This is a genomic window from Thalassobaculum sp. (genome assembly GCF_040219615.1).
In the GTDB taxonomy this organism is placed as follows: domain Bacteria; phylum Pseudomonadota; class Alphaproteobacteria; order Thalassobaculales; family Thalassobaculaceae; genus Thalassobaculum_A.
On the sequence record NZ_JAVJSE010000020.1, the window covers coordinates 1 to 56576 of the forward strand.

The 56576-nt window shown below is 70.3% G+C and carries 51 protein-coding genes, 1 tRNA gene and 1 pseudogene (1 of these 53 running past the window's edge); 28 read left to right on the plus strand and 25 right to left on the minus strand.

Translation table 11 applies throughout. The features are described 5' to 3' along the window. A pseudogene (locus RIC31_RS12240) lies at positions 1-141 on the plus strand (IS5/IS1182 family transposase); the annotation flags it as partial. Here RIC31_RS12240 and RIC31_RS12245 read toward each other — a convergent pair. Next, positions 138-1346 (minus strand): hypothetical protein, encoded by a 1209-nt coding sequence (locus RIC31_RS12245; protein WP_350107403.1) that lies wholly within the window; start codon positions 1344-1346, stop codon positions 138-140. The pseudogene RIC31_RS12240 and the gene RIC31_RS12245 overlap by 4 nt on opposite strands. An 86-nt stretch (positions 1347-1432) precedes the next feature. On the opposite strand from RIC31_RS12245, the gene RIC31_RS12250 reads away from it, so the two are divergent. From RIC31_RS12250 to RIC31_RS12265, 4 genes are all read left to right on the plus strand, one after another. Further along, complete coding sequence (locus RIC31_RS12250; RefSeq protein WP_350107406.1) at positions 1433-2290, plus strand: substrate-binding periplasmic protein; 858 nt, start codon at positions 1433-1435, stop codon at positions 2288-2290. A gap of 48 nt (positions 2291-2338) precedes the next feature. Next, entirely contained in the window at positions 2339-3910 is a 1572-nt protein-coding gene (locus RIC31_RS12255) for a sensor histidine kinase (protein ID WP_350107411.1), read from the plus strand. 132 nt (positions 3911-4042) lie between these two features. Further along, positions 4043-6007 carry a transglycosylase domain-containing protein gene (locus RIC31_RS12260; RefSeq protein ID WP_350107414.1) on the plus strand — a complete coding sequence of 655 codons (1965 nt, stop codon included), beginning with the start codon at positions 4043-4045 and terminating at the stop codon, positions 6005-6007. Continuing rightward, positions 6004-6876 carry a formate/nitrite transporter family protein gene (locus tag RIC31_RS12265; protein WP_350107417.1) on the plus strand — a complete coding sequence of 291 codons (873 nt, stop codon included), beginning with the start codon at positions 6004-6006 and terminating at the stop codon, positions 6874-6876. The genes RIC31_RS12260 and RIC31_RS12265 overlap by 4 nt, the downstream gene beginning before the upstream one ends. Positions 6877-6915: 39 nt before the next feature. Here the strand turns inward: RIC31_RS12265 and RIC31_RS12270 are convergent, their stop codons facing one another. The 3 genes from RIC31_RS12270 to RIC31_RS12280 all read right to left on the minus strand — a co-directional run bounded on the left by RIC31_RS12270 (position 6916) and on the right by RIC31_RS12280 (position 10331). Further along, on the minus strand, positions 6916-8115 hold the full coding sequence (locus RIC31_RS12270) for a multidrug effflux MFS transporter (protein ID WP_350107420.1): 1200 nt from the start codon (positions 8113-8115) through the stop codon (positions 6916-6918). Positions 8116-8342: 227 nt separating this feature from the next. Further along, positions 8343-9068: a M48 family metallopeptidase gene (locus RIC31_RS12275; RefSeq protein ID WP_350107423.1), complete on the minus strand. Its 726-nt coding sequence runs from the start codon at positions 9066-9068 to the stop codon at positions 8343-8345. Positions 9069-9131: 63 nt separating this feature from the next. Beyond that, complete coding sequence (locus tag RIC31_RS12280; RefSeq protein WP_350107426.1) at positions 9132-10331, minus strand: multidrug effflux MFS transporter; 1200 nt, start codon at positions 10329-10331, stop codon at positions 9132-9134. A gap of 188 nt (positions 10332-10519) precedes the next feature. Here RIC31_RS12280 and RIC31_RS12285 point away from each other — a divergent pair, with 188 nt between their 5' ends. The 3 genes from RIC31_RS12285 to RIC31_RS12295 are packed head-to-tail and all read left to right on the plus strand — an operon-like array spanning position 10520 to position 12579. After that, on the plus strand, positions 10520-11431 hold the full coding sequence (locus RIC31_RS12285) for a cupin domain-containing protein (protein WP_350107429.1): 912 nt from the start codon (positions 10520-10522) through the stop codon (positions 11429-11431). Between the two features lie 10 nt (positions 11432-11441). Then, a complete protein-coding gene (locus RIC31_RS12290) occupies positions 11442-12014 on the plus strand; it encodes a GNAT family N-acetyltransferase (RefSeq protein ID WP_350107432.1) in 573 nt (190 codons plus the stop codon). A gap of 25 nt (positions 12015-12039) precedes the next feature. Next, positions 12040-12579: a GNAT family N-acetyltransferase gene (locus tag RIC31_RS12295; protein ID WP_350107435.1), complete on the plus strand. Its 540-nt coding sequence runs from the start codon at positions 12040-12042 to the stop codon at positions 12577-12579. A 32-nt stretch (positions 12580-12611) separates the two neighbouring features. Here RIC31_RS12295 and ada read toward each other — a convergent pair whose 3' ends face one another. Further along, positions 12612-13733: a bifunctional DNA-binding transcriptional regulator/O6-methylguanine-DNA methyltransferase Ada gene (gene ada / locus RIC31_RS12300; RefSeq protein ID WP_350107438.1), complete on the minus strand. Its 1122-nt coding sequence runs from the start codon at positions 13731-13733 to the stop codon at positions 12612-12614. Between the two features lie 137 nt (positions 13734-13870). Here ada and RIC31_RS12305 point away from each other — a divergent pair, with 137 nt between their 5' ends. From RIC31_RS12305 to RIC31_RS12315, 3 genes are all read left to right on the plus strand, one after another. Beyond that, positions 13871-14386, plus strand: a complete 516-nt coding sequence (locus RIC31_RS12305) for a GNAT family N-acetyltransferase (protein ID WP_350107441.1) — start codon at positions 13871-13873, stop codon at positions 14384-14386. Between the two features lie 75 nt (positions 14387-14461). Continuing rightward, on the plus strand, positions 14462-15751 hold the full coding sequence (locus RIC31_RS12310; protein WP_350107444.1) for an MEDS domain-containing protein: 1290 nt from the start codon (positions 14462-14464) through the stop codon (positions 15749-15751). Beyond that, entirely contained in the window at positions 15735-16133 is a 399-nt protein-coding gene (locus RIC31_RS12315; RefSeq protein ID WP_350107448.1) for a response regulator, read from the plus strand. Before RIC31_RS12310 ends, RIC31_RS12315 begins: the two co-directional genes overlap by 17 nt. Positions 16134-16233: 100 nt before the next feature. Here the strand turns inward: RIC31_RS12315 and RIC31_RS12320 are convergent, their stop codons facing one another. From RIC31_RS12320 to RIC31_RS12330, 3 genes are all read right to left on the minus strand, one after another. After that, on the minus strand, positions 16234-17205 hold the full coding sequence (locus RIC31_RS12320) for a YobF C-terminal domain-containing protein (RefSeq protein WP_350107451.1): 972 nt from the start codon (positions 17203-17205) through the stop codon (positions 16234-16236). 199 nt (positions 17206-17404) lie between these two features. Next, entirely contained in the window at positions 17405-17704 is a 300-nt protein-coding gene (locus RIC31_RS12325; RefSeq protein ID WP_350107454.1) for a MoaD/ThiS family protein, read from the minus strand. Positions 17705-17706: 2 nt separating this feature from the next. Then, positions 17707-18798: a WD40/YVTN/BNR-like repeat-containing protein gene (locus tag RIC31_RS12330; protein WP_350107457.1), complete on the minus strand. Its 1092-nt coding sequence runs from the start codon at positions 18796-18798 to the stop codon at positions 17707-17709. A gap of 397 nt (positions 18799-19195) precedes the next feature. Here RIC31_RS12330 and ugpB point away from each other — a divergent pair, with 397 nt between their 5' ends. The 4 genes from ugpB to RIC31_RS12350 all read left to right on the plus strand — a co-directional run bounded on the left by ugpB (position 19196) and on the right by RIC31_RS12350 (position 23534). Further along, on the plus strand, positions 19196-20524 hold the full coding sequence (gene ugpB, locus RIC31_RS12335; RefSeq protein WP_350107460.1) for a sn-glycerol-3-phosphate ABC transporter substrate-binding protein UgpB: 1329 nt from the start codon (positions 19196-19198) through the stop codon (positions 20522-20524). An 88-nt stretch (positions 20525-20612) separates the two neighbouring features. After that, on the plus strand, positions 20613-21497 hold the full coding sequence (ugpA, locus tag RIC31_RS12340) for a sn-glycerol-3-phosphate ABC transporter permease UgpA (protein WP_350107462.1): 885 nt from the start codon (positions 20613-20615) through the stop codon (positions 21495-21497). Between the two features lies 1 nt (position 21498). Then, entirely contained in the window at positions 21499-22434 is a 936-nt protein-coding gene (locus tag RIC31_RS12345) for an ABC transporter permease subunit (protein ID WP_350107465.1), read from the plus strand. Between the two features lie 11 nt (positions 22435-22445). Next, complete coding sequence (locus RIC31_RS12350; RefSeq protein ID WP_350107468.1) at positions 22446-23534, plus strand: sn-glycerol-3-phosphate import ATP-binding protein UgpC; 1089 nt, start codon at positions 22446-22448, stop codon at positions 23532-23534. 19 nt (positions 23535-23553) lie between these two features. Here the strand turns inward: RIC31_RS12350 and RIC31_RS12355 are convergent, their stop codons facing one another. Both RIC31_RS12355 and RIC31_RS12360 read right to left on the minus strand, forming a co-directional pair. After that, positions 23554-24993, minus strand: coding sequence for a TrkH family potassium uptake protein (locus tag RIC31_RS12355; RefSeq protein WP_350107471.1), 1440 nt, complete (start codon positions 24991-24993; stop codon positions 23554-23556). Between the two features lie 131 nt (positions 24994-25124). Beyond that, the gene (locus tag RIC31_RS12360) at positions 25125-26564 is read right to left on the minus strand and encodes a TrkH family potassium uptake protein (RefSeq protein WP_350107474.1); all 1440 of its coding nucleotides are present in this window, start codon (positions 26562-26564) and stop codon (positions 25125-25127) included. A gap of 118 nt (positions 26565-26682) precedes the next feature. Between RIC31_RS12360 and RIC31_RS12365 the strand changes: the two genes are divergently transcribed. Next, positions 26683-28467 (plus strand): SLC13 family permease, encoded by a 1785-nt coding sequence (locus RIC31_RS12365; protein WP_350107477.1) that lies wholly within the window; start codon positions 26683-26685, stop codon positions 28465-28467. Positions 28468-28628: 161 nt separating this feature from the next. Here RIC31_RS12365 and RIC31_RS12370 read toward each other — a convergent pair whose 3' ends face one another. Further along, positions 28629-29564, minus strand: coding sequence for a DUF6963 family protein (locus RIC31_RS12370; RefSeq protein ID WP_350107480.1), 936 nt, complete (start codon positions 29562-29564; stop codon positions 28629-28631). Between the two features lie 12 nt (positions 29565-29576). Beyond that, on the minus strand, positions 29577-30497 hold the full coding sequence (locus RIC31_RS12375) for a dihydrodipicolinate synthase family protein (protein ID WP_350107483.1): 921 nt from the start codon (positions 30495-30497) through the stop codon (positions 29577-29579). 171 nt (positions 30498-30668) lie between these two features. Between RIC31_RS12375 and RIC31_RS12380 the strand changes: the two genes are divergently transcribed. The 7 genes from RIC31_RS12380 (at position 30669) to RIC31_RS12410 (ending at position 39796) form a co-directional block, all read left to right on the plus strand. Next, positions 30669-31622, plus strand: a complete 954-nt coding sequence (locus RIC31_RS12380; RefSeq protein WP_350107488.1) for an AEC family transporter — start codon at positions 30669-30671, stop codon at positions 31620-31622. A gap of 35 nt (positions 31623-31657) precedes the next feature. Next, positions 31658-32539 carry an NAD(P)-dependent oxidoreductase gene (locus RIC31_RS12385; RefSeq protein ID WP_350107491.1) on the plus strand — a complete coding sequence of 294 codons (882 nt, stop codon included), beginning with the start codon at positions 31658-31660 and terminating at the stop codon, positions 32537-32539. 107 nt (positions 32540-32646) lie between these two features. Beyond that, a complete protein-coding gene (locus RIC31_RS12390) occupies positions 32647-33969 on the plus strand; it encodes a trypsin-like serine protease (RefSeq protein WP_350107495.1) in 1323 nt (440 codons plus the stop codon). Then, on the plus strand, positions 33966-34277 hold the full coding sequence (locus tag RIC31_RS12395; RefSeq protein ID WP_350107498.1) for a hypothetical protein: 312 nt from the start codon (positions 33966-33968) through the stop codon (positions 34275-34277). The genes RIC31_RS12390 and RIC31_RS12395 overlap by 4 nt, the downstream gene beginning before the upstream one ends. A 133-nt stretch (positions 34278-34410) precedes the next feature. After that, complete coding sequence (locus RIC31_RS12400) at positions 34411-36021, plus strand: trypsin-like serine protease (protein ID WP_350107501.1); 1611 nt, start codon at positions 34411-34413, stop codon at positions 36019-36021. A 153-nt stretch (positions 36022-36174) separates the two neighbouring features. Continuing rightward, positions 36175-37560, plus strand: coding sequence for an amidase (locus tag RIC31_RS12405; RefSeq protein ID WP_350107504.1), 1386 nt, complete (start codon positions 36175-36177; stop codon positions 37558-37560). Positions 37561-37780: 220 nt separating this feature from the next. Continuing rightward, a complete protein-coding gene (locus RIC31_RS12410; protein WP_350107561.1) occupies positions 37781-39796 on the plus strand; it encodes a YgiQ family radical SAM protein in 2016 nt (671 codons plus the stop codon). 10 nt (positions 39797-39806) lie between these two features. On the opposite strand, the gene RIC31_RS12415 is transcribed toward RIC31_RS12410, so the two are convergent. The 5 genes from RIC31_RS12415 to RIC31_RS12435 all read right to left on the minus strand — a co-directional run bounded on the left by RIC31_RS12415 (position 39807) and on the right by RIC31_RS12435 (position 44552). Next, positions 39807-40646: an ABC transporter permease gene (locus RIC31_RS12415; protein WP_350107507.1), complete on the minus strand. Its 840-nt coding sequence runs from the start codon at positions 40644-40646 to the stop codon at positions 39807-39809. Continuing rightward, the gene (locus RIC31_RS12420; RefSeq protein WP_350107511.1) at positions 40643-41398 is read right to left on the minus strand and encodes an ABC transporter ATP-binding protein; all 756 of its coding nucleotides are present in this window, start codon (positions 41396-41398) and stop codon (positions 40643-40645) included. The genes RIC31_RS12415 and RIC31_RS12420 overlap by 4 nt, the downstream gene beginning before the upstream one ends. A gap of 255 nt (positions 41399-41653) precedes the next feature. Next, positions 41654-43288: a dihydroxyacetone kinase subunit DhaK gene (locus tag RIC31_RS12425; RefSeq protein ID WP_350107514.1), complete on the minus strand. Its 1635-nt coding sequence runs from the start codon at positions 43286-43288 to the stop codon at positions 41654-41656. A gap of 16 nt (positions 43289-43304) precedes the next feature. Next, a complete protein-coding gene (gene fbaA / locus RIC31_RS12430) occupies positions 43305-44381 on the minus strand; it encodes a class II fructose-bisphosphate aldolase (protein ID WP_350107517.1) in 1077 nt (358 codons plus the stop codon). Between the two features lie 97 nt (positions 44382-44478). After that, positions 44479-44552 (minus strand) — tRNA-Gly (locus RIC31_RS12435). 163 nt (positions 44553-44715) lie between these two features. Between RIC31_RS12435 and RIC31_RS12440 the strand changes: the two genes are divergently transcribed. From RIC31_RS12440 to RIC31_RS12460, 5 genes are all read left to right on the plus strand, one after another. Then, positions 44716-45936, plus strand: coding sequence for a calcium-binding protein (locus tag RIC31_RS12440; RefSeq protein ID WP_350107520.1), 1221 nt, complete (start codon positions 44716-44718; stop codon positions 45934-45936). Between the two features lie 80 nt (positions 45937-46016). Then, the gene (gene apaG, locus RIC31_RS12445) at positions 46017-46409 is read left to right on the plus strand and encodes a Co2+/Mg2+ efflux facilitator ApaG/CorD (protein ID WP_350107523.1); all 393 of its coding nucleotides are present in this window, start codon (positions 46017-46019) and stop codon (positions 46407-46409) included. A 226-nt stretch (positions 46410-46635) separates the two neighbouring features. Then, positions 46636-47214: a GTP cyclohydrolase I FolE gene (gene folE / locus RIC31_RS12450; RefSeq protein WP_350107564.1), complete on the plus strand. Its 579-nt coding sequence runs from the start codon at positions 46636-46638 to the stop codon at positions 47212-47214. Positions 47215-47224: 10 nt separating this feature from the next. Next, a complete protein-coding gene (gene argE, locus RIC31_RS12455; RefSeq protein WP_350107526.1) occupies positions 47225-48403 on the plus strand; it encodes an acetylornithine deacetylase in 1179 nt (392 codons plus the stop codon). Positions 48404-48639: 236 nt separating this feature from the next. Beyond that, entirely contained in the window at positions 48640-49608 is a 969-nt protein-coding gene (locus RIC31_RS12460; RefSeq protein ID WP_350107528.1) for a hypothetical protein, read from the plus strand. 410 nt (positions 49609-50018) lie between these two features. Here the strand turns inward: RIC31_RS12460 and RIC31_RS12465 are convergent, their stop codons facing one another. The 8 genes from RIC31_RS12465 to RIC31_RS12500 all read right to left on the minus strand — a co-directional run. After that, positions 50019-50639 (minus strand): Nramp family divalent metal transporter, encoded by a 621-nt coding sequence (locus RIC31_RS12465; RefSeq protein WP_502990121.1) that lies wholly within the window; start codon positions 50637-50639, stop codon positions 50019-50021. Between the two features lie 82 nt (positions 50640-50721). Next, positions 50722-51213 carry an Nramp family divalent metal transporter gene (locus RIC31_RS12470; RefSeq protein ID WP_350107535.1) on the minus strand — a complete coding sequence of 164 codons (492 nt, stop codon included), beginning with the start codon at positions 51211-51213 and terminating at the stop codon, positions 50722-50724. Between the two features lie 235 nt (positions 51214-51448). Beyond that, the gene (locus tag RIC31_RS12475; RefSeq protein ID WP_350107538.1) at positions 51449-52150 is read right to left on the minus strand and encodes a class I SAM-dependent methyltransferase; all 702 of its coding nucleotides are present in this window, start codon (positions 52148-52150) and stop codon (positions 51449-51451) included. Then, complete coding sequence (locus RIC31_RS12480) at positions 52147-53367, minus strand: BtaA family protein (RefSeq protein ID WP_350107541.1); 1221 nt, start codon at positions 53365-53367, stop codon at positions 52147-52149. Before RIC31_RS12480 ends, RIC31_RS12475 begins: the two co-directional genes overlap by 4 nt. Before the next feature lie 103 nt (positions 53368-53470). Next, positions 53471-54079 (minus strand): hypothetical protein, encoded by a 609-nt coding sequence (locus RIC31_RS12485; protein WP_350107544.1) that lies wholly within the window; start codon positions 54077-54079, stop codon positions 53471-53473. A gap of 69 nt (positions 54080-54148) precedes the next feature. Beyond that, a complete protein-coding gene (hslO, locus tag RIC31_RS12490) occupies positions 54149-55117 on the minus strand; it encodes an Hsp33 family molecular chaperone HslO (protein WP_350107547.1) in 969 nt (322 codons plus the stop codon). A gap of 81 nt (positions 55118-55198) precedes the next feature. Next, positions 55199-56119, minus strand: a complete 921-nt coding sequence (gene argF, locus RIC31_RS12495) for an ornithine carbamoyltransferase (RefSeq protein ID WP_350107550.1) — start codon at positions 56117-56119, stop codon at positions 55199-55201. Between the two features lie 25 nt (positions 56120-56144). Further along, on the minus strand, positions 56145-56576 hold the final stretch of the coding sequence (locus RIC31_RS12500; RefSeq protein ID WP_502990122.1) for an aspartate aminotransferase family protein. 738 nt of this gene lie beyond the right edge of the window; the window shows 432 of its 1170 coding nt (coding positions 739-1170); its start codon lies off the right edge, out of view — the gene reads right to left on this strand; it ends in the stop codon at positions 56145-56147.

Sequence of the window (56576 nt, forward strand, 5' to 3'; positions counted from 1 at the left end):
CTCGTCGAACGCTTCTTCAACCGACTCAAACACTTCCGGGCCATCGCAACCCGATATCACAAGCTCGCCAGAAACTTCCTCGCCGCCATCGCACTCGCATCCGCCAGACTCTGGATCAGGCAATATGAGTCCACGACCTAGACGATAACCCGGCCGAGAATATCGAGGAGCGGCTTCAGTTCCTCGGCGGTCAACCGGCCGTCCTCGGCGTGGCGGGTGCGCTGGCGCCACACCGCCACGCCGTGGTTCAGGGCCGAGATCGACGCCGCGATGTCCCAGAACAGAGTGGCCGAGTCCCGCAGGAACTCGATGAACGGACGGGCGTCGCCACCGCGCACGAACAGGTCCTCGTAGCCTTGATTGTAGATCCGCAGGATTTCAGAGCTGTTCCGCAGGTGGCGCGCGAAGGCTGTGGCGACCTCGCGCGCCGCGGCCGCCAGTTCCTCGCGCTCGGCCGCCTTGACGTAGGTCGTCGGAGCCGCCTTGCCGTGCATCCAGTCGGCGAAGCCGAGCAGCTGCTTCTGGCCGCGCTTGTACTGGTATTCGTAGTAGGTGACGCCCTTCCAGGAGTAGTAGATCTCGCCGGCCTGGGCCGGGTCGACCCGGAACGCGTCGGTAATCGGCTTGAGGTAGTCGAGGTCGCTGGCCTCCCACAGCTTCATGATGAAGCGCTCGCTCAACTCGGCGGCGTTCGGCGCGGCCGGGTCGACGACCCGCTCGGTGATCGGCCGGAACTTGCCCAGGATGTATCGCTTGATGTCCTGGAACTCCTCCTCCGAGATCGAGAAATAGGCGCCCGGTACCGTCATTTCCTCGAGCGCGACCCGGTCCTTCAGCAGGAAGGGGTCGAGCGACGGCAGGTCCACGATCAGGTCGAGCAGCCGCAGGTCCCGGCGGACGCCGTCGCTGTCGGCCCGCGAATCGAAGCCGGTGGCGTCGAACAGCGCCTGGATGCGGCCGCGGCCGTCCAGGTCGAAGCTCGTGCCGCCGCCGGCAATGTCGTCGGTGTCGTACGGGACGTAGACGACGGTTGCGATGTCGCCCTTCTCGACCCGGTTGTGGCTGTCGAGGCTGATGGTCCGCAACTTTCCATTGTCGATGATCTCGGCCGAGGTCACCAGCGGCGAGGACGGCGGCGGGGCGAACTCCTTCGGGCGCTTGATGAAGACCACCCGGTTCAGGCCGCGGTGGCCGAACAGCAGGCGGTCCGGTGGCGCGTTGCCGGCGGCGCCGGCGGTCTCCTCGAGCTGGCGGGTGATCGCCGCAACGTTGAGGATCCGACTGGCGCCGGAACTGAGGGTCTCGCGCAGGGACCGGTCGACGTCGGCCATCGGTTTGGTGATCACGTTGTGTTCAGCTTGATTCCATGCTTTCACACAGCGGTGGCAGCCGCAACGGCGCCCGGCGGGGCGCCGCGGTGGAGGAGTCCGTGATGGAAACGAATCGACACCATTGCGAGCGTCGGCCGGCCGTGTTGGCGCTCGTGCTTGCGGTCTGCCTCATGGTCTGGACGCCGACCGCGGTCCGGGCCGGGCCGCCGGCGGTGTTCGACGGCAGGCCGACGCTGGTGATCGTCTACGAGACCACCCCGAATCCCCCGCGCCACCTCGGCGAGGGGACCGCGATCGACTGGGGCCGGCCGGGCCTGACCATCGAGCTTCTGAAGCTCGTCGGCGAGCGGCTGCGGGTCAACCTCGACTTCAAGCGGGTGCCGTGGAAACGCGGCCTGCTCCTGCTGGAGACCGGCGAGGCCGACGCCATCTTTCATTCCAGCTACGTGGCCGAGCGCGAGGCGATCGGCGCCTATCCGAAGACCGCTTCCGGCGAGCCGGACGCGCGCCGGGCGATCTTCACCCAGTCCTATGTGCTGTTCGTCACCAAGGACAGCGGCGTGACCTGGGACGGCGCCACCCTCGGCGGCCTCGGCGGCCGCCCGGTCGGTGCCACCGCCGGATATTCGGTGGTGCGCGACCTGGAGCGCAGCGGCGTGGCGGTTCAGCCCGGACGCGTCCCGGCACTCAACCTGGCCAAGCTGCTCGAAGGACGGATTGCCGCCTATGCCGAACTCGAAGGCCTGGCGGACCAGATCATCCGGCAGGATGCCGAGCTGTTCCGGCAGGTCGTGAAGCTGCAGCCGCCGCTGATCACCAAGCCCTACTACCTGATGCTGTCGCGGCCGTTCGTGGCGCGCGATCCGGCCCTCGCCGACGCGGTCTGGGACGCCCTCGCCGACGTCCGGGCCTCGGAGGAGTTCCGAAAGCTCGAGGACCTCTATGCCGGCGGTTCCTGACGCATGACGGCTACCGTTCCGGAGCGTTCCCCGCAGGACGCAGGCGCGGTGCGCTCTCCGGTCACCCGGAAGCTGTTCAGGGCCGCGTTCCTGCTCTACCTCGGGGCGGCTGTCGCGATCACCGGTGCGTTCGTCGCCGAGGCCTGGTTCTCCGCCCGCGGCGATCTCGAGCGCGAGCTGTCGATATACCGTCGCACCCTGGAGGAGGCCCTGGCGGCTCCGCTGTGGTCGATCGACATCGAGAGCGCCACGGCGATCGCTGCCGGGATGCTGGAGAACCCCAACATCGCCGGGGTGCGGATCACCGACCATACCGGCACCCGTGACTTCGTCGCCGTCGGCCAGCCGACCCGGTCGACCGGCTGGCTGGGCGGCCCGATCACCGTCGAATTCCCGATCCATTACCGCCATGCCGTCGGCCGCGACCTGGTCGGAAGGGTGGCGCTGGCCGCCTCGCCGCTCACCCTGGCCGAGCGGCTGCGATGGCGGATCGGCCTGATCCTGGTCGCGGCGGTCCTGAAGACTGCGATCCTGTGGATGATCTTCGAACGGATCGGCCGCTCGATCCTGGTGCGCCCGCTGACCGGCCTGACCCGGGCAGTGCGGGCGGCCGGCAGCGGCCGGCTCGAGCAGGTGACCTTCGACGACGCGACCGCCGACGCGGCCGCCGGCACCGAGATCGAGGAACTGCGGAACGCCTACAACGACATGGTCGTCTCGCTCCGCCGGAGCCAGGGCGAGATCGCCGCCCTCAACCGCGAGCTCGAGGACCGGGTGGCGGATCGCACCAGGGCGCTCGAGGCCCGGGCCGCCGAACTGTCGGCGGCGGTGGCCCGGGCCGACCAGGCCCGTCGGCAGGCGGCCGCGGCCCTGCATGCGGCGCAGCGCGCCGGCCGGGCGAAATCGGAGTTCCTTGCGCTGGTCAGCCACGAGTTGCGGACGCCGCTCAACTCGATCCTCGGCTTTGCCGAACTCGTGCGCAGCCAGCTCGAAAGCGGCCGCAACGCCGAGCGGCTGCCGGAATACGCCGAGGCGATCCACAGCAGCGGCAGCCACCTGCTGGGGCTGATCAACGACATCCTCGACCTGTCGAAGATCGAGGCCGGCCAGATGGAGATCCATCCGGAATGGATCGATCCCGCCGGCGCCGCCCGCGCCGTCGTCGAGCTGATGCGCGAGCAGGCTGTGCGCAAGGGCCTGACCCTGGAGTGCCGGATCGACCCGGCGATCGGTCCGCTGAAGGCGGATCCCCGGCGGTTCCGGCAGATGCTGATGAACCTGCTGTCCAACGCCGTGAAGTTCACCGGGGAGTCCGGGACGGTGACGGTCGAAGCGCGGGTCACGCCGGAGGGCTGGATGGCGGTGTCGGTTGCCGACACCGGCATCGGCATGCGCGGCCAGGATATCGCCCGCGCCATGGAGCCGTTCGGCCAGATCGACGATCCCGCCACCCGCACCCAGCAGGGCACCGGGCTCGGACTGCCGCTGGTGGCGCGCATGGCGCGGCTGCACGGCGGGCGGCTGGCGGTCGACAGCACCCCCGGGGTCGGAACCACTGCGACCGTCTGGTTTCCGCCGGACAGCCGCCGGGACGTGCCGGAGTCCATGCGCCGGGCGTGATTCCGCAAGGGCGTGAGCCGGCGGGCGTCCCGGGACTACCAGGTCGAATCGGACAAATCGATGCTTTCATAGTTTTTTCATCGGCTTCCCAGTATAGTTTGAAGTAGTGCTTCAGAAACTGGGGGCGGGGTTATGGCCCGCACGACCGCAGCCGGCCGAAGGCCTGCCCGGAACGCGGCGGCCGGATCGAAGGCCCGGCCCAAATCGAGGTCCGGGTCGGCGACCGGCAAGCGCAGCAGGCGATCCGCTCCGCGACCGGGCGGCCTGACCGGCCGGCTGCTGCGGGCCGGACTGCTGTGGAGTGCGGTGGCCGGGCTGTGGGCGCTGGTGGCGGTCGCCGGGGTGCTGGTCTGGCAGGCCTACAAGCTGCCGGACATCGGCGACCTGGACCGCTACACCCGGGCCGGCGCGGTGCGCATGACCGGGGCCGACGGGCGGATGTTCGCGTCCTTCGGACCGATCTACGGCGATCCCCTGACGGTCGCCGAGCTGCCGCGCCACCTGGTGCAGGCGGTGATCGCCACCGAGGACCGCAGGTTCTACGATCATCCCGGCATCGACCCGATCGGCCTGGCGCGGGCCGCCTGGACCAACCTGATGGCCGGGCGCGTCGTGCAGGGCGGCAGCACCCTGACCCAGCAACTCGCCAAGAACGTCTTCCTGACCGCCGACCGCAGCCTGGAGCGCAAGCTGCAGGAACTGCTGCTCGCGTTCTGGCTCGAGCGCAACTTCAGCAAGGACGAGATCCTCGCGATCTACCTGAACCGCGTGTATTTCGGCGCCGGCGCCTATGGCGTCGACGCCGCCGCCCGCAAGTATTTCGGGATTCCGGCGAGCCGTCTCGGCCTGGCGGAATCGGCGCTTCTGGCCGGCCTGCTGAAGGCCCCGAGCCGCTACAACCCGGCGGTGGCGCCGGAACGCGCCGGCAAACGCACCTCGGTGGTGCTGGCGAACATGGTCGACGCCGGCTATATCGACCGCGATGCCGCCAGGGCGGCGGCCGGGCAGCCGATCGCCATCGCCGGGCCGGCCGGGCGCGGCTCCGGCCCACGCTACTTCGCCGACTGGGTGTATGACAGCCTGCCCGACTTCGTCGGCCGGCCGGCCAGCGACCTCGAGGTGATCACCACCCTCGATCCCGGGCTGCAGGCGATCGCCGAGCGCGCGGTTTCCGAGGGACTGGCGGCCGCCCGCAACGCCGACGGCCTGCAGGCGGCCCTGGTCGTGCTCGATCCGGCGAGCGGCGCGGTACGAGCCCTGGTCGGCGGCCGCGACTACGGCGACAGCCAGTTCAACCGCGCGGTCCAGGCGCGCCGGCAGCCCGGCTCGGCGTTCAAGCCCCTGGTATTCCTGGCCGCCCTGGAGGCCGGCTGGTCGCCCTCCGACTCGATCGACGACGCGCCGATCCGCATCGCCGGCTGGGCGCCGGAGAACATCGACGGCAAGTTCGACGGCCGGATCACCCTGGCCCAGGCGCTGGCGCGTTCGCGCAACGCCGCCACGGTGCGGCTGCAGGAGACCGTCGGCCGCGGCCGGGTGCGCGCCCTGGCCGAGCGATTCGGCCTGTCCGGGCCGCTGCCCGAGGGCCCCAGCCTGGCGCTCGGCACCGGCGAGGCCAGCCCGCTAGAGGTCGCCGGGGTCTACGCCGCCATCGCCAACGGCGGGCGGGCGGTACTCCCCTTCGCGGTCGCCGGGGTCCGCGACCGCGAAGGCCGGCCGCTCTACGAACGCTCCGGCTCCGGCCTGTCGGCGGTGGTGTCGCGGCGCTCGGCCGCCGCCCTGACCGACATGCTGGCCGGCGCCGTCGCCGCCGGCACCGGCAAGGCGGCCCGGCTCGACCGGCCGGCCGCCGGCAAGACCGGCACCACCCAGGATCACCGCGACGCCTGGTTCGCCGGCTTTACCGCCGATCTGGTGGCGGTGGTCTGGGTCGGGCGCGACGATAACGCGGCGATGGACAAGGTCACCGGCGGCGGCCTGCCGGCCGACATCTGGAAGCGCTTCATGACGGCGTCGCACAAGGGCTGGCCGGAGCGGCCGCTGCCCGGCCTGCGCGAGCAGCAGGCCAGCCTGGCCGGGGAGCGGCAGCCGCGATGACCGACCGGTCCGACTCGAACCCCCGGTCCGCGGCCGGGGTCGAGGCCCTGCTGCCGCCGGAGACCGCCAGGGCCTGCGAGGCTGCCGGGACCGCCAAGGCGGCGCGCGACGCCGCGTCCCTGGTGGTCCTGGGCGTGCTGGCCGGCGCGTTCATCGCCTTCGGGGCGCTGTTCATGACCGTGGCGGTCACCGGGTCCGGCGACCTGCCCTGGGGGGTGGCCCGGCTGCTCGCCGGCCTGGCTTTCTCGCTCGGCCTGATCCTGGTGATCGCCGGCGGCGCCGAGCTGTTCACCGGCGACTGCCTGATGATCGTCGCCGCCGCCAGCCGGCGGATCACGGTCGCGGCGCTGCTGCGGGCCTGGGGGTTGGTCTATGCCGGCAATGTGATCGGCGCGGTCGCGACGGCGGCCCTGGTGTTCCTGGCCGGCCAGCACGGCTTCGCCGGCGGGGCGGTCGGCCGGACCGCGCTGTCGGTCGCCGCGGCCAAGGCGGCGCTGCCGACCGTCCAGCTGTTCTTCCTGGCGGTGCTCTGCAACGTCCTGGTGTGCCTGGCGGTGTGGATGGCGCTCGGCGCCCGCAGCACCGCCGGCAACGTTCTGGTGATCGTGCCGCCGGTTGCGGCCTTCGTCGCCGCCGGGTTCGAGCACTCGATCGCCAACCTGTACTTCCTGCCCTACGGCCTGGCGATCAAGGAGTGGGCCGGGCCGGGGTTCTGGGCCGCGATCGGTCAGACCGCCGCTGACTACCCGGCGCTGACCGTCGCCGGCGCGCTGCACAACGTCGCGGTCGCGACGGTCGGCAACCTGATCGGCGGCAGCCTGATGGTTGGCGCGGTCTACTGGTTCGTGTATCTGCGCCGCCGGTCGTAGGGGCGCCGGTCGTGGGGGCGCCGGTCGTGGGGGCGCCGGTCAGCTACGCAGCCGCAGCGGCCAGACGATCACCCGGAAGCTCAGCAAGGTCAGCAGCGAGGCCAGCGCGATGCCCGTGGCCATCGGCCGCGCCGTGCCGTCGAAAGCGTAGCCGATGCCGAGCCCGACCGCCGCCGCCACCCCCATCTGGCTGAAGCCGAGCAGCGCCGAGGCGGCCCCGGCCATGGTCGGGAACGGCCCGATGGCCCCGGCCTGGCAGTTCGGGAACACCAGCCCGACCCCGAACATCGCCACGATCTGCGGGAGCACGATGGTGGCGACCGTGGCTTCGCCGGCCCAGGCGAAGCCGGCCATCGCCAGCCCGGCCGCCGTCGACACCGCCGCTCCGGCCAGGATCAGCCGGTCGATCCCGACCTTCCGGCCGAACCGGCCCGACAGGAAGGTGCCGGACATGTAGCCGATGACCATGGTGGCGAAGCACATGCCGTACAGGTCGGCAGACAGCCCGACCACCTCGATCAGCACGAAGGACGAGCCGGAGATGAAACTGAAGATCACGCTGTAGCAGGCCGAGATCGTGGCGACGTAGCCGAGGTAGCCGCGGTGCGACAGCAGCGCCCGGTAGCTGTGCAGCAGGCCGCGCAGCGAGGTGGCGTGCGGGTTCCGGTGGGCGTTGGTCTCGTCCAGCATCAGCAGCACGCCGACCAGGGCGAGGCCGGAGAACGCGGTCAGCACCCAGAACGTCGCCTGCCAGCCATAGGCGACCTGCAGCCAGCCGCCGGCGATCGGCCCGATCGCCGGGGCCAGCGCCATCGCCGTGCCCATGTAGGACAGCACCGTGGCCGCGCGGTCGCGGCCGTAGACGTCGCGCACCACCGCCCGGCCCAGCACCGGCCCGGCGCAGCAGCCGACGGCCTGCAGCACCCGGGCGGCGATCAGCCATTCGATGCTCGGCGCCAGCGCGCAGGCGACCGAGGCCAGCAGGTAGACGGTGATGGCGCCGATCAGCACCGGCCGCCGCCCGAACCGGTCGGACAGCGGCCCGTAGGCCAGCATCGCCACCGCGAACGCCACCAGGAAGGCGCTGAGCGTCAGCTGCACCGTCGGCACGTCGCTCCCGAAATCGGTGACCAGGGCCGGCAGCGACGGCAGGTACATGTCGGTCGAGATCGGCCCGAACGCGACCAGCGTGGTCAGCAGGGCGGCGACCGCGACGGAATCGGGGCGGGGGCGGTTCATCGGGGATCCGGCAGGGCGGTACGGGAACACCCGGATACGCTCGCGCGCGGGTGGGTGCAAGGCCTGTGGGGGACGGAGCGGCGGGTGGGTTCCGGATGAGCCGCACTTTGTGCGTCGCTCCGGAATGACGACAGAAGAGGTCAGATCCCTCCTTCGTCATTCCGGCCGCCCTCAGCGCGAGCCGGAACCCACCCGCCGCTCCGGCGTCGGCCGGATCCGCCCCGGCCTCACCCGTAGGCGTGCAGCTTGCCGCCGTGGCGCTTCAGCCAGGTCCGCTCGGCCTGGTAGCCGGGCATCAGCCGCTCGACCAGCCGCCAGAACCGCGGCGAGTGGTTCATCTCGACCAGATGCGCCGCCTCGTGCGCGACCACGTAGTCGAGCACCGGTTCCGGCGCCAGCATCAGCCGCCAGGAGAATGACAGGTCGCCGCGCGCCGAGCAGCTGCCCCAGCGCGAGGCGGTGTCGCGCACCGTGATCCGGCCGACCGCGCGACCCAGGCCGGCGGCGTGCGCCCGGGCCCGCGGCGCGATCTCGCGCCGGGCCTCGGCCTTCAGGAAATCGGTGACCCGGCGGGCCAGGTGCTCGCCGTGGCCGGCGGCGTGCAGTTCGGCCGACCCGTCGGGGTCGACCAGCCGCCAGACGCCGCCGCGCTGGTCCGGGCGATGGCGGATCCGGTGCGGCACCCCGAGGATCGGGATCTCGGCGCCGTCGACGAAGCCGATGCGGGCCGGCAGCCGGGCTAGCCGCAGCCGCAGCCAGCCGAGATGCCGGCGCGCGAAGTCGGCCCCGACCTCGGGCGCCACCCCGGCCGGCAGCACCAGTTCCGGGCCGCCGCGCGCCGGGTCGACGCGCAGCAGCATCCGGCGCGCCCGCGCACTGCGGCGGGTCGGCAGGCTGAACTCGGTGCCGTCGGTGTCGGTGATGACGATCGGTGCGATCGGGGCCGCGGGCATGGTCCCGTAAGGGCTGGAGACGATGGCGGCGATCCTAGCTGATTCGCGGCGCCGCGTCGTGGCTCACACGGCGCGCTTCGGCAGCAGGATCTCCTGCGACAGGAAGCACAGCAGGCCGCAGGCGAAGAACACCATCCCCATGATCAGGTGGTGGTCGCCCTCGATCCGGCTGACCGCCAGCGAGGCGAGCACGGCGGTGCCCATCTGGGTGAAGCCCATCAGCGCCGAGGCCGAGCCGGCGATGTAGGGGAAGCCCTGCAGGGAGCCGGCCATGGCGCTCGGGATGCCGATGCCCATGCCGAACAGGAACAGCGTCATCGGCGCGATCACCCCGACGGTCGACAGGTGGCCGGCCAGCGGGATGGCCAGCAGCAGCGCGCCGCTCGCCAGCACCACGATCGAGCTGGCCCGGACCATGCGCCGGATGCCGAGCCGCGGCGCCAGCCGGGCGGCGGTGAGGCTGCCCGAGAGGAAGCCGAACACGTTGAACAGGATCAGCAGGCCGTAGGCCTGCGGCGACCAGCCGAGCTCGGTCATCAGCACGAAGGGCGAGCCGGTCTGGTAGGCCATCAGGCAGCCGAACATGCCGCCGATCGTCAGGATGTAGCCGAGATAGCTGCGGTCGCGCAGCAGCCGGCCGTAGTTGCGCAGCATCGGCACCAGCTGCATGGCGTCGGGCACCTTGCCGCGCGTGGTCTCCGGCAGCCGGGCCGCGGCGATGGCGGCCAGGACCAGTCCGACCACCGCCAGCAGCACGAAGTTCGAGCGCCAGCCGAAGAAGGCGTGCAGCTGCCCGCCGATCGACGGGGTGATCGCCGGCGAAAGCGACATCGCCAGCGCGATGTAGGACATGACCTTGGCGGATTCCGCGCCCTCGGTGGTGTCGCGGACCACCGAGCGCGACACCACCTGGCCGGCGCAGGCGCCGATCGCCTGGAAGAACCGGAACGCGATCAGCTGCTCGACGGTCTCGGCCATGGCGCAGGCAGCCCCGGCGGCCGTGAACACCGCCAGCCCGATCAACAGGGTCGGGCGCCGGCCGAACCGGTCGGTCACCGGCCCCCAGACCAGCTGGCTGACCGCGAATCCGGCCACGAACATTGTGAGGGTGAGCTGGACCTGGCCGACGGTCGTGCCGAGGGATTCCGCCATCGTCGGCATCGACGGCAGGTACAGGCCCATGGACATCTGGTTGAGCGCCACCATGAAGGTAAGCAGCGCGATCGAGCCGGGATCGGTGGCCCGGAAGGTGCTGGGTGGCATCGGGGAGTCCGGGACTGTGCCCAACCGATATAGGACGCGCCTTGCTGCGGTGCAACGAGGGTTTGCCGCGACGCCGCCGCCGGCCGCGCGCTAGGCTGGCGCCAGAGACCCTGGAGGCCGCCATGTCATCGACCGTTCCCGTCCGTCCCGCAGCAACCCCCGTCGCAGGCCCTGCCGCCGGCGCCCTGATGGGCGATCCGCCGGTCCGGGCCGCCACCGCCGCCCAGGCCCGGGCCCGGTTCTTCAACTCGGCCAACGCCTTCAATCTCAAGCTGCCGGCGGTGCCGCGCGCCCGGTTCGACGCCGCCCGCGACGCCGCACTCGCCGATGCCGCCGGGACCGGGGCCTACCCGATGGACCAGTCGGCGGCCTTCGGCTGCGGGTTTCCGGCGACCACGCCGCTGGTGCTGGCCCGCTACCTGCGGATCGGCGCCGGCGAGACCCTGTCGACCCGCTTCGCGGCCAGCGGCGAGGTGCACTACGCGATCGCCGGCAACGGCGAGACCCGGGTGGCGGGCGAGACCATCGCCTGGGGACCGGGCGACGTCATGGTGCTGCCGGGCGGCGAGGCGGTCGAGCACCGCGCCACCGGCGGCGCGGCGGCGGTGCTGTGGACCGTTACCAACGAGCCGGCGCTGGCCTTCGAGCGGCTGAACCCGCCGGCCGCAGGGGCCGCCGCGGTCGACCCGGTGCATTACCCGGCGGCCGAGATCGCCCACCAGATCGAGGTGCTGCAGGCCCTGCCGGCGGCCGCCGACCAGGCCGGGGTGGCGCTGATCTTCTCGGCCGAGCGCACGGCGGACAGCCGCAACGCCATGCCGTCGCTGACCCTGGCGCTGAACACCCTGGCGCCCGGCATGCACCAGCGCGCGCACCGGCACAACGCCGCCGCCATCACCCTGTGCGTCGAGGGCGAGGGCTGCTTCTCGATGATCGACGGCCATCGCATCGACTGGTCGCCCTTCGCCACCATGGTGACGCCGCCGGCCGAGGTGCACAGCCATCACAACGGCGGGCCGCGGCTGGCCCGCTTCCTGATCGTCCAGGACGGCGGCTGGCACTACCACGCCCGTACCATGGGCTTCGAGTTCGCGGAGTGAGGGAGCGGCCGTGAGCGGCGCCCGGGACCCGGCGGGCGGGACCGCCGAGGTCCGGTTCCCGGAGATCCTGGACCCGGGCGGCACCGTGCTTCGCCGGCTGCGGCTGTCCGACGCCGAAGCGGTTTTCGAGCGCTATGCCGCCGACCCGGCGGTCACGCGCTGGCTGAGCTTCCGCACCCACCATGACGTCGAGGACGCCCGCGGCTTCTGCGCCCTGATGGAAAGGCAGTGGGAGGCCGGCAGGGTGTTCGCCTACGCCCTGCTCGAGCCCGGCGACCCGCGGCCGTTCGGCACCGTCGATGCCCGGGTCGACGGGTTCCGTGTCGCCTTCGGCTATGCCATGGCCCGCGACCGCTGGAGCCGCGGGCACGCCACGCGGGCGCTGGCCGCCCTGGTCGAGGTCGCGCTGGCGCAGCCGGGGGTCTGGCGGGCCTGGGCGGTCTGCGATGCCGAGAACCCGGCATCGGCCCGGGTCATGGAGAAGGCCGGGATGAGCTACGAGGGCCGGCTGCGACGCTGGCACGTGGCCCCGAACCTGTCGCCGGAACCGCGCGACTGTCTCGTCTACGCCCGGGTGCGTTAGGATCGGTCCCGGGAGGGACGGATCCATGGATATCGCGGTTCCCGAGCGCATCGCGCTCGACGGCATGGTGCTGCGCCGGGCGCTGGTGAGCGACGCCACCGCACTGTTCGAGGCCTATGCCCGCGACCCGGAGGCTACCCGGTATCTGGCGATCCGCACGGTGACGGCGGTCGAGCAGACCCAGGAGTTCCTGGTGCGCTGCCAGCGCGACTGGGATTCCGGCCACACCTTCGTGTTCGTCATGACCCTGCCGGAGGACGACCGGCCCTTCGGGGCCATCGACATGCGGATCGAGGAGTTCCAGGCCAGCTTCGGCTACGCGCTGGCCCGCTCGCACTGGGGCCGCGGCCACGCCTCGACGGCACTGGCGGCGCTGGTCGAGCTGGCGCTGGCGCAGCCGGGGATCTGGCGGGCCTGGGCGTTCTGCGACGCCGGGAACTCCGCCTCGGCCCGGGTCATGGAGAAGGCCGGGATGCACTTCGAGGGCCGGCTGCGGCGCTGGCACGTCGCCCCCAACCTGTCCGACGAGCCGCGCGACTGCCTGGCCTACGCCAAGGTGAAGTGAGGGCGCGAAAGTGAAGCGGGGGCGACGGGCGGCTATCCCCGGCCGGCCGCCGCCCGCTCGGCCTCCAGCAGCGCCCGCTTGCGCTCCACCCCCCAGCGGTAACCGCGCATGCTGCCGTCGGTGCCGATGGCGCGGTGGCAGGGCACGATCAGCGCCACCGGGTTGTTGGCGCAGGCGCTGGCGGCAGCCCGCACCGCCTTCGGCCGGCCGGCGGCGGCTGCCAGTTCGGAATAGCTCCGGGTCTCGCCCATCGGGATCGCCTTCAGGGCCTCCCAGACCTGGCGCTGGAAGGCGGTGCCGCGGACGTCGACCGGCAGGGCGGCGTGCGGCTCGCGGCCGCCGAGCGCGGCGGCGACCTCGGCCACCGTCTCGCCCAGGCCGTCCGGGTCGGCGGCCAGCGCGGCCTTCGGGTAGTCTCCCTGCAGTTCGGCCAGCAGCAAGTCGTCGCGGTCGCCGATGCCGACGAAGCAGATGCCGGCGGCGGTGGCGCCGACGATCACCCGGCCGAGTGCGGTGTCGGCGAAGGCGTAGGCGATGACCGCCCCCTCGCCGCCCTTGCCGTAGCTGGCCGGGGTCATGCCGAGCTGGGCGCCGGCCTTCTCGTACAGCCGGCTCGAGGAGCCGTAGCCGGCACCGTACAGCGCCGAGGCCACGCCCTCGCCGGCCTTCAGGTTGGCCTTCAGCCGGCCGACCCGGCGGGCGTCCCAGTACTGCCGCGGGGTGATGCCCATGACCGCCTTGAAGGTGCGCTGCAGGTGGAACGGGCTGAGCCCGGCGGCCTCGCCGAGTTCCTCAAGGGTCGGGGCGGTGTCCTCCGCCGCCTCGATCAGCCGGCAGGCGGCACGCACGGCGTCCAGGCGGGCGTCGCGCGGCGCCGAGGCGTCGGGGTTGCAGCGCCGGCAGGCCCGGAAGCCGGCGGCCCGCGCCTCCTCGGGACGCAGGAAGAACCGCACGTTCTGCCGCTTCGGGGTACGCGAGGGGCAGTGCGGCCGGCAGTAGATGCCGGTCGACGTCACCGCCAAGATGAACCGGCCGTCGGCCGCCCGGTCGCGCGCCTCCACCGCCCGGTAGCGGGCGTCGTCGTCGGCGTAGCGGGGATCCGGCTCGGACTTCAGGACCGTCATGGGCGGGATGGTAGCGGATTGGGCGTTCACGGTCGCCTCCATGGCTCGTCGCATGCCGCCAAGATGGCCGCAACGCCGACCGGCTGCGCTCCGGTTCTTGCGCCGGCGGTGAGAATGTTGCGACAGTCGCTTGCCCGGATCCCGGATCGGCGGTATCCGCCGACCGCATGACCGTGATCGTCACCCCCCGCCTGATCCTCCGGCGCGCCCGGCCGTCGGACCTGGACGACCTGCACGCGGTGATGAGTCATCCCGAGGCCATGCGCTACTGGTCGACGCCACCGCATGGCGATATCGCCCAGACCCGCGATTTCCTGGCCGCCATGATCGCGGGAACGCCGGACGACAGCGACGACTTCATGGTCGAGCTGCCGGCGGCCGGCGGCAGGGTGATCGGCAAGGCCGGCTGCTGGCGGGTCCCGGAGATCGGCTACATCCTGCATCCCGACTTCTGGGGACGCGGGCTGGCGCGCGAGGCGCTGGAGGCGATCCTGCCGCATGTCTTCGCACGCTTCCCGGTCGACGCGCTCACCGCCGACGTCGATCCCCGCAACGCCGCTTCGCTCCGCCTGCTCGCCCGCCTGGGGTTCCGCGAGACCGGCCGGGCCGAGCGGACCTGGCTGGTCGGCGACGCATGGTGCGACAGCGTCTACCTGGCGCTGCCGCGGCCGGCCGCGGGCTGAGGCCGGGCCCGCCCGGGAACCGCCCGCTTTCCCGGTGCGTTGGGACAGCCGAAGACAGAACCTGGAGAATTCGAGATGCAGGTCCAGTCCGGAATCGCGCCGATCGGCCGGGTCGAGTGGGGCACGCATTTCTGCCACTTCTACAAATCCGCCGCCGATCTCGCCGAGACGCTCGTCCCGTTCTTCAAGGCCGGGCTGGAGTCCAACGAGCGTTGCCTCTGGGTGACGGCCGCGCCGCTCGGCAAGGAGCAGGCGCGGGCCGCGCTGAATGGCCATGTTTCCGGCCTCGATCGCCGGATCGCGAGTGGGCAGATCGCCATCTACGACCATGCGGAGTGGTATGCGCGCCACGGCGGCGGCGATCCGAAGGCGATCGCGCAGCTGTGGGTCGACACGACGGAGGAGGCCCTGCGCCGCGGCTATCGCGGGCTCCGGATCACCGGCAACACGGCGTTCCTGGACAGTGGTTCCTGGGATGGTTTCATCGACTACGAGTCCTATCTGCGCGAGGCCTTCGAGGGCCAGCGGCTGCTGGCGCTGTGCAGTTACGACGCCGAGCGCTGCGACGCCGACGCGGTGCTCGACGTGGTGCATGCCCATGATTTCGCCCTGGCCCGCCGGCGCGGCGCCTGGGAGGTCGTGGAGCACGCCTCGGTCAAGCGCTCGCGCGAGGCGCTGGAGTCGCTGAACACCGAGCTGGAGCAGCGGATCGAGGCGCGGACCCGCGAGCTGAGCGGCGCCCTCGCGCACCAGCGGATGATGACCGCCGAGCTCAGCCACCGGGTCAAGAACACCATCGCCAGCGTTCAGGCGCTGGTCGACCGCAGCCTTCGGGGCGGCGGGTCGTTCGAGGACGCCCGGGCCACCATCCGCGGACGCCTGTTCGCACTGGCCCGGGTGCACGACCTGCTGGCGGCGGCCGACTGGCACGGCGTCGGCCTGCGCGAGTTGCTGGAAGCGGTGCTCGCGCCCTACAACGGCCGGATCCGGCGGGCGGTCGACGAGGTCTGGCTGAACCCGCGGGCGGCGCTCGGCCTCGCCATGATGGCCCACGAGCTGGCGACCAATGCCGCCAAATACGGGGCGCTGAGCGGCCGGGAAGGCGGCGTGGCGGTGCTGGCCGAGGCCGCCGCCGGCGAGCCGTCCACCCTCGAGCTGAGCTGGCGCGAAACCGGCGGGCCGCGGGTCGAGCGGCCCGGGCGCGAAGGCTTCGGGACCCGCCTGATCCGGCGGATCGCGACCCACGACCTGCGCGGTGAGTGCGAGCTGGCCTTCGACCGCGCCGGCCTGGCGTGCACGGTGCGGGTGCCGGTCCGGGAGATCCTGGCGACGGCGACGGCATGCCCCCATGGCAGCCTCCATTAGGCAGGCGCCGGGCCGGGCCCTCCTGGTCGAGGACGAACTGCTGGTCGCCGTCCATGTCGAGGAACTGCTGGAGCAGGTCGGCTACGTCCGGGTGGCGATCGCCGCCCGGGTGGAGGAGGCGCTGGTGGCGCTGGCGGCCGGGCCGGACCCGACGGTGGCGGTGCTGGACGTCAACCTGGCCGGCGAGCAGAGCTGGCCGGTGGCGCGCGAGTGCCGGCGCCGGGGCATCCCCTGGGTGTTCGTGACCGGCTATCTGGAGAGCCACGCCGCGGTGCCGGCGGACCTGGCGGGCGCGGTGCTGCTGGCGAAGCCGCTGGGCCGCGAGGAACTGGCGGCGGGTCTGGCGCGGGCGGCCGCGGCCTCGGAGCCCGGCGGACGCTGACGGCCGTCGTCAGGCTTCGGGGGTTGCTGCGGCGCCCGGAACTTTCTCGCCTGGTCCGGGATCGGCCAGACACCGCCCGGCCGGTGCGCCGCGTCCCTGGTCAACCGGCCGGCGGAAGGTCTTCGATGGCCTTGCGGATCGCGGATTCCAGTCCGGCCAGCCGCACCAGGGAGTCGGCGGCGGACGGCGCCTCGCCGCGGGCGAGGTTCGAATGGCAGGCGCCGAACAGGCGGGCCTGCCGCCGCTTGAGGTCGACGAGTTCGGGGTTCAGCCTCTCGAAGAAGGTGGCGAAGTCGAGCGCTCGCTTGGCGCCGAGCGGCAGGGCGAAGCGCAGCAGGTGCCCCGACTGTGCCGGGGTCAGGCCTGAGCCGCGCACCAGGCCGGCCACGTACTCGATCGCGGCGGCGTCGGTCAGGCAGCCGGCCGCGGGGGCGAGACGGTCGGCTTCGGCGTAGAGCCTCCGGAAGGCCACGACGGCGGCCGCCGCGAGCGCGTCGGCACCGGGCCGGGCCACCCGCCGCGGCCGTGTCCAGTAGCGGTAGCCGCCACGCCTGTAGCCGATCTCGTCGGCCCGCCATGCCGCGTCCAGCCCGGCGACCGGGATGGTCGCCTCGGCAAAGCCGGCGGGATCGTAGACGACGGCCCGGGCGGCTTCCATGCGGACCGCCAGGACATAGTGATCGATGCCGGGCGACGCCGGCCGGCCCGGATTGTAGGACAGCAGGGACATGTCGAGCGGGCCGAGGATCGCCGGCGAACCCGCCAGCACCGCCGACAGCTCGGCCAGCGGCGCCGCCCCCGGTCCGTCGGACGCGTGCTCGTCGAACTCGAAGCCGAGGAGGGTCAGCGCCCGGGAGATGCCGGAATCCGGCGGGCCCGCCAGGCTGCTGAAGAACGGCAGGCCACCCGCGGTGGCCGCCTCCGGTGCGACGAAGGCCCCGAGCCCGACCCCGGACAGTACCTCGATCAGGCGCGGCGAGACCTCCTCGCCGATCGCCGAGAGAAGCATCGCCGTGGAGTTGGCGTAGCAGTACCAGCCGCCGTCGTGGAAGGTGATGGGGTGTCCGGCCATTGCAGAGCCTTACCGGGTCGAGCCGGCTCCATCGTGGCGAAATCTGCGCCATCGGTCACGGCTACCCGTTGCCCGGGGCGGTCGACATCAGCCGTCTCGGTTCCGCGGAGACCGCCGCGCTATCCGGCCTCTCACCGGCACCTCCAGGTAGGGAACACCCTTTCATTGGTGAGCCCTGCCCTGCCGGTCAAGACGGCCGTCAGCCCCCGCTGACCGCGGTCATCACGATCACCGTCGATCCCTCGCGCAGCCGCGTCTCGAGCGCCGCGCGCTCGCCGTCGACGAACACGTTCATGTGCCGGCGGATCGCCGGGCGGGAGTCGCGGATGCGATCGGCCATGCCCGGCCAGCGCGCGTCCAGGCCGTCGATCGCCTCGGCCACGCAGGCGGCCCGCAGCTCGACGCGCCGGGGCGCGCCGGGGAACAGCCGCTGCAGCACCCCCGGCAGGATCGCCACCACGCCCGGGGTGTTCGCCGGCGGGTTCGCGGACGCCGTCACGGTCAGCCCTCCAGCACCATGGTCTCGACCGACAGGATGGTCGGCAGGTGCTCGGCGATGCAAGCCCAGCCCTCGCCCTCGTCGGCACTGGCGTAGAGCGACCCGGAGCTGCTGCCGAAATACACCCCGGCGGGGTCCAGCCGGTCGGTCGCCATGGCCTGGCGCAGCACCCCGAAATACACGTTCTCCTGGGGCAGGCCGCGGCGCAGGTCCTGCCAGGTCGCGCCGCCGTCGCGGGTGCGCCAGACCGCGGCGCTGGCGTCCGGCACGGTGCGGCCGGCGGTGTCGCCGTTCAGCGGCAACAGGTACAGGGTGTCCGGGTCGCGCGGATGGGCGGCCGCCGGGAAGCCGAAACTCGACGGCAGGCCGGCCTCGACGCTGTGCCACTGCCGGCCGCCGTCGTCGCTGCGGTACATGCCGCAGTGGTTCTGCTGGTACAGCCGCTCCGGCAGGCCCGGCGCCATCACCAGGCAGTGCACGCACTGGCCGACCTCGGGGTAGCGCATGCCCTCGGGCATGAAGTCGCAGCGCGTGCCGTGGTTGCGCGGCTCCCAGGTGGCGCCGCCGTCGGCGGTATGGAACACCCCGGCCGTCGAGATGCCGACCCAGAGGCGGCGGTCGTCCTCAGGGTGCGGGACCAGGGTGTGAAGGATCAGCCCGCCGCCGCCCGGCTGCCAGTCGGGACGGCTGGGGTGCTCGCGCAGGCCGGCGACGTGGAACCAGGTCGCGCCGTCGTCGTCGCTGCGGAACAGGCCGGCGGGCTGCACCCCGGCATACAGCGGTCCGCCGGCCTGCCGGGCCGGAGCCAGGCTCCAGACCGCCTTGATCGGCTCCTCGCCGGCCGCATAGGCCAGGCCGTCGCTGGAGTGGCTCCAGCTGGCGCCCAGGTCGTCGGTCCGCCACACCGCGGGCCCGAACCACTCGTTGCCGCCGCCGGCCCACACCGTGCCGGTCGTCGGGTCGCCGGCGACGTGGTTGATCGGCCAGGATTCGCAGAACGGGCCGCGCAGGGTCCAGTCGCGGCGATCACGGTCGCTTTCGAAAATGAACGCACCCTTCTTGGTCCCGATCAACAGCAGGACTCGCGTCGCCATTCCGACCTCCCTCGGCAAGTGGTGTTCCCGATATTATTAAGTTGATATCAACTATATGCTGTCCCGTCAAACCCCCGGGCTGCGCGCTGGCCGCCGACGGCACGCCGGTGGTCGGCGCCGGCCGTAGGATCGTGTGGATTAACGGAAGCGTCACAAACACTTCACCGATCGGTCATCGACCGCCAATAGGGTCGCGCCAACCCTGCGCGCCGGGCCGTTCCGACCGAGCGTGCGCGTGTCCCCGGGAGCAGCCGGAACTGGCGGCGATCCGGTGTTCGAATCCGAAAATCTCGGATGGACGCGCCGCACGCTTCGACTACTATGGAAGGGATGGCCGGATCGTGGGGGACGATCCGTCCCGATTGCTGACGACAACCCCCAAAAGGGAGACGATTTCATGACGTTTCACCGGAAACTCGCCGCCGTGGCGGCGGGCGCCTTTGCCCTGACCGCCGCGGGTCAGGCATTCGCGCAGACCGAGGTCCAGTGGTGGCACGCGATGGGCGGCAAGCTCGGCGAGAAGGTCGAGTCGATCGCCGCCGGCTTCAACGCCAGCCAGAAGGACTACAAGGTGGTGCCCGTCTACAAGGGCAACTACACCGAGACCATGACCGGCGCGATCGCCGCGTTCCGGGCCAAGAAGCAGCCGCACATCGTGCAGGTGTTCGAGGTCGGCACCGCCACCATGATGGCGGCCAAGGGCGCGATCTATCCGGTCTACCAGCTCATGAAGGACGCCGGCGCCGAGTTCGATCCGGGCGCCTACCTGCCGTCCGTCACCGGCTACTACTCGGACACCGACGGCAACATGCTGTCGATGCCGTTCAACAGCTCGACGCCGGTCCTGTACTACAACAAGACCGCCTTCGCGAAGGCCGGCCTGGATCCGAACACGCCGCCGAAGACCTGGCCCGAGGTCGGCGAGTTCTCCAAGAAGCTGCAGGCCGCCGGCATGGCGTGCGGGTTCACCACCGGCTGGCAGAGCTGGGTGCAGATCGAGAACTTCTCGGCCTGGCACAACGTGCCGATCGGCACCAAGGAGAACGGCTTCGCCGGTCTCGACACCGAGTTCAAGATCAACAGCCCGCTGCATGTGAAGCACATCGCCCAGCTCGCCGAGTGGCAGAAGACCAAGATCTTCGACTACGGCGGGCAGCGGTCCGACAGCGCTCCGAAGTTCTACAATCAGGAGTGCGCCATGTACATGAACAGCTCGGCCGCCCAGGCCGGAATCAAGGCCAACGCCAAGGACTTCGAGTTCGGCGTCGGCATGCTGCCGTACTGGCCGGACGCGGCGGGCGCGCCGCAGAACTCGATCATCGGCGGCGCCACCCTGTGGGTGCTGCAGGGCCACAAGGCGGCCGAGTACAAGGGCGTCGCGGCGTTCTTCAACTACCTGTCCTCGGCCGAGGTCCAGGCCGACTGGCACCAGTTCACCGGCTACCTGCCGATCACCACGGCGGCCTACGAGCTGAGCAAGAAGCAGGGCTTCTACGAGAAGAACCCGGGCACCGACGTGTCGATCAAGCAGATGACCATGAAGGCGCCGACCGCGAACTCCAAGGGCCTGCGGTTCGGCAACTTCGTGCAGATCCGCGACCTGTTCAACGAGGAGCTGGAGTCGGTGTGGTCCGGCAAGAAGACCGCCCAGCAGGCCCTCGACTCGATGGTGGAGCGCGGCAATGCCATGCTCCGCAAGTTCGAGAAGGAGAACAGCGGCTCCTGACCGGATCCGCTGACCGGCGCGCGCACGGGGCCCCCGGGCCCCGTGCGGCGTCATTCCATGCCGTCGAAAGAGCAGCGGGTCCGCCGTCGTGATCAAGCGCGTTACCTTCCGGCACAAGTGGCTGCCCTACGCCCTGCTGGCGCCGCAGCTGCTGATCACGCTGGTGTTCTTCATCTGGCCGGCCAGCCAGGCGCTGTACCAGTCGGTGCTGCAGCAGGACGCCTTCGGGCTGCGCGTCGAGTTCGTCGGGCTCGACAACTTCGCCTACCTGTTCTCCGACCCGTACTATCTGGAGTCCTTCGAGATCACGATGGTGTTCAGCGTGGCGGTGGCCGGGCTGTCGCTGTCGTTCGCGCTGCTGCTGGCGGTGATGGCCGACCGCATCATCAAGGGGGCCACGACCTACAAGACCCTGCTGATCTGGCCCTATGCGGTGGCGCCGGCGGTCGCGGGCGTGCTCTGGTACTTCATGTTCAACCCGGCGGTCGGGATCAACGCCTGGCTGCTGCGCACGCTGTTCGGCTACGACTGGAACCACCAGATCCATGGCAGCGACGCGCTGATGCTGGTGGTCATCGCCGCGGCGTGGAAGCAGATCAGCTACAACTTCCTGTTCTTCCTGGCCGGCCTGCAGGCGATCCCGCGCTCGCTCATCGAGGCGGCCGCGATCGACGGCGCGTCGCCGCTCAAGCGGTTCTGGACGATCATCTTCCCGCTGCTGAGCCCGACCACCTTCTTCCTGCTGGTGGTCAACATCGTCTACGCCTTCTTCGACACCTTCGGCACGATTCACGCGACCACCCGCGGCGGCCCGGCCGGCTCGACCAACACGCTGGTCTACAAGGTGTTCAACGACGGCTTCATCGGCCTGGACCTCGGCGGGTCGGCGTCGCAGTCGGTGGTCCTGATGGCCATCGTGGTGATGCTTACCGTGGTGCAGTTCCGCTATATCGAGCGACGGGTGGAGTACTGACATGGTCGAGAACCGCCCCTGGCTGACGGTCGTCTCCCATGTCGTGCTGATTCTCGGCATCGGCGTCGTGGTGCTGCCGCTGTGGGTGGCGGTCGTGGCCTCGACCCATGCCGGCGAGGACCTGCTGACCGCGCCGATCCCGATGTGGTTCGGCGGCCACGCCGTCGAGAACTACTCGCAGATGCTGAGCACCGGCATGCAGCATGTCTCCGGCCAGCCGCTCACCCTGATGCTGTTCAACAGTCTGGTGATGGCGCTGACCATCGCGCTCGGCAAGATCGCGATCTCGCTGATCGCCGCCTTCGCGATCTGCTACTTCCAGTTCCCGTTCCGCATGACCTGCTTCTGGGTGATCTTCATCACACTGATGCTGCCGGTCGAGGTGCGGATCCTGCCGACCTACGAGGTGATCGCCAACGTCTTCACGCCGGTCGTCAAGCTGCTGAACCTGCTTGGCATGGAAGGCAGCGAGATCGTGCTGCCCGGCTTCACGATCGACCTCGACCTCAGCATGCTCGACAGCTACGCCGGCCTGACCCTGCCGCTGATCGCCTCGGCGACCGCCACCTTCCTGTTCCGCCAGTTCTTCCTGACGGTCCCGGACGAGCTGACCGAGGCGGCGCGGATCGACGGCGCCGGGCCGATGAAGTTCTTCCGCGACATCCTGCTGCCGCTGTCGCGCACCAACATCGCGGCGCTGTTCGTGATCCTGTTCATCTACGGCTGGAACCAGTACCTCTGGCCGCTGCTGATCACCACCGACCCGGGCTACGTCACCATCGTCATGGGCATCCAGCGCATGGTGAACGTCGCCGACATCGAGCCGCAGTGGAACCTGGTGATGACCGCGACCGTACTCGCCATGCTGCCGCCGGTGGCGGTGGTGATCGGCATGCAACGGCTGTTCGTCAAAGGCCTGGTAGAAACCGAGAAATAGGAACGCGGCGTATGGCGGAACTGCAGATTTCGGGCGTCGAGAAGGTCTACCCGAACGGCTTCAAGGCGATCCACGGGATCGACCTGGAGGTGACCGACGGCGAGTTCATCGTGCTGGTCGGCCCGTCGGGCTGCGGCAAGTCGACCCTGCTGCGGATGATCGCCGGCCTGGAGACCGTCAGCGCCGGTACCATCCGGATCGGCGACCGGGTGGTGAACGAGCTGGAGCCGGCCGACCGGGACATCGCGATGGTGTTCCAGAACTACGCCCTGTATCCGCACATGTCGGTCTACCAGAACATGGCCTACGGCCTGCGCAACCGCGGATTCCCGAAGGCCGCGATCGAGGAGCGGGTGCAGAAGGCGGCCGGCATCCTGCAGCTGAACGGCCTGCTCGACCGCCGTCCGCGCCAGCTGTCCGGCGGCCAGCGCCAGCGCGTCGCCATGGGCCGGGCGATCGTGCGCGAACCCTCGGCCTTCCTGTTCGACGAGCCGCTGTCCAACCTGGACGCCAAGCTGCGGGTGCAGATGCGGGTCGAGATCAAGCAGCTGCAGCGCCGGCTCGGCACCACCAGCGTCTACGTCACCCACGATCAGATCGAGGCCATGACCATGGCCGACCGGCTGGTGGTCATGAACGCCGGCGTCGCCGAGCAGATCGGCACGCCGATCGAGCTCTACGACCACCCGAGCAGCGTGTTCGTCGGCGGCTTCATCGGCTCGCCGGCGATGAACTTCCTGCCGGCCCAGGTCGATACCGACGGCCGCCACCTGCTGCTGTCCAACGGCGCCCGGCTGGTGCTGCCGATGGACGGCCCGCAGGCCGAGCCGAACCGCCAGGTCACCGTCGGGGTCCGGCCCGAGCACCTGATCCCGTCGGACGACGCGGTGCTGAAGCTCGAGGTCGAGCTGGTCGAGCATCTCGGCGCCGACACCCTGCTGTACGGCGAGGCTTCCGGCGTCGACGGCAAGGGCGAGGGCGGCCTGATGACGGTCCGGGTGCCGGGCCATCAGGCCCTGGCCATGGGCACCATGGTCGGACTGGCCGCCGACCCGGCGCATCTGCACCTGTTCGACGCGGTCACCGGCAAGCGGCTCTGAGCGGCGGCCGGACGGGCGCTCAGCGGCGCCAGAAGCCCGGGTCCAGCATCACCAGCACGGTCAGCAGTTCCAGCCGGCCGAGCAGCATGGCGAAGGCCAGGATCCACTTGGCGGCATCCGGCAGCGGCGCGAAGGTGCCCGACGGCCCGGCGATGCCGCCGAGCGCCGGCCCGACATTGGTGATCGCGGTGGCGGCGCCCGAGAAGGCGGTGACCAAATCGACCCCGGTGGCGGTCAGCGCCACCGTGGTCAGCGACGTCACGCCGCCGAGCAGCAGGATGAAGGCGCCGACCCCCTGCACCACCTCCGGGCCGACCGGCCGGCCCTGATAGACCTGGGCGATCACCCGGTGCGGTCGGATCATCTCCTGGACGATGATGTGGAACCGCCGCAGCAGCACCTGCCAGCGGAAGATCTTCACGCCGCCGGCGGTCGAGCCGGTGCAGCCGCCGCAGAACGTCAGCATCAGCACGGTCGAGGCCGCCAGCGGCCCCCACAGCTGGTAGTCGTGGGAGGCGTAGCCGGTGGTGGTGATCACCGAGGCCACCGTGAAGATGCCGTGGCGGATCGAGTCGTGCAGGCCCAGGCCGGCCTGCGTCGCCGTGAACGCCAGGATCAGCCCGCCGACCAGCACCACGCCCAGCATCGGCGGGATCTGGCTCCACGGCACGAAGCCCGAGGTGCCGCGCACCACCTGGACGTAGAGCAGGAACGGTACCGCACCGGCCAGCATGAACACCACCGACAGCCACTGCGCGGTCGCCGAGAAGGCGCCGAACGACATGTCGTGGGTCGAGTAGCCGCCGGTCGAGACCGTGGTCATGGCATGGTTCAGGGCCTCGAAGCCGCTCATTCCGGCCAATCCGTAGCCGATCGCCGAAACCGCGGTCAGGCCGACATAGATGCCCAGCAGCCAGGTCGCCATCTCGCGCGGGCGGGCCAGGATCTTGTCCGAGGTGTCCGAGGATTCCCGTTTCATCAGCTGCATGCCGCCGACCTTCAGCAGCGGCAGCACCGCGACCGCCATGGCGACGATGCCGATGCCGCCGACCCACTGCAGCAGCGACCGCCACAGCAGGACCCCGGGCGGCAGGCCGTCGAGCCCGGTGAGCACGGTCGAGCCGGTGGTGGTGAGCCCGCTGACCGCCTCGAAATAGGCGTCGGCCAGCGACAGGTTCGGCACCGTCCACATGAACGGCAGGGCGGCCACCAGCGGCAGCACGATCCAGACCCCCGAGGTCAGCAGGTAGGCCTCGCGCAGCCCCAGCTTCAACGGGGTACCGCGGGTCGCCAGCATGGCGGCGGCGCCGAGGAAGGCCGGGACCGCCACGCAAGGCAGGTATTCCGCCGCGTGGTCGGCGTCCAGCCACAGCTCGACCAGAGCCGGCACCACCATGGTGGCCGCCAGGACCAGCACGAGAATGCCGCCGATGAACACGACGGGACGGAATTCGGGCATCGACGGACCCTCGAACGGAGGACCGGTCTCGGACGAGGTCCTCGGGCGGGCGGGAGAGTGCTCCCGGCCGCCCCGAATCGCAAGCCCCTATGCTGCGACTGCGAACAGGCTACGGCGCACCACCAGATGACTCAGCGGCGCCAGAAATCCGGGTCGAGCATCACCAGAACCGTCAGCAGTTCCAGCCGACCGAGCAGCATGGCGACCGCCAGGATCCACTTGGCGGCGTCCGGCAGCGGGCCGAAATTGCCGGCCGGCCCGGCGATGGTGCCGAGCGCCGGCCCGACATTGGTGACCGCCGCGGCGGCGGCCGAGAACGCCGTCACCAGGTCGACACCGGTCGCCGCCAGCGCCACCGTGGTCAGGGCCGTGACGCCGCCGACCAGCAGCACCAGGCCCATGACCCCCTGCACCACCTCCGGCCCGACCGGTCGGCCCTGGTAGACCTGGGCGACCACCCGGTGCGGCCGGATCAGTTCCTGGACGGTGATCCGGAAGCGGCGGATCAGGATCTGCCAGCGGAAGATCTTCACCCCGCCGGTGGTCGACCCGGTGCAGCCGCCGCAGAACATCAGCACCAGCGCCAGGGCGGCGGCGAACGGCCCCCAGGCCTGCCAGTCGTAGGAGGCGTAGCCGGTCGTGGTGATGATCGAGGTCACCGAGAAGATGCCGTGGCGCAGGGCGTCCAGCGGGTCGTGGCCGGCCAGCACCGCCGACCACGCCAGCAGCAGGCCGCCGACCACCACGACACCGAGCATCGGCGGGATCTGGCTCCACGGCACGAAGCCCGAGGTTCCGCGCAGGGTCTGGACATACAGCAGGAACGGCACGGCGCCGGCCAGCATGAACACCACCGACACCCACTGGGCGGCCGGCGAGAAGCTGCCGAGCGAGGCGTCGCGGGTCGAGAAGCCGGCGGTCGAGACCGTCGTCATGGCGTGGTTCAGGGCGTCGAACCCGTCCATCCCGGCCAGGCCGTAGCTGATCGCCGCCAGCAGGGTGATGCCGAGATAGACGCTGAGCAGCCAGGTCGCCAGCTCGCGCGGGCGGGCCAGGATCTTGTCCGAAGTGTCGGAGGACTCCCGGCTCATCAGCTGCATGCCGCCGACCTTCAGCAGCGGCAGCACGGCGACCGCCATCATGACGATGCCGATGCCGCCGATCCACTGCAGCATCGAGCGCCACAGCAGTACCCCGGGCGGCAGGTCGTCGAGCCCGGCGATCACCGTGGCGCCGGTGGTGGTGAGCCCGCTGACCGCCTCGAAATAGGCGTCGGCCAGCGACAGGTTGGGTACCGTCCACATGAACGGCAGCGACGCCGCCATCGGCAGCACGGCCCACAGCCCGGTGGTCAGCAGGTAGGCCTCGCGCAGGCCGAGCTTCAGCGGGCCGCCGCGCGACGCCAGCATGGCGGCGCTGCCGAGGAATGCCGGCACCGCCACGCAGGGCAGGTATTCCGGCGCGTGGTCGGCCTCGAGCCACAGCTCCACCAGCGCCGGCACCGCCATGGTCGCCGCGAGAACGAGCACCAGAATGCCGCCGATGAACACGACGGGCCGTAGCTCAGGCATCCCCCTCCCTCCGGTGGAACCCCAGTCCGGAACCCCCGGCTCCGGCAATGCGTTGGGCGACGCGGGGTCGTCGACGCGGTTAAGGTGTCGCGATCCCCATCGAGGCACAAGGGCGTCCATGAACTTCGACCAGTCCGCCATCCTCACCGTGCTCGTCGCGGTGGTTGCCCTGTTCGTGTGGGGGCGGCTGCGGGTCGACGTGATCGCCCTGCTGGCCCTGACGGTCTCCGTCGCGATCGGGGTGGTGCCGGCCGGCGAGGCGTTCGCCGGGTTCGGGCACCCGGCGGTGATCACGGTCGCCGCGGTGCTCGGGCTGTCGGCGGCGCTCGGCCGTACCGGAGTGATCGACCTGATCGCCTCGCGGATCGGCCGACTGTCGGGCAACCGCATGATCCAGACCTCGGCGCTGTGCGGCCTCGGCGGCGCGCTGTCCGGCTTCATGAACAACGTCGGCGCGCTGGCACTGCTGATGCCGGTGGCGCTGTCGATGGCCCGGCGCGGCGGCTTCCGGTCCGGCATCGTGCTGATGCCGCTGGCCTTCGCGACGATTCTCGGCGGCATGACGACGCTGATCGGCACCCCGCCGAACCTGCTGGTGTCCAGCTTCCGGCGGGAGGTCGCCGGCTCCAGCTTCGGGCTGTTCGACTTCGCCTGGGTCGGCGTGCCGCTGGCGCTGGCGGGCATCGCCTTCGTCACCCTGGTGGGCTGGCGGCTGCTGCCGGTGCGCGGGCGCAGCGGCGGAACCGACGACCAGCCCTTCGACATCGAAGCCTACCTGACCGAGCTGCGGGTCCCGGAGGGCTCGCCGGTGATCGGCCGGCGTCTCAGCGAGGTGCTGAAGGAGGTCGAGCAGCCGCCGGTCATCGACGCCCTGATCCGTCGCTGGAACCAGGTGGTGCGCCGGCTGCACCATGCGGTGCTGCAGCAGGGTGACGTGCTGATCGCCGAGGGCGAGACCGAGACGATCCAGGCGCTGGTGGCGCGCGGCTTCGAGCTGGTGCCGGCCAAGGAGCTCGAGCGCAGCGACGGCGGCGGGCTGGTCGGGCGCGAGGCGCTGGCGCTGATGGAGGTGGTGGTGCCGCCGCGCGCCTGGATCGAGGGCCGCACCGCCAAGACCATCGACCTGCGCGCCCGTTTCGGCCTGAATCTGCTGGCGATCGCGCGGTCCGGCTCGACCCTCGAGCGTCGACTGCGCGACCAGCGCTTCGCCGCCGGCGACGTGCTGCTGCTGCAGGGTGAGCGTGAGGGGCTGCTGGAGGCGGTGCGGGCCATCGGCTGCCTGCCGCTGGCCGAACGGCGCATCGGACTGCAGCCGGGGCGGGCGCTGGTGCCCATGGTGCTGTTCGCGGCTGCCGTGGGCGCGACCGCCTTCGGCGTGTTCCCGGCCGCGGTCTCGCTGGTCGCGGCCCTGCTCGGCATGGTCCTGGCGCGTGTCGTGAGCGCGCGCGAGGTCTACGAGGCGATCGACTGGCAGGTGATCGTGCTGCTGGCCGCCATGATCCCGGTCGGCGGCGCGCTCGACAGCACCGGGGCGGCGCGGCTGCTGGCCGAGGGCCTGGCATCACTGGCCGGCCAGCTGCCGCCGCGGGTGCTGCTGGGGCTGGTGCTGGTGCTGACCATGACCCTGTCCGACGTGATGAACAACGCCGCCACCGCGGTGGTGATGGCGCCGATCGGCGTCGGCATCGCGGCGGCGCTGGGCGTCGACCCGGATCCGATGCTGATGGCGGTGGCGGTCGGCGCCTCGGCGGCGTTCCTGACGCCGATCGGTCACCAGAACAACCTGCTGGTCATGGGCCCCGGCGGCTACCGGTTCGGCGACTACTGGCGCATGGGGCTGCCGCTGGAGGTGCTGCTGACGGGTCTCGCGGTGTGGCTGATCCCGGTGATGTGGCCGTTCTGACGGCTGCTGGACGCTGCGTGGGTTCCGGCTCCGTCTCGCCTCCGGCGACCCGGTCCGGAATGACGACGAGAGAAGAAGCGCCTCCTCCAAACCTGTCGTCATTCCGGACGGACGCGTCGCCTCGACGCGGTCGAGCCGGAACCAACGAAGCGACGGGCGCGTCAGTCCGGCTGCCAGCTCACGGTGTCGGAGGCTGGCGCGACCTCCGCGATGCGGCCGTCGTCGAGCCGGCAATAGGCCTCGGACACGGTGGCGCCGACCCTGGCGCCGCCGCGGTACACCGGAGTCCCGAGATACACCGCGCCGGAGGTCCAGCCGGCGAAACCGGCGAGCGACGGGTTGGCGCTGACGATCCGCGCGACCGCGCCGTCGGCGCCCAGCCAGAGGCCGTCCTCGGACCCGGCCTCGACCGTCATTCCGGCCGTCAGCCGGACCGCAGGCGGCAGCGGCAGGGCGGACTCCAGCACCGTACGCGCCGCCCCGGCGGCGAGTGCCGCCAGGCCCTCGAAGGGCTGGATGGCGTTGTGCAGGACCGCCACCTCGGCGGCGCCGCCGCGCACCGTCAGCCGGGCCGAGCCGCGGTCGCAACGGCGCCGGACCCGGTCGGTCTCGGCCATGCCGATGCCGGCGGCGGTGACCGCGATCAGGCCCGCGTCGAGCTCGGGGTTGGCGTCGAGCACGGCCGCGACCGCGATCTGCGGTGTCGTGCCGTCCGCCAGCAGGCGTAGCGCCGCGATGTTGACCGCGATCCCGTCGCTGCCGGGCCGGTCCGGCCGCCGGTGCCCGGTCACCAGCCCGGCCGGTCCGGCGGCCAGGAACTGGGTCAGCGGCTCGGGCCGGTTCGGACCGCTGGAGATCAGCGCCGCGACGGTCGCCGCCCCGGCCCGCTCCAGCAGGCCGCGGCGGGCGAGGTCGGCGGCCAGCGCGTCGTGGCCGCCGTCCTGGGTCTCGGCGTCGATCGGCACGCCGTCGGCACCGAGCGCCCGGAACACCCCGAAGCCGCGGATCTCGCCGGATCCGACCGCCTCGACGGCGGCCAGCCCGGCCAGCACCGCGCGGCCGGCGGACGCGCCGCGGGCGGCGATCCCGATGGTCATCGGCTCAGGCCGTCAGGCCGCCATCGCCGGCAGCCGGAAGTCGACCTTCTTCATGTCGGCCACCAGCTGCTCGGCACGCTCGGCCGGCAGCGGCAGGAACGGCGCCCGCACGTTGCGCCAGGACGGCCGGCCGCTCTCGCGGGCCAGCAGTTCCTTCAGGCCGGCCGCCGCCGGGTAGGCCTGCAGCGCCAGGCGCTGGGCGGTCAGCTGCTCCTGCAGGCGCTCGGCGTCCGGCGCCCCGGCCTTCCAGGCGGCGTAGACCGCGCCGCACATCATCGAGGTGCAGTTGCCGGTGGCGGTGATGGTGCCGACGCCGCCGGCCCTGAGGGTGTCGAGCAGGTAGCGCTCGGTGCCGGCGAACACGTCGAAGCCGGGGAACTTGGCCGCCATCGCCTTCATGTTCTCGAAGTCGCCGGAGCTGTCCTTGATGCCGCAGAACACGCCCGGGAAGTCGGCCAGGAAGCGGCCGATCAGCTCGTGGCCGAACGGCACCGCCGACATCTGCGGGAAGTGGTAGAGATAGACCTTGAGCCTGGGGTCGGCGACCTGCTCCAGCACCCGCGCGAAATGGGCGTACAGGCCGTCGTCGGACGGGTTCTTGTAGTAGAACGGCGGCAGCATCAGCGCCGATTCGATGCCGATCTCCAGGGTCTTCCGCGTCAGGTCGACGGTGTCCGGCAGGGCGCAGCAGCCGGTCCCGATCATCATCCGGTGCATCGGCAGGCCGGAGGCGGCGAGCGCGTCCAGGAAGTCCAGCCGCTCCTTCAGCGACAGCGAGTTGGCCTCGCCGGTGGTGCCGAACAGCAGGACGCCGTCGCAGCCGTTGGCGAGCAGCCACCGGCTGTGGGCGATGGTGCCCTGAACGTCGATCGACAGGTCGTCGTTGAAGGCGGTCAGGCCGGCGGCCATCACGCCCTTGATCCGCTCGCTCATGGTGTCCTCCCGGGGAGAGAAATCGCGGCGCACATTAGGCGGGAGGGGGCGCGCCGGGCAAGCGGGAGCGACGCACCGGCCGGTCGCGATCCGCCTGCACCGTCCCGGCACCTCACCGGTTCCCGAACCGGCCCTCGACAGGCCCCGGTCGCCACCCTAGCCTCCGGCCCCATGCAGCCCGTGTTCGACGTCGTCCTGCCGGTGTTCGCGATCCTGGCGGCCGGATGGGCGGCCGGGCGCATCGGCCCGTTCCCGCCGTCGGCGACCGCGGTGCTGAACGACTTCGTCTACTGGGTCGCCTTCCCGGTGCTGATCTTCCGGGCGATGGCGACGGCGCCGCTGACCGACACCTTCGACCTGCCGTTCCTGGCCGCCTATTCCGGCGGGGTGTTCGGGGTGTTCACGATCAGCTACGTGGTCGGGATGCTGGTGTTCCGGGCCCGGCCGGCGGCGCTGGCGCTGCAGGCGATGTGCGTGATCTTCGCCAACACCGGCTACATGGGCGTACCCCTGCTGCCGGTCGCCTTCGGCCCCGAGGCCCTGCTGCCGGCGGTCATCCTGACGGTCTACAACGCCGCCTTCATGGTGGCGCTGTTCGTGGTGCTGATCGAACTCGACCTGCGCGCCGCCGACCCGCCGCTGCAGGTGGTGGCCGGGGTGCTGCGCGCGGTCGCCCTGAACCCGCTGGTGCTGTCGACCGCCGCCGGGGTGGCGTGGTCGGCGGCCGGGCTCGGCCTGCCGACGCCGATCCGCACCTTCTGCGACATCCTCGGCGCCGCGGCGGCGCCCGCGGCGCTGTTCGCCATGGGGCTGTTCCTGGTCGGCAAGCCGCTGCGCGCCGGCCTCGGCGAGGTCAGCTGGCTGGTGTTCCTGAAGCTGCTGGTGCAGCCGGCGATCGTCGCCTGGCTGGCGCTCGGCCCGCTCGGGCACGGGCCGCTGGCGCTGGATTCCCTGCAGGCGCGATCGGTGATCCTGGGGGCGGCGCTGCCGACCGGCTCGCTGGTGTTCGTGCTGGCCTACCGCTACCGTCTGTACGTCGAGCGGTCGACCTCGGTGATCCTGATCTCGACGGTGCTGTCGGCCGTGACGCTGTCGGTCCTGCTGCTGCTGCTCGGCACCGGCTGACCGCGCCGGCTCAAGAATACTCCCGGAGGATTCCAATGACCTCAGAAGCGCTCTCCCTCGGCTATGTCGGCCTCGGCCTGATGGGCGGTCCGATGGCCCGCAGGCTGCTGGCGGCCGGCTACCCGCTGACGGTCTGGAACCGCGACCCGGCGAAGTCGGCCGCCCTGGCCGCGGCCGGCGCGACGGTCGTCGGATCGGCCGCCGAGGCGGCGGCCGCCAGCGACGTGGTGTTCACCTGCCTGACCGACACCGCAGCGGTCGAGGCGGTGGTGTTCGGGGACAACGGCATCGCCGCCGGGGCGAAGGCCGGCTCGGTCCTGGTCGACTTCTCGTCGATGCGCCCGGACGCCGCCGCCGCCTTTTCCGCCCGGCTGCGCGGGCAGGCCGGCATGGGCTGGATCGACGCCCCGGTCTCCGGCGGCGTACCGGGCGCCACCAACGGCACCCTGGCGGTGATGGCCGGCGGCGAGCAGGCCGATTTCGACCGGGTGGCGCCGGTGGTGGCGCATCTGGCCGGCCGCTTCACCCTGATGGGGCCGAACGGGGCGGGCCAGACCACCAAGCTGATCAACCAGATGATCGTCGGCTGCGGCTTCGCGGTGGTCGCCGAGGCCTGCCAGCTGGCCGAGGACGCCGGCATCGACCCGGCCAGGATCCCGCAGGCCCTGGCCGGCGGCCGCGCCGACTCGCCGATCCTGCAGCAGTACATGCCGCGCATGGCGGCGCGCGACCGCGAGGTGCAGGCCCGCATCGCCATCCTGATCAAGGACCTGAACACCGTCATGGACGAGGCCCGGCGGCTCGGCTCGGCGCTGCCGATGACCGGGCTGGCGACCGAACTGCACAAGCTGGTGGCGCGCCACGGCCTGGCCGACGCCGACAACGCCGAGTATGTCAGCCTGTTCGACGCCGGCTGACACATCCGGCAGAGGCCGCGACTCGCTGAACACGCCGGTCTCGGGTACCCTCGCGTGCGGGGGAACGGAGCAGGAGCGCGCGGGGCCGAGCGAGGGATGACGGCGGCATGACCGTTCTGGGTACCGACGATCGCGTCCGGGTCGGCGACACCACGGCCTACCCGTTCTCTGCCGTCGTCCAGGTCCGCGTCGACTTCGACGGCGACGGCGCCTACGACGGCTGGGGCACCGGCGCGATGATCAGCGCCAACGACGTGCTGACCGCCGGCCACGTGCTCTGGGATTCCGAGTACGGCTACGCCAGGAACGTCCAGGTGATCCCGGCGCGCGACGGCAACTCGGTGCCGTTCGGCACCGCGCTCGGCACCGCCTGGCACGTCCCGGACGCCTATGTCGCCACCTCCGGAAGCACCTACTACGACATCGGCGTGATCAACCTGAACTCGGCGATCGGCAGCGCAACCGGCTCGTTCGCGCTGCAGGGCAACGACAACGACGACCTGGTCGGCACCATCGTCACCACCGCCGGCTTCCCGGGCGACCTGTCGTCGAACGGCTCGGTCATGATCACCACCGGCGGCGACATCGACGGCGCCCAGGGCGCGTCGCGGATCTACTACGACGGCGCGCTGGATTCCTACGGCGGGCAGAGCGGCTCGCCGCTGTGGGTCACGATCAACGGCACGCCCACCATCGTCGGCGTGCACACCACCGGCGGCAGCCTCTACAACGGCGGCACCGCGGTCACCGACGCCTTCTTCGACCTGATCTCCGGCTGGACCGGCGGCGACATCACCGCCGTGTCGTCCGCCGCCAGCACGACCGCCGGGACCGACGCCGCCGACACCATGGTCGGCAGCAGCGGCGGCGACGTGCTGGCCGGCCTGGACGGCGGCGACCTGATCACCGGCGGCGCCGGTGACGACGTGCTGTACGGCAACATCGGCAACGACCTGCTGAGCGGCGGGGCCGGCACCGACACCCTGTATGGCGGCCAGAACGACGGGCCTGCCCTGGCCGACGGCAGCCACCGGAGCGGGACCGAGACCGTCGTGGGCGGCGACGGCGACGACCTGGCGTACGGCAACTTCGGCGCCGACCTGCTGTTCGGCGAGAACGGCGCCGACATCCTCTACGGCGGCCAGGATGCCGACACCCTGTACGGCGGCGACGGCAACGACGTGCTGTACGGCAATCTCGGCGACGACCTGCTGTATGGCGACGGCGCCGCTTCCTCCACCGGGTCCGGCATCGACACCCTGTATGGCGGCGGCGGCGAGGATACCGCGGTCTACCTGGGCGACCTGGCGGCCTACAGCCTCGCGAGCCTGGCCGACGGCGGGGTGCAGATCAGCGGCTTCGACGTGGTCTACGACGTCGAGTACCTGCGGTTCGCCGATACCGTCGTGACGGTCGACAGCCTGATATGATGGGTCGCCGCGGCGCGCTGCTGCTGCTCGCCCTGGCGCCGGCGCTGTCCGGCTGCCCGGCGGCTTCCGGAGGCGGATATCCGATGCAGGTGCACGGCCTGACGATCGAGCGGATCGACCCCGACCACCGGGTGCTGCTGGCCGACGGCCTGCAGATCGCCGGCGACGCCCGGCTGGCCGGGGCTTTGAAGGGCGGCGGCGGCACCATCCGCGACGTCACCGTGCTCGAGCGCTTCCCGCCGGTCTTCGTCGTCACCTACGACGACGGCGAGTCCCGCCGGTACCGGAGCCGCCGCCCCCGACCTTGAAGGACGCCTCCGGTCAATATCGAACGGTTGTTAAATATCGCTCAATCGGCCGGGATGGTTGCTCTTGTCGTCGAATTTCCACAGTCTGTTGGGATGATGGGGCGGTGCGATCGCGCACCGGAGGGAGCGTTCGATGACAGTTCTGGGAGTCGACAATCGCAGCCAGGTCGGCGGCACTACGGCCAATCCGTATTCCGCCGTCGTGCTGGTCCGGGTCGACTTCGACGGCGACGGCGCCTACGAGAGTTGGGGCAGCGGCGCGATGATCAGTGCGAACGACGTACTGACCGCCGCCCACGTCCTGTGGGACCCGACCTACGGCTACGCGAAGAACGTCCAGGTCGTGCCCGCCATGTCGGGCGGATCGACGCCGTTCGGCACCGCCCAGGCAACCGCACTGCACGTCACGGACGGCTACGTGGCGGCCGGCGGTGACCTGAACGTCGACTTTGGCGTGGTCAACCTCGGTTCCTCGATCGGGGCAGCCACCGGGACCTTCGCGCTGCAGCCGAGCCGCGACAGCGCCGTCCTGATCGGCGACACGGTGGTCACCGCCGGCTATCCCGGGGACTGGTCCTCCGACGGCTCTGTCATGGTGACCGCCAGCGGCGAGATCCACGGCCGGTTCGGCGGAACCCGCGCGGTCTACAGCGACACGCTGGACACCTATGGCGGCCAGAGCGGGTCGCCGCTGTGGCAGATCGTCAACGGCCAGCCGACGGTCGTCGGCATCCATACCGCCGGCTTCGCGACCTACAACAACGGCACCGTGGTCACCACCGACTTCTACAACGTAATCGCGGCCTGGACCGGTGGCGACACCAGGACCAGTATGACCAGCCCGACCACCACACACGGCGACAGCGTCGCCGGCACCGACACCGTCGACCTCATCACCGGCAATGCGTACGGGAATCGGCTGTTCGGCTATGGCGCGGACGATGCGGTGCTGGGCGGTGCCGGCAACGACCTCATCTACGGAAACCTCGGAACCGATCTGCTGAGCGGCGGCGACGGCGCCGACACCATCTTCGGCGGCCAGAATTCCGGTCCGGTCGGCGCCGACGGCTTCATGCGGTCTGGAAACGAGACCGTGATCGGCGGCTCCGGCGACGACGTTCTCTACGGCAACGTCGGCACCGACTACCTGTACGGCGAGAACGGCAACGACCGGCTGTTCGGCGGCCAGGACGCCGATGTGCTCCTGGGCGGCGGCGGCGACGACCGGTTGGCCGGCAACCGCGGCAACGACTTCCTGTCCGGCGGCGACGGGTACGACACCCTGTCCGGCGGCGCTGGCGACGACGTGGTGGTTGGCGGCCTGGGCAGGGACAAGCTCGACGGTGGCGATGGCAGCGACCGGCTCAGCGGTGGCTCCAGCGACGATACCATCTCCGGCGGCGCCGGCGACGACCTCCTGAGCGGTGGCGACGGCTTAGACACCCTGATGGGCGGCGCCGGCAACGACACGGTGATCGGCGGGTACTATCACGACCGGGTCAGCGGCGGCGCCGGCGACGACCTCCTGTACGGCGATGGCACCGATATCTCCACCGGCGGATCCTGGGACCTGATCGACGGCGGCGAAGGCGAGGACACCGCCGTGTACCTGCTGGACTCGTCGCGCTACACGGTGACCCGGTCGGACAGCGGAGTGTACTACCTGAACAGCTGGGAGAGCCTGCGCAACGTGGAGTATCTCCGGTTCGCGGACACCATCGTCGCCATCGACAGCCTGCTCTGAGCCGAAACGCGCGGGACTTCTTGCCCTTGCCGCGCGCCCGGTCTCGCCCCTCCGCTTCCGCTTGCCCGCCGTGGGCCGGCCGTGCGACCGTTTGGTCCCGCCCAGACGTGCTGCGAAATCCAGCCGATTACCCAAGCGATCCTGGAGAGTGAGATGGCCAACTTGCCCGCCGATCCCTTCGAGAGCGGCATCGCGCCGTTCGCCATGGATTTCCGCGGCGGCCGGATCACCGCGGTCGAGGCGGTCGAGGCCTGCCTGGCCCGGATCGCGGCGCTGAACCCCAGGCTCAACGCGTTCGAGCTGGTCGACGGCGAGCGCGCCCGGCAGGCGGCGCGCGGCATCGACGCGCTGTATGCCGCCGGCACCGACCTCGGCCCGCTGATGGGCGTGCCGCTGGCGGTCAAGGACATCATCGCGGTCGACGGCCTGCCGACCAGCAACGGCTCGCTGTACCCGACCGCCCATCTGACCGGCGACGAGGGACCGCTGATCCGCCAGCTCAAGGCGGCCGGCTGCATCGTCATCGGCAAGACCAGGACGGTCGAGTTCGCGCTCGGCGCGACTGGCGTCAACGAGGCCCGCGGCACGCCGTGGAACCCCTGGGATGCCGGGGTCCACCGGTTCCCGGGCGGCTCGTCCAGCGGTTCCGCCGTCGCGGTGGCGTCCGGTCTCTGCGGCTTCGCGCTCGGCACCGACACCGGCGGCTCGATCCGCATCCCGGCCAGTTTCACCGGCCTGTTCGGGCACAAGACCACGGTCGGGCGCTGGCCGACCGAGGGGGTCTTTCCGCTGTCGCCGACCCTGGATTCCATCGGCCCGCTGTGCCGCAGCGCCGGCGACGCCGCGCTGATCCACGCCGTGGTCACCGGCGAGCCGCTGCCGATGCCGGCCCGCCTGGAGGGGCTGAAGCTGGGACGGCCGAAGCAGATGTTCTTCGACGACCTGGACGACATCACCCGCTCGACCGTGGAATCGGCGCTGCTGGCGCTGTCGGCCGCCGGGGTCGAGATCGTCGAGATCGACATCCCCGAGGTCGAGGAGCGGGCCCGGCTGTTCCCGGCCATCGTCCCGGCCGAGCTGATCGCCCGGCTGACCCCGGAAGGCTTCGCCGAGGCCCGGCCGGCGATGGACCCGACCACCGCCGCGCGCGCCGCGCACGGCCTGGAGGTCGGCGCCATCGAGTACTGCGCCGCGCAGTTCCGCCTGCGCGAGCTGGAGACGATCGCCGCCGAGCGGTTCGCCGGGCTGGACGCCTGGGTGGCGCCGAGCACCCCGTTCACCGCCATGCCGGTCGAGAACCTGCAGTATCCGGAGGAAGCCAGGCGGGCGATGCTGTCGTCGCGCAACACCCAGCCGGCCAACATCTTCGGGATCTGCGGAGTCAGCATGCCGATCCAGCAGTTCGGCGCGCCGCTGCCGGTCGGCCTGCAGCTGATGGCGCCGCGCAACGACGACGCCCGGCTGCTGTCGCTGTCGCTGGCCTTCGAGCCGGTGCTGGGCGTCGGCACCCCGCCGGACCTGAGCGGGTTCCTGGGCTGAGGCGCGCGCAGGGCAGGGCTGCGGGGGCGGCCGGCATCGCCGGATCGCCGCGGCGCCCGGAATCCGCTATGCTGGCACCCGGCGCCGATGCGAGGCGCCCCGACCCCCAGCACCACGAGGCATGTCCGTGAACGCCGTCCGCCCCCGCAAAGGCCCGCGGGAGATCTTCAAGTACCGGAAATACTGGGCCGAGCGCTTCGGCACCGCCCCGTTCCTGCCGATGAGCCGGGCCGAGATGGACCTGCTCGGCTGGGACAGCTGTGACGTGATCCTGGTGACCGGCGACGCCTATGTCGACCATCCCAGCTTCGGCATGGCGGTGGTCGGCCGCACCCTCGAGGCCCAGGGCTTCCGGGTCGGCATCATCGCCCAGCCGGACTGGACCAGCGCCGAGGCGTTCACGGCACTGGGCCGGCCGAACCTGTATTTCGGCGTGACCGCCGGCAACATGGACAGCCTGGTCAACAACTACACCGCCGACAAGCGGGTCCGGCGGGACGACAACTACACGCCGCACGCCGCACCGGGCAAACGGCCGGACCGGGCGGTCCTGGTCTACTCCCAGCGCTGCCGCGAGGCGTTCCCGGACGTGCCGATCGTGATCGGCGGGATCGAGGCGTCGCTGCGCCGGATCGCCCATTACGACCACTGGAGCGAGAAGGTCCGGCGCTCGGTCCTGATCGACAGCAAGGCCGACGTGCTGCTGTACGGCAACGCCGAGCGCGCGGTGATCGAGGTCACCCACCGCATCGCCCGCGGCGACGACCCGCGCGAGCTGTTCGACGTGCGCGGGCTGACCCTGGTCAGGACGCCGTCCGCGCCCGATTTCCGCGAGGTCGACATGACCTCGATCGACGACGCGCCGGAACGGGCCGCCCGCGACGACGACGCCCAGGTGATCCGCCTGCCGTCCTACGAGACCGTGCGCGACGACCCGGAGGTCTACGCCCAGGCGTCGCGCATCCTCCACCTCGAGAGCAACCCCGGCAACGCCCGGCCGCTGGTGCAGCGCCACGGCGACCGCGACATCTGGGTGACCCCGCCGCCGATCCCGCTGTCGACCAGGGAAATGGACTGGGTGTTCGACCATCCCTATGCCCGGGCGCCGCATCCGTTCTACGGCGACGCCCGGATCCCGGCCTGGGAGATGATCCGGTTCTCGGTCAACATCATGCGCGGCTGCTTCGGCGGCTGCACCTTCTGCTCGATCACCGAGCACGAGGGCCGCATCATCCAGAGCCGCAGCCAGGACTCGATCCTGCGCGAGATCGAGGACATGCGCGACAAGGTCCCGGGCTTCACCGGCCAGGTGTCCGATCTCGGCGGGCCGACCGCCAACATGTACCGCATGGCCTGCAAGGACCCGGAGATCGAGAAGTCCTGCCGGCGCCTGTCCTGCGTCTACCCGACCATCTGCAAGAACCTGAACACCGACCACAAGCCGCTGATCGACCTGTACCGCGCGGCCCGCGGCACCGAGGGCGTCAAGAAGGTCTCGATCAGCTCCGGCCTGCGCTACGACCTGGCGGTCGAGAGCCCGGAATACGTCGAGGAGCTGGTGACCCACCATGTCGGCGGGTACCTCAAGATCGCGCCGGAGCACACCGAGGAGGGCCCGCTCTCCCGGATGATGAAGCCGGGCATCGGCTCCTACGACAAGTTCAAGGCGATGTTCGACGCGGCGGCGGCCAAGGCCGGCAAGAAGTACTACCTGATCCCGTACTTCATCGCCGCCCATCCCGGCTGCACCGACGAGGACATGATGAACCTCGCGCTGTGGCTGAAGAAGAACGGCTACCGGGCCGACCAGGTGCAGACCTTCACCCCGACCCCGATGGCGATGGCGACCGCGATGTACTATTCGGGCCGCAACCCGCTGCGGCCGGTGCGCCGGTCGGGCGCCGAGCGGGTGGAGACCGCCAAGGGGCTGCGCGAGCGGCGGCTGCACAAGGCGTTCCTGCGCTACCACGACCCGGAGAACTGGCCGCTGCTGCGCGACGCGCTGAAGGCGATGGGGCGCGGCGACCTGATCGGCAACGGCAAGCACCACCTGATCCCGCGCTGGCAGCCGGCCGGCACCGGCAAGGCCGGCGGCGAGGGCCGTCGCCGCAGGGCCGGCGATCCTACCCCGGCCGGCTGGAAGCTGCCGCACCGCCCGGCGGAGCTGGAGCGCGAGGGCGCCGGCCGGCCCGGCCGCAAGCCGCGGCCGTCGCCGCGCGGCCGCGGCGCCCGGTAGCGCGCGCCGGCTATTCCCCGGTCTGCAGCAGCCGGCCGTCGCGCCGCGCGGCGGCGAACGCCCAGGCGAACACGCCGGCGCCGATCGCCACGTAGACCGCGTCGAGCGCCAGGGCGCCGGCCAGCAGGTCCCAGCGGAACACATGGTCGACCATGACGGCGCGCATGCCCTCGAACACATAGGCCGACGGGGTCGACCAGGCCAGCCACTGCACCGAGTCCGGCAGGGTCGAGACCGGGTAGTAGACGCAGCTGATCGGCGCGAAGGCGAACAGCGCGACCCAGGCCAGGGATTCGGCGCCGAGCCCGTAGCGCAGCACCATCGCCACGATCACCATGCCCATGCCCCAGCCCATCAGCAGCAGCGCGGTGAAGAACGCCACCAGCGGCAGCCCCAGGTCGAACAGCGAGAACGCGTACAGCAGGACCGCGATGACCGCCGCGATGCCGGCGCCGAGCGAGGTCCGGATCAGGCTCATGGTCATCAGCGAGGCCACCAGTTCCCAAGGCCTGAGCGGGCTGACGAACAGGTGGCCGAGATTGCGCGACCACATCTCCTCCAGGAAGCAGATCGAGAACCCGATCTGGCCGCGGAACAGCACGTCCCACAGCAGCACCCCGGCGATCAGCACCCCGGCGGCGTCGGCCAGCCAGTTCGAGTGGCTGGTGAAGAACTGGCTGATCAGCCCCCACAGGATCATCTGGATGGTCGGCCAGTAGGCCAGCTCGGCGATCCGCGGCCAGGACCCGCGGATCAGGTACCAGTAGCGGCGCACCATGGCGGCGACCCGGCGGGCCGAGGCCAGCGGCCCGGCCTGCGGGCGGCGGTACGGGATCGCGGCTTCGCTCACGGCACCGCCTCCAGCCGGTCGCCGCTGCGGCGTTCGCGGGCGATGTCCAGGAACACGTCCTCCAGGGTCTGCCGGCCGTAGCGTGCCAGCAGCTCGGCCGGCGAGCCCCGGTCGACGACGCGGCCGCGCCGCAGCATCAGCACGTCGTCGCACAGCCGCTCGACCTCGCCCATGTTGTGCGAGGCCAGCAGGATGGTGGCGCCGGTGCGGTCGCGGTAGTCCTCGAGATAGCGCCGCACCCAGTCGCCGGTGTCCGGGTCGAGCGAGGCGGTCGGCTCGTCCAGCAGCAGCACTTCCGGCCGGTTGATCAGCGCCTTGGCCAGCGACACCCGGGTCTTCTGGCCGGCCGACAGCTTGCCGGTGGCGCGCTTCAGCAGCTCGCCGAACTGCAGCCGGTCGGCCAGCTCGCGCACCCGCTCGCGGGGGTCGGGCTCGCCGTACAGCTCGGCATAGACCAGCAGGTTCTGCTCGACCGTCAGGCGGTGCGGCAGGTCGACATAGGGCGACGAGAAGTTCATGCGCGGCAGCACCGCGTAGCGGTCGGTCGCCAGGTCGTGGCCGAGCACCCGGACGCTGCCGGCGGTCGGCGTCAGCAGGCCGAGCAGCATGGAGATGGTCGTGGTCTTGCCGGCGCCGTTGCCGCCCAGCAGGCCGACGGTGCGGCCGGCGGCGGCGCTGAAGCTGATCTCGTCGACCGCGACGACCTCGCCGAAGGTCTTGCGCAGGCCGCTGACCTCGAGGGCGTCGGTCATCGGGGTACCGGGGTGAATTGCAGGGGCGCTGAGGGCGCAAGGAAGATAGGGGCGGGTGGGAAACCCGGCAACCCGGCGATATCGGCCCGGCGCCGGAGCGTGCGGCGGCGAGGCAGCCCTGGCCGGCCCTTCGCGGCCCGCCGCTGCGCGGCGTGCACCTCAGGGCGACAGTAGATAGCGAATCCACACACAATCTCTATCGCCCTGAGGTGCCCGAAGGGCCTCGAAGAGCCGGCCGGAGACCGGTCCGCGCCCTCAGGTCAGCCCCTCGAACAGCCTGGCCACCGCCTCGGCGCCCGGGTCCGGATGCCCCGCGAGGTCGCCGGCCGACACGTAGGCCGAGCGGCCGGCGCGGGCCGGCATCGATCGGGTGGCGTCGGCCCCCGCCCTTGCCACCCGCGCGGCCGCGGCGACGCCCTCGCCGGCCGCCAGCGCCGCCAGCGCCGGTTCCAGGGCGTCGATCATGGTGCGGTCGCCGGGCCCGGCGCCGCCGGCCGCGGTCATGCGCTCCAGCCCGGCCTGCAGGGCCGCGGGCCAGTCCGCACCCTCGGCCGCCGCCTCCCCCGCCCCGGCGAAGAAGATCGCCAGCAGCACGCCGCTCGACCCGCCCATGCTGGTGCCGAGCGCGATGCCGATGGCGGTCAGCAGCGCCGGGGTGTCGGCCAGCGGCAGGCCGTCGACGCCGCCCAGCAGGCCGCGCGCCGCGGTCGCCAGGGTCGAGCCGGTGTCGCCGTCGCCGACCTTGGCGTCGAGCGCGTTCAGCTCCGCTTCCCGGGCCGCCAGCAGGGTACAGCAGCGCTCCAGCAGCGCCCGCATCACGGGATCGGCGGACGGCGTAAACCGCTGTGGCACCAGGCCGTCGGGCAGCGGCCGGATCTCCGGGTCGCCGAGGGCCCGCAGCGGCGCCCAGGCCGGGCAGCCGGTCGGGGCGGACAGCAGGGTCTCCTCGCCGTCCTGCAGGGCCAGCAGCGACACCGAGAATCCCCGCATGTCGAGCGAGGTCATCAGCGGCGCCGGGCCGATCATCCAGCCGAGCGAAGGCGCCAGCTCGGAGCGGCACAGCTCCTCGGCCAGCACCGCCATCTCCAGCGGCGTGCAGCCGCCCAGGTTGTTCAGCAGCAGGGCGTGCCGGCGACCCTGCGCCAGATGCGGCTTCAGCCGCGCGGCGACCAGGGCGACCGCGGCCCGCGCGCCCTCGAACGCGACCTTCTCGCTGCCCGGCTCGCCGTGGATGCCGAGGCCGAGCTCGGCCTGGCCGGCGGCGATCCGCTGCTCCTTCGGCGAGCCCGGGATCGTGCAGGTGTCGAGCGACATGCCGATCGAGGCCAGCCGGCCGATCGCCGAGCGGGCCGCGGACGCGACCTGGTCCAGGCCGACGCCGCCGGCCGCCAGCGCGCCGGCGATCTTGTGCACGAACAGGGTGCCGGCGACGCCGCGCGCCTGCACCGCGTCGGGCAGGGCGACGTCGTCGTCGACCACCACCATCTCGACCCGTTTGCCGAGCGCCCGGGCGCGGGCGGCGGCGAGGCCGAAGTTCAGGCGGTCGCCGGTGTAGTTCTTGACCACCAGCAGGCAGCCGGCCGGCCCGGTGACCGCCAGGATGCCGGCCAGCACCGCGTCGACGCTGGGCGAGGCGAACACCTCGCCGCACACCGCCGCGGTCAGCAGCCCCTCGCCGACGAAGCCGGCATGCGCCGGCTCGTGGCCGGAGCCGCCGCCGCTGATCACCGCGACCCGCTCGATCCCGTCCTTCGCGGGCCAGTCGGCGCGGACGATCACCTTGACGTGCGGGTAGCCGTCGAGCCGGGCGAGCCGGCCGCCGGATCCGCGCAGCAGGCCGTCCAGGGCCTCGGTGACCAGGGTGTCGCGGGCGTTGATGAACTGGTTCACGGGCGGGCTCCGGCGGTCAGGAGAGGGATGCGACCGACCGGCCGGCCGAGCGCAGCTGCGCGAATGCGGTGCCGAGCCGCTCGACCATCCCGGTCTCGCCGATCCGCAGCCATCTGCGCGGATCGTAGGCCTTCTTGTACGGCTCGCCGCTGTCGGGATCGATCTGGTGGCGGAACGCCGCCGGGGTGTCGAGGACGTAGCCGCCGATCGCCCGGGCGAAGGCGAACTGGGTGTCGGTGTCGATGTTCATCTTGAACACGCCGTAGCCGATCGCCGCCTCGATGTCGGCGATCTCCGAGCCGGAGCCGCCGTGGAACACCAGGTCGAGGGGGTTGCGGCCGAGGCCATGGGTCCGCGCCACGAGTTCCTGGGAGGCCTTCAAGATCTCCGGCCGCAGCTTCACGTTGCCGGGCTTGTAGACGCCGTGCACGTTGCCGAACGCGGCCGCCACCGAGAAACGGCCGACCGGCGACAGCCGGTCGTAGGCGGCCAGGACGTCCTCGGGCTGGGTGTAGAGCCGGGCGTTGTCGATCTGGTCGAGTTCGGCACCGACTCCGTCCTCCTCGCCGCCGGTCACCCCGAGTTCGATCTCCAGGGCCAGGCCGATCTTCGCCATCCTGGTGAGCATCGCCTCGCAGGCGGACAAGTTGGCCTCGATCGGCTCCTCCGACAGGTCGAGCATGTGCGAGGTGAACAAGGGCGTCCCGGACAGCGCCACGCTCCGCTCGCTGTGGCCGACGAGGTCCTCGACCCAGGGCAGCAGCGGCCGGTTCGCGTGGTCGGTGTGCAGGACCACGCAGATCCCGTAGTGCTCGGCCAGCAGTGCCGCGTGGCGGGCCGCGGAGACCGCGCCGAGGACCATCGCCAGATGCGCGTCCGGCAGCCCCTGGCCGGCGAAGAAGCGGGCGCCGCCGTTCGACAGCTGGACGATCACGTCGGAGCGATTCCGGGCGGCGGCCTCCAGCACGGCATTGAGCGAGCTGGTGCCGACCACGTTGACCGCGGGCAGGGCGTAGCCGCCTTCCTTGCAGTGCTGCACCAGGTCGGCGTAGGCGGGGCCCCAGACCAGGCCGGGTCTCAGTGCGAGCGCCATCGGGTAAGCCCTCGGGGCGGAACGGAGGCGCTATCCGACCACCAACGCGGCCCTGTTGGCAAGGCCGGCCGGGCGTTTCAGGGCGACGGGGAGGGGATGGAGCGGGTGAAGGGAATCGAACCCTCGTATGCAGCTTGGGAAGCTGCCGTTCTACCATTGAACTACACCCGCACGGCGCCCCGAACATGCGTCAGCCGAGGCGATCTTGCAAGTCCCCGGTGGGGGCCGTCGAACGACCCCGGTGACCGTGGCGCCGGATTTTGATAAAATCTTAAATGGCACGGACTTATGGCAGGGCAGAACGCCCGGGAGCCTCGAGAAGCAGGAGAGCGCCATGGCTACCGTATCGAGTTCGGTCACCGGACTGGCGGCGATCGCCGACGACGGGACCGACACCGGCACGCTGAACGTCACCTCGGGTACGCTGGCGAGCACCAGCCTCGCCCAGTTCACCGGCTATTCGACGATCAACGTCAGCGCCAACGCCGCGCACATCATCAGTGTGCCGACCACCATCCTGGCGTCCACCAGCGCGACCCTGACGATGGTGGTGACCAGCACCATCGGCATCTCGTTCACCGGCGTCGATCTCACCGGGTCCCAGCTCAAGGTCAACCTCACCGCCTCGGAAGGGGCCGACACCATCACCGGCGGACCGGACGACGACACCCTGGTCGGCGGCGACGGCAACGACTCAATCGTCGGCGGCGCCGGCAACGGCGACGACCTGGTCTCGGGCGGCGCCGGCATCGACAGCATGTACGGCAACAACGGGGCCGACAGCATGTTCGGCAACGACGGCGCCGACCTGATCTACGGCAACATCGGCAACGACGCGCTGTCCGGCGGCGCCGGGGCAGACACCATCTTCGGCGGCCAGGACAACGACACCCTGGGCGGCGGCGACGACAACGACCTGCTGTGGGGCAATGCCGGCAACGACTCGATCCTGGGGGATGCCGGCGCCGACATCGTCTACGGCAATGCGGGCGACGACATCCTCAGCGGCGGTGCCGGCGCCGACAGCCTGTTCGGGGGCCAGGGCAACGACACGCTCCAGGGCGGCGCCGATTCCGACGTGGTCTACGGCAACCTGGGCAACGACGCGCTCACCGGCGGGGCCGGCGTGGACTGGCTGTACGGCGGGCAGGGCAACGACTTGGCGCAGGGCGGGTCGGAGGCCGATATCGTCTACGGCAATCTCGGCAACGACACTCTGCTCGGCGGCGCCGATGCCGACTGGCTGTACGGCGGCCAGGGCAACGACACCCTGTCCGGCGGCGCCGGCAACGACGTGCTGGCCGGCAACAACGGCAACGACGTGCTGGTCGGCGGCGCCGGCGGCGACACCTTCCGGATGGGCACGCCGAGCGGCAACGACACCATCAGCGACTTCGATTTCAGCGCCGGCGACCTGATCAGCCGGACCTCCGGCATCACCTGGAGCGCCGCCGACGTCAACAGCGTGGCCGTGGTGACCTTCTCGAACGGCGCCACGGTGACCCTGACCGGCATCGCGGCGGCGTCGGTGGTCGACGGCTGGTTCACCACCTGACGGGTGCCCCTGTACCGGCATTGGAAACCGGCGCGTCGACGACCTAAGTCTTGGAGAACTGGATATCCAAGGACGGACTGATGTACAGCTGCACCACGCACGACATCCGGGTCACCGTTCAGCCGATGTATCTGGACGAGCAGTCGTCTCCCGACGACCAGCAGTTCGTCTGGGCCTATCAGGTGCGGATCGAGAATCTCGGCGAACGGACGGTCCGGTTGCGCAACCGGTACTGGTCGATCACCGACGCCCGCGGCCGCACCCAGGAGGTGCGCGGCCCCGGCGTGGTCGGCGAGCAGCCGTTGCTGCGCCCGGGCGAGAGCTTCGAATACACCAGCGGCTGCCCGCTCTCGACCCCGTCGGGCATGATGGTCGGGGCCTACGAGATGGAGGCCGAGAGCGGCGAGCGGCTGGAAGTGGACATCCCGGCCTTCTCGCTCGACAGTCCGCACCAGCGCGTCAGTCTGAACTGACGTCCCCGGAATCCGGACCGGCCGGCCGATCACACGGCCGTGACCGAGCGTTCTTTGATCCGGACCGGATATCCGGCGTATAACCAAAGTCGAATCCCCGCACGCCTTGGATGTGCACTTCGGCAACTGGCTCTGCCCCCGGGGCATCCCCTCCCGAAACAAGGATCCTGCAATGAGTCCCTACGACAACGCGCTGGCCAAGGCCGACGACTCCGTGCTGCCGGCGATGCGCCGCAAGCCGACCCGCGAGCAGGCGGAGGGCGCGGTCCGCACGCTGATCGAGTGGATCGGCGAGGACCCGGACCGCGAGGGGCTGGCCGACACGCCGGCGCGCGTGGTCAGGAGCTACGAGGAGCTGTTCGGGGGCTATCTGTCCGATCCGGCGGACATCCTGGCGCGCACCTTCGACGAGGTGGAGGCCTATGACGAGATCGTGCTCCTCAAGGGGGTTCGGTTCGAGTCGTTCTGCGAGCACCACATGCTCCCGATCATCGGGACCGCCCATGTCGCCTACTATCCGCGCGGGCGGGTCGTCGGCATCTCCAAGCTGGCCCGCGTCATCGACGCCTATGCCCGGCGCATGCAGATCCAGGAACGCCTGACCGCCCAGATCGCCGGCGCCATCCAGTCCGTGCTCGACCCGCTCGGGGTGGCCGTGATGATCGAGTCCGAGCATCACTGCATGAGCACCCGCGGGGTTCGAAAGCATGGCGTCGGCATGGTCACCACCCGTATGCTCGGCTGCTTCAAGGAGGATCCCGCGCACCGGCGCGAGTTCCTGCAACTGATCCGGCAAGGCGACTGAGCGGGCAAACATGACCACCGGTTCCGACGGGCGGCTGGCGCGTTCGATCGCGATGATCGAACGCCTGGTGGGCTACGACACCACTTCGCGCAATTCCAACCTCGAGCTGATCGAGGACGTCCGCGGCTATCTCGCCGAGCACGGCGTCGAGGCGCGGCTGACCCGCGACGAGACCGGCGGCAAGGCCAATCTGTGGGCGACCATCGGCCCGGACGTGGCCGGCGGCGTCGTGCTGTCCGGCCATACCGACGTGGTGCCGGTGGACGGCCAGAAATGGACCTCCGATCCGTTCGCCGTGGCCCGCCGCGACGGGCGGCTGTACGGCCGCGGCACCTGCGACATGAAGGGCTTCGTCGCAACCGCCCTGGCGCTGGTGCCGGAGATGGCGAAGGCCGGGCTGAGGGTGCCGATCCACCTGGCGCTGTCCTATGACGAGGAGGTCGGCTGCCTGGGGGTGCGCGGCATCATCCAGGACGTCACCGGCAACCTGCCGCGGCCGCGCGCCGTGATCGTCGGCGAGCCGACCTCGATGCAGCTGATCGGCGGCAACAAGGGCACCCGGGTCTACCACACCGACATCACCGGGGTGCCGGCGCATTCCAGCCAGCCGGCGCTCGGCGCCAGCGCCATCGACGCCGCGGCCCGGCTGGTCGGCTTCCTCGGCGAGCTCGGCCGCGAGTTCGAGGCCGACGCCGATCCGCTGTCGGCCTTCGACCCGCCGTGCTCGACCTTCAACGTCGGCGTCATCCACGGCGGCACCGCCCACAACATCGTCGCCGAGACCTGCCATCTGACCTGGAGCGTTCGGCTGGTGCCGACCGACGACGCCGACGCCATCGAGGCGCGGATACGGCGGTTCTGCGACGACGAGCTGGAGCCGGCGCTGAAGGCGGCGGCGCCGCATGCCGGGGTGGTCACCGTGCGGGTCACCGACGTCCCCGGCCTGCAGCCCGACGAGACCTCGGCGGCCGAGGCGCTGGTCCGCCACCTGACCGGGCTGAACGCCTCCGGCGTGGTGGCCTACGGCGCCGAGGCCGGGCTGTTCCAGCAGGCCGGGATCCCGGCGGTGATCTTCGGCCCCGGCAGTATCGACCAGGCCCACAAGGCCGACGAGTTCGTCGACGTCTCGCAGATCGACGAGTGCGGCGCCTTCGTCGAGAAGCTGATCGCCTGGGCGAGGACGAGCTGATCTTAATTGTCTGGGGTGCGATGCCCTGCTTCTCCTGATCCTAGCAGCGACATAAAGACAACCGACGATACCTTGACACAAATTATATTCTCGCTTTCGATGCTCCCATTCTTGATATGGAGGGGGCAATGATAAGCGACGGCTCGCGTCACAGACTCTTAATAATTTTTTTGGTCGCTACAGTCTGTCTTGTAGGAGCGTTAGTTCTTGAGCGAATGCCTACCGAGATGGAGCATATGTCAGTTCATGTAGAGCAGGTGGACGGAAAAATAACCCACATATTATCACAAGAAGATGGATTTTTTCTTTTTAAAAAGTATACATGGATTGCTGTTCTTAAGGAATTATTTTTTGCATTGGTCATTGCTTGCGTGGTTTCGGTGGGAATTGAAGCGACCGCAAAGAAGGAATTAAATAATGAAATCTCTGAAAATCTTAGACGAATACAAGAAAATGTTCTGGCAGCGACATTCGGAAAACAAATTCCAAGTGAACTGTTCTCAGAAACTCGTGATTTAGTATTAAAAGCTGATTTTGTTAGAACAAGACATAGGGCTCAATATGTATTGTCTGTTGTTAATTTGAAAGATCTAAAAATAACATCATATGATTTAAAAATGATAAAGATGGTGGTTATTGTATATTCCACTGTAAAGAATGTTTCGGGAACAAAGAAAGATTATGATGTTAGGCTTGAAGTGGAAAAAGCCCCGTTTATCGAACTAGAACCATTGACTGTTATCAAGAGAATTCAAATAGGAGAAACTGAACTAGGAAAAGGAAGCATTAGATTCGCTGACGCATCCGAGCGCGATACAGATATGTATAAGAAACTTCACCATACTGTCAGCTCGATCGAACCAGGAAGCGAGATTAATATTGTAACTGAAATAAATAGTTTTAAATTTATGACAGATACGGAGGTCTGGAGAAGCTTGTACCCCGGATTAAATATGGATCTGGAGGTACAATTTCCTCCTGAAATTCTGAAAGTCGGCGCTAGTGCGTTGCATCGAACCGGAGCGAGGAGTGTTTTGACCGATTCAGCATCAGGCCGATACAATTGGCAAATTGATCAACCCGTATTACCCCATCAAGGTATGCTATTTTGGTGGCGAGAATGCGACAACTCTGCCGAGCATTTTTCTAGGCGAATTGCCATGAAAGACGGTGAAATATCGGAGCATGGCACGGAACCTGCCTAGCTATTGGATGTTAATCCGTTTATAACCAAATACGGATTAGCATGTTTCCCCATCTCATCGCAGATGGGAGGAGTTACAAAAGGAGGATACTATGATGTGTCATCTGAATGGAAGCGGCAGCGCCAACTAAGTGAGCGCCGCGACAGCATGCGGCTTCAGCGAGAGGGGGGGGGCTATACCCCCCCTCTTTTTTTTGGTGGGCAGAATTTGCAGACCGGCAATCGATGCCCACGGATGACGCTAGTCGAGCCTCCGATCCGGCCTCGTGCAAGATCGGTACGATCGGCTCATCTCTGAACTTCGACATGCACATCGCTGCCTGCCACCGAGAGGCAGCCTCTCAAGTTTTCCATGGAACGAAAACCCGGTAGCAGGCCAGGGGAGCCACAAGAGCAGCGGCATAATGAGCGCTACGCCAAGCCCGGCACCGGCACGCCGAAGGTCTGCAACAGAAGTACCAGGTTGAGCGTCAGCACCACCGCGCTGCCGAGCACGGCGGCGACCGTGGTGAGCTGGCGGTTGGCGAATTCGCCCATGACGGCGCGGCTACCGGTGAACAGTACCAGCGCGATCATCGGCACCGGCAGGGTCAGGCTGAGGATCACCTGGCTCAGCACCAGGGCCTGGGTGGAGTCGACGCCGGCCGCGACCACCGCGCAGGCCGGCAGCATGGTGACCAGCCGGCGCACCCAGATCGGGATCCGGAAGCCGACGAAGCCCTGCATGATCATCTGCCCGGCCATGGTCCCGACCACCGAGCTGGAGATCCCCGAGGCGATCAGCGACACCAGGAACATTGCCGCCGCGCAGGCGCCGAGCAGCGGCGTCAGGGTGTGGTAGGCGGTGTCGATCTCGGCGACTTCGCTGTGGCCGAGGTGGAAGGCGGCGGCGGCCATCAGCACCATCGCCATGTTGACCAACCCGGCGGCGGCCAGCGCGACCACCACCTCGCGGTTCGAGTAGCGAACCAGCATGCGGCATTCGCCGGCGTCGCGCGGCGGCGTGCGAGCCTGGATCGGCCCGGAATGCAGATAGCGTGCGGCATCACGGTCGCGCCAATGATGCCGACCGAGATAGTCAGGGCGTCCAGGTCCAGCATCCGAGGGGTGACAACTAGGCCGAGCCCCAGGACACCGGCGCGATGAACAGCTCGATCACGTAGCAGAGGCCGATCACCAGCACGATCGCACAGATCACGATCTCCATGGCGCTGAAGCCGGAGCGCTCCAGCAGCCGGAGCGCTCCAGCAGCAGGATCGCGTAGGTCACGGCTGCGGTGACCGCCATGCCGGCCAGCAGCGGCATGTCGAGCAGCAGGGCCAGCCCGATGGCGCCCCCCTAGGAACTCCGCCAGGTCGGTCGCCATCGCGGCGACCTCGCTGACCACCCACATCGGCCACACGATCCACGGCGGGAACCGGTCGCGGCACATCTCGGCGAGGTTGCGCCCGGTCACCAGGCCGAGCTTGGCCGACAGCACCTGGAACAGCATGGCGATCAGGTTGGCGGTCAGCACCACCCACATCAGGGTGTAGCCGAACCGGGACCCCGCCTGGATGTTGGTCGCGAAGTTGCCCGGGTCCATGTAGGCGATTGAGGCGATCACCGCCGGCCCGGTGAACAGCAGGAACGACGCACCGCCGCGCCGTTCGCCGGACAGTACCGCGCGCGGCCGCGGCGGTGCGGTCGGACAGGGTCCCCGGCTGCTGCCGGCCGATTGCGGCGAGGGCCATGTCGAGCGTCGGGTGGTCGCGGCCCGGAGATCGGTTCGCTCGATACCGAGGCCCCGGTCGGATGCCGGGGAGCGGATGGTGTGACGGTGTATGCGGGCGGCGGGAGCCTCAGGCCTTCACGAAGGTGAAGAACTCGGCGTAGCGACCACCGATGGTGCGGGTTTCGAGCCGGCCGCGGCCCTCGGCCGCCCGATAGGCGAACCAGTCGCCTACCTCCGGGCGATGGGCGACGTGGAACTTCTCGAGCCACCACGCCAGGAGGTCCCGGAACCCGTCGGGCAGGCCGCGGGCGTCGCCGAAGTCGACGACATGCAGCGACCCGCCCGGCTTCAACTGGTCGAGCGCGTTGTCCAGCGCATCCAGCGGCCCGGGGATGATCGACAGGGTGTAGGAGAACACGATCCGGTCGAACGGCTGCGTCCGGGTGAAGATCTCCGGCGTGAAGGTCTGGGCGAAGGCCTGGGCCAGCGGGATGCGGCCGGCCAGGCCGGCCCGGGCGACCTTCACGGTGGCGGTCTTCAGCATCTCGTCCGACGCGTCCAGGCCGTAGAACCGGGCCTGCGGGTAGCGGCGCGCCATCTTCACCAGGTTGCGCGCTGTCCCGCAACCGATCTCGAGCACGGCCTCGCCCGGCGCCGCGCCAAGCCGCTCGATCAGCCCGTCCCGTCCGAACAGGTAGTATTTGCGGGTCAGGTCGTAGAAGTGGCGCTGGAGCCGGTACATCCGGTCCATCGACTCGCGGGCGTCGTCGACCGGCTCCCCGGCGCTGTCGTGGTCAGTGGCGGCGCCGTGCAGGTTCGAGGCGCTCATGCGTCACGCAGCGTGTAGACGTGGAAGCCGCCGTAGATCGACGACCGGTCGCGCCGGTTCAGCTCCACGCTGGTCTCCGCCTCGTAGCGCCAGCGGTCGAGCAGCGCCGCCGGCAGATGGTCCGGCAGGATGGTCTTCACGCCGGCGGTGCGGAACACCACCTTGGCGTCCGGCCGGGCGGTCCGCAGGATCTGCGCCCAAAGCTCGTTCATCTGCCGGCTGTCCATCCAGTCCTGGGCGTCCAGCAGCACGTAGCGGTCGAGGCTGAGCGCCGGCTCCTCGGCCAGTCGCGCGGTGATCGAGGCCTGGGTGATCTCGACCCGGTCGACGGTCTCTCGCAGGCTCTGGAAATGCGCCTCCTGGAGATAGCGCGGCACCGCCTTGCGGTTCTCCCGGTCGTAGCGCCGGCCGAAGGCCTGCCAGGCGAAATAGTTGTCCTCGAGCGGGAAGTCGCAGGCCAGCCGTTCCAGCCGCTGGCGCAGCAGGGCCGCCATGTCGCCGTCGGCGGCGTCGGACTTCAGGTCGTCGAACTGCGCCGGCGGGATCCCGAGGCCGTACAGGGAGCTGGGGTTGCGGCACAGCGCGCGGACCAGCCACGACCGGAAGACCGGAGCCAGCTGCTCGTCGAAGATCCGGCGCTGGTCCTCCATGGTCTTGGCTTCGAGCATGCGGCGCGGGTCGACGCCGTGCAGCCGGGCGAGGATATGGACGATGGTGATGAACCGTCCCAGCAGCCCGTACTTGTAGATGTTGCGCGAGAACAGCGAGATCCGACGGCCGGACCAGGTCAGCTGGTTCCAGTAGGCACGGGTCTCGGGGTCGAGCTGGCCGGCGAGGTGCCGGTCGTAGGCCGCGGCGTTGTCGGCGCGGTCGGCCTCGCCGAAGAACCGGAAGAACGTCTCGAAGTCCGGCAGGTGGGTGATCGCCGCGTGCTTCAGGCGGTTCAGCGCGACGTGATGCCGGTTCAGGTCGACCGTGATGATCTTCTCGGGCCGCTCCGTCAGGTAGGCCAGGGCGTTGCAGCCGCCGGACGCGATGCTGACGATCCGCTTGCCCTCGAGCGGGCCCATTGCCGCGATGTCGATCTCGGGATCTTCCCAGATCTGCGGGTAGACCAGGCCGGAGAACGCCAGGGTGAACAATCGTTCCTGCAGGCCGCGCCGGGTATATACCGGCGCCTTGATCACCGCAGCCTTCAGGACGTTGGCCGCACCCATCGCATCCTCCGTTTCGAATCAGACCCCCGTTGATACCCGCTTTATATGACAGAATCGCTGCAATGCGGGATAGCGGTGGAAAGCGTGGCCTGCGACGGAAAACTCAGCGGACGTAGGGCGCCAGTTTCCCGCGAATCGCAGCTTCCATCGAGGCGGCGAAATCGGTCGCGGTCGCCTCGACCAGATTGTACCACAATCGTTGCCGGTCGTTCAGCGACGCATCCTCGGCGATCGTCTGGTAACGGGTGGCCTGGGCCTCGGCATTGCCGAGCAGGCGGCCGTCGGCGCCGTACAGGTCGAGCCGGCCCTCGATGGCGGCGTCGTAGCGCTCCGCCTGGTCGACGGTGAACCAGCCCTTCAGGCCGCCGGTGGTCTTCAGCCGGTTCTCGACCAGGCTGCCCTTCGTGATCCGGAACACCGCCCGGCCGCCGGCGCCGGAGGCGCGCAGCACGTCGCGCGCCCAGCGCTCGGTCGCGGCCGCCGGGGCGAGCGGCGCGCGGTGCTCGACGTTGGGGTCGGCGAGCGGCATCCGGTACTCGTCGACGATCTCGATCCGGGCGGCGTCCAGGGTGATCGGCGCCCGGCCGGCGAAGGTCAGGTCGGCGAAACGCACGGTCGGGTCCGGGCGCGCGCAGCCGGCGGCGAGGCCGGCGGTGGCGAGGGCCAGGAAGGTCCGGCGGCGGATCGGGCGGTGGGCGGCAGGGGCGGTCATCGGGAGCCTCGCGAGGGGGAGCGACTCAGGGAGAATGCGTCTCGGAATGCGGCAGGAGGACGGCCGGCGTCAGAAGCCCGGCGGCTCGTCGTCGGCGCGCAGGGCGTCCAGCGCGGCATCATCATAGCGCCATTCCCGCTTGCAGAACTCGCAGACCACCACGACGTCCTCGTCCTGCCGCAGATCCGCCAGTTCCTCGGCCGACAGGGCCCGCAGCACCCGCTCGACCCGGACGTTGGAGCAACGGCAGGAATCGGCGACCGGCTGCGGCGGATAGGCCCGCACGCCCTCCGAATGGAACAGTCTCAGCAGCAGCTGGTCGGGAGACAGCTCTTCGGCCAGCAACTCGGCGGCGGTGGCGCTGCTCATCAGCGTCACCGCGGTGCGCCAGGTCTCGTCGTACTCGTCCTCGCTCGGCCGGCCCGGCAGGTCGCGCTGGTACGGCAGCCGCTGGATCATCAGGGCGCCGGCCCGCCAGGCCGGGCCGTCGGCGGTCGCCACCCGGCCGGCCGCCAGCTTCACGCCGGCCTCGAGCTGCTCGGAGTTGCGGAAATAGGAATGGGTGCACTCCGACAGGGTATGGCCCTCGAGCTGGACGATGCCCTGGTAGCGGTCGGTGTTGGCGCCCTGGTCGACGGTGAAGGCGATGTAGCCGCCGCCCAGCAGTCGAGGCACCGACCGCTCGGCGATCGCGGTGGCGTCGGCCGCCGCCAGGCGGTCGGCGTCGTAGCGCGCATAGGCCCGCATCTCGCCGGCGCTGGTGATGTCGGCCATCAGCGTGCTGATCGGGCCGTCGCCCTTGGTCTGCAGGGTGAAGATGCCCTCGTATTTCAGCGCCCCGGCCAGGCAGGCGGCGAGCGCCATGGTCTCGGCGAGCATCGCCGCCACCGGCTCCGGGTAGTCGTGCCGGCCGAGTATCCGGTCGACCACCGGTCCCAGGCGGATCAGCCGGCCGCGCAGGCCGTAGGGGTCGATCTGGAAGGGCAGGATGATGTCGTCGCGTCCGGTATGCTCGAACAGGGCGTCCCGTGCGCTCATGGGGTCTCCGCTCGGACCGCGTCGCGGCCCTTCGTAGGGATTTACGGGTGGCCGGCCGCGCGACCGCGCGGCCGCTCCGGGTCAGGCGTCCGGTTGGTCGGGTGCCAGGCACCAGGACAGCACCGCCATCTGGGTGTGCATGCGGTTCTCCGCCTCGTCCCAGACGATCGACCGCGGCCCGTCGATCACGCCGGCGGTGACCTCCTCGCCGCGGTGCGCCGGCAGGCAGTGCATGAACACCGCGTCCGGCCCGGCCCTGGCCATCAGCGCCTCGTCGACCCGGTAGGCCGCCAGCAGGTTGTGCCGGTTGATGTCCTCGTCGCCCATCGACACCCAGGTGTCGGTGACCACCGCGTCGGCGCCAGCCACCGCCGCCGCCGGATCGTGCAGCACGGTGATCCGGCCGCCCTTGGCGCGCGCCCAGGCGATCACCTCGGGCGGCGGGCCGAGCTCGGGCGGACAGGCGATGCGCAGCTCGAAGTCGAACTGCACGGCAGCCTGGATCCAGGAGGACGCCATGTTGTTGCCGTCGCCCGACCAGGCGATCACCCGGTCCTTGATCGGCCCGCGGTGCTGCTCGAAGGCCATCACGTCGGCCAGCAGCTGGCACGGGTGGGTATGGTCGGTCAGGCCGTTGATCACCGGCACGCTGGCGTATTCCGCCAGCTCCAGCAGGGTGCTGTGGCGGAAGGTGCGGATCATGATGCAGTCGACGTAGCGTGACAGCACCCGGGCGGTATCGGCCACGGTCTCGCCGCGGCCGAGCTGCAGGTCGGCGCCCTGCAGCACGATCACCTCGCCGCCGAGCCGCTTCATGCCGGACTCGAAGGAGACCCGGGTGCGGGTCGACGGCTTCTCGAAGATCATCGCCAGGACCTTGCCGTCCAGCGGCCGCGCCGCCAGGCCGTCGCCGGCCTTGTAGGCCTTGGCCTGCTCGATCATCGACCGCAGGGTCGCGGCGTCGAGCCGGTCGAGATCGAGAAAGTGACGCACACCGTTCATGGGCGGCCCCCCGGCCGCGATCGGATCAAGCGGCATCGCGCGCCAGCCCGGCGCAGGCGGCGTCGATCGCCTTCACCGCCTCCTCCACATGGGTCTCCTCGATGTTCAGCGGCGGCAGCAGCCGCAGCACGTTCTCGGCGGCACCGACGGTCAACAGGCCGTGCTCCTCGCGCAGACGGGTCTGAAGGTCGCCGCTCGGAACCACGCATTTCAGGCCGAGCAGCAGGCCGCTGCCGCGCACCTCCGAGACCACCTTCGGGTGGCGTTTGGCCACGGCCTCCAGCTTGCCGCGCAGCAGCCCGGAGATGCGCTCGACCTGCGGCAGGAAGCCGTCGGCGAGGATCACGTCGAGCACTGCGTTGGCGGCCGCCATGGCCAGCGGGTTGCCGCCGAAGGTCGAGCCGTGCAGCCCCGGCTTCATGCCGGATGCCGCCTTCTCGCTGGCCAGCACCGCGCC

Bases quoted from the DNA above. Each gene is read 5' to 3' on its own strand.
- RIC31_RS12365 (WP_350107477.1), top strand. From the start codon at position 26,683: ATGAACTTCGACCAGTCCGCCATCCTCACCGTGCTCGTCGCGGTGGTT.
- RIC31_RS12275 (WP_350107423.1), bottom strand. From the start codon at position 9,068: ATGCCCGCGGCCCCGATCGCACCGATCGTCATCACCGACACCGACGGC.
- RIC31_RS12440 (WP_350107520.1), top strand. From the start codon at position 44,716: ATGGCTACCGTATCGAGTTCGGTCACCGGACTGGCGGCGATCGCCGAC.
- RIC31_RS12475 (WP_350107538.1), bottom strand. From the start codon at position 52,150: ATGAGCGCCTCGAACCTGCACGGCGCCGCCACTGACCACGACAGCGCC.
- folE (WP_350107564.1), top strand. From the start codon at position 46,636: ATGCGCCGCAAGCCGACCCGCGAGCAGGCGGAGGGCGCGGTCCGCACG.
- fbaA (WP_350107517.1), bottom strand. From the start codon at position 44,381: ATGGCGCTCGCACTGAGACCCGGCCTGGTCTGGGGCCCCGCCTACGCC.
- argF (WP_350107550.1), bottom strand. From the start codon at position 56,119: ATGAACGGTGTGCGTCACTTTCTCGATCTCGACCGGCTCGACGCCGCG.
- RIC31_RS12295 (WP_350107435.1), top strand. From the start codon at position 12,040: ATGGATATCGCGGTTCCCGAGCGCATCGCGCTCGACGGCATGGTGCTG.
- RIC31_RS12420 (WP_350107511.1), bottom strand. From the start codon at position 41,398: ATGACCGACGCCCTCGAGGTCAGCGGCCTGCGCAAGACCTTCGGCGAG.
- RIC31_RS12330 (WP_350107457.1), bottom strand. From the start codon at position 18,798: ATGGCGACGCGAGTCCTGCTGTTGATCGGGACCAAGAAGGGTGCGTTC.
- RIC31_RS12315 (WP_350107448.1), top strand. From the start codon at position 15,735: ATGGCAGCCTCCATTAGGCAGGCGCCGGGCCGGGCCCTCCTGGTCGAG.
- RIC31_RS12400 (WP_350107501.1), top strand. From the start codon at position 34,411: ATGACAGTTCTGGGAGTCGACAATCGCAGCCAGGTCGGCGGCACTACG.
- RIC31_RS12390 (WP_350107495.1), top strand. From the start codon at position 32,647: ATGACCGTTCTGGGTACCGACGATCGCGTCCGGGTCGGCGACACCACG.
- argE (WP_350107526.1), top strand. From the start codon at position 47,225: ATGACCACCGGTTCCGACGGGCGGCTGGCGCGTTCGATCGCGATGATC.
- ugpB (WP_350107460.1), top strand. From the start codon at position 19,196: ATGACGTTTCACCGGAAACTCGCCGCCGTGGCGGCGGGCGCCTTTGCC.
- RIC31_RS12350 (WP_350107468.1), top strand. From the start codon at position 22,446: ATGGCGGAACTGCAGATTTCGGGCGTCGAGAAGGTCTACCCGAACGGC.
- RIC31_RS12265 (WP_350107417.1), top strand. From the start codon at position 6,004: ATGACCGACCGGTCCGACTCGAACCCCCGGTCCGCGGCCGGGGTCGAG.
- RIC31_RS12280 (WP_350107426.1), bottom strand. From the start codon at position 10,331: ATGCCACCCAGCACCTTCCGGGCCACCGATCCCGGCTCGATCGCGCTG.
- apaG (WP_350107523.1), top strand. From the start codon at position 46,017: ATGTACAGCTGCACCACGCACGACATCCGGGTCACCGTTCAGCCGATG.
- RIC31_RS12370 (WP_350107480.1), bottom strand. From the start codon at position 29,564: ATGACCATCGGGATCGCCGCCCGCGGCGCGTCCGCCGGCCGCGCGGTG.
- RIC31_RS12385 (WP_350107491.1), top strand. From the start codon at position 31,658: ATGACCTCAGAAGCGCTCTCCCTCGGCTATGTCGGCCTCGGCCTGATG.
- RIC31_RS12320 (WP_350107451.1), bottom strand. From the start codon at position 17,205: ATGGCCGGACACCCCATCACCTTCCACGACGGCGGCTGGTACTGCTAC.
- RIC31_RS12345 (WP_350107465.1), top strand. From the start codon at position 21,499: ATGGTCGAGAACCGCCCCTGGCTGACGGTCGTCTCCCATGTCGTGCTG.
- RIC31_RS12380 (WP_350107488.1), top strand. From the start codon at position 30,669: ATGCAGCCCGTGTTCGACGTCGTCCTGCCGGTGTTCGCGATCCTGGCG.
- RIC31_RS12260 (WP_350107414.1), top strand. From the start codon at position 4,043: ATGGCCCGCACGACCGCAGCCGGCCGAAGGCCTGCCCGGAACGCGGCG.
- RIC31_RS12270 (WP_350107420.1), bottom strand. From the start codon at position 8,115: ATGAACCGCCCCCGCCCCGATTCCGTCGCGGTCGCCGCCCTGCTGACC.
- RIC31_RS12305 (WP_350107441.1), top strand. From the start codon at position 13,871: ATGACCGTGATCGTCACCCCCCGCCTGATCCTCCGGCGCGCCCGGCCG.
- RIC31_RS12355 (WP_350107471.1), bottom strand. From the start codon at position 24,993: ATGCCCGAATTCCGTCCCGTCGTGTTCATCGGCGGCATTCTCGTGCTG.
- hslO (WP_350107547.1), bottom strand. From the start codon at position 55,117: ATGAGCGCACGGGACGCCCTGTTCGAGCATACCGGACGCGACGACATC.
- RIC31_RS12410 (WP_350107561.1), top strand. From the start codon at position 37,781: ATGAGCCGGGCCGAGATGGACCTGCTCGGCTGGGACAGCTGTGACGTG.
- RIC31_RS12480 (WP_350107541.1), bottom strand. From the start codon at position 53,367: ATGGGTGCGGCCAACGTCCTGAAGGCTGCGGTGATCAAGGCGCCGGTA.
- RIC31_RS12375 (WP_350107483.1), bottom strand. From the start codon at position 30,497: ATGAGCGAGCGGATCAAGGGCGTGATGGCCGCCGGCCTGACCGCCTTC.
- RIC31_RS12310 (WP_350107444.1), top strand. From the start codon at position 14,462: ATGCAGGTCCAGTCCGGAATCGCGCCGATCGGCCGGGTCGAGTGGGGC.
- RIC31_RS12285 (WP_350107429.1), top strand. From the start codon at position 10,520: ATGGGCGATCCGCCGGTCCGGGCCGCCACCGCCGCCCAGGCCCGGGCC.
- RIC31_RS12460 (WP_350107528.1), top strand. From the start codon at position 48,640: ATGTCAGTTCATGTAGAGCAGGTGGACGGAAAAATAACCCACATATTA.
- RIC31_RS12250 (WP_350107406.1), top strand. From the start codon at position 1,433: ATGGAAACGAATCGACACCATTGCGAGCGTCGGCCGGCCGTGTTGGCG.
- RIC31_RS12485 (WP_350107544.1), bottom strand. From the start codon at position 54,079: ATGACCGCCCCTGCCGCCCACCGCCCGATCCGCCGCCGGACCTTCCTG.
- RIC31_RS12405 (WP_350107504.1), top strand. From the start codon at position 36,175: ATGGCCAACTTGCCCGCCGATCCCTTCGAGAGCGGCATCGCGCCGTTC.
- RIC31_RS12395 (WP_350107498.1), top strand. From the start codon at position 33,966: ATGATGGGTCGCCGCGGCGCGCTGCTGCTGCTCGCCCTGGCGCCGGCG.
- RIC31_RS12360 (WP_350107474.1), bottom strand. From the start codon at position 26,564: ATGCCTGAGCTACGGCCCGTCGTGTTCATCGGCGGCATTCTGGTGCTC.